At 41.3% G+C, this 57,671-nt stretch carries 52 protein-coding genes (1 of these 52 cut by a window edge); 44 read left to right on the forward strand and 8 right to left on the reverse strand.

Annotated features, from left to right (window positions below; translation table 11 throughout):
* The 6 genes from NQ536_RS02935 to guaA all read left to right on the forward strand — a co-directional run.
* Positions 1-38, forward strand: partial view of a PucR family transcriptional regulator gene (locus tag NQ536_RS02935; RefSeq protein ID WP_004851293.1) — the end only. The gene continues 1,051 nt to the left of window position 1, outside the view; the window shows 38 of its 1,089 coding nt (coding positions 1,052-1,089); the start codon falls outside the window, past its left edge; the stop codon is at positions 36-38.
* Between the two features lie 267 nt (positions 39-305).
* Positions 306-992, forward strand: a complete 687-nt coding sequence (gene ftsE / locus NQ536_RS02940) for a cell division ATP-binding protein FtsE (protein ID WP_119203457.1) — start codon at positions 306-308, stop codon at positions 990-992.
* Positions 982-1,890, forward strand: a complete 909-nt coding sequence (gene ftsX / locus NQ536_RS02945) for a permease-like cell division protein FtsX (protein WP_147335350.1) — start codon at positions 982-984, stop codon at positions 1,888-1,890. Before ftsE ends, ftsX begins: the two co-directional genes overlap by 11 nt.
* A gap of 42 nt (positions 1,891-1,932) precedes the next feature.
* Complete coding sequence (locus tag NQ536_RS02950; RefSeq protein ID WP_004853783.1) at positions 1,933-3,168, forward strand: murein hydrolase activator EnvC family protein; 1,236 nt, start codon at positions 1,933-1,935, stop codon at positions 3,166-3,168.
* Positions 3,169-3,196: 28 nt separating this feature from the next.
* Entirely contained in the window at positions 3,197-4,429 is a 1,233-nt protein-coding gene (locus NQ536_RS02955; RefSeq protein ID WP_004853782.1) for a S41 family peptidase, read from the forward strand.
* A 310-nt stretch (positions 4,430-4,739) separates the two neighbouring features.
* The gene (guaA, locus tag NQ536_RS02960; RefSeq protein ID WP_004853781.1) at positions 4,740-6,281 is read left to right on the forward strand and encodes a glutamine-hydrolyzing GMP synthase; all 1,542 of its coding nucleotides are present in this window, start codon (positions 4,740-4,742) and stop codon (positions 6,279-6,281) included.
* A gap of 87 nt (positions 6,282-6,368) precedes the next feature.
* Here guaA and NQ536_RS02965 read toward each other — a convergent pair whose 3' ends face one another.
* From NQ536_RS02965 to NQ536_RS02980, 4 genes are all read right to left on the reverse strand, one after another.
* Positions 6,369-7,217 (reverse strand): hypothetical protein, encoded by an 849-nt coding sequence (locus tag NQ536_RS02965; protein WP_004853780.1) that lies wholly within the window; start codon positions 7,215-7,217, stop codon positions 6,369-6,371.
* A 101-nt stretch (positions 7,218-7,318) separates the two neighbouring features.
* Complete coding sequence (locus NQ536_RS02970) at positions 7,319-7,921, reverse strand: barstar family protein (RefSeq protein ID WP_004853779.1); 603 nt, start codon at positions 7,919-7,921, stop codon at positions 7,319-7,321.
* Positions 7,922-7,935: 14 nt separating this feature from the next.
* Positions 7,936-8,406: a WapI family immunity protein gene (locus NQ536_RS02975; RefSeq protein ID WP_004853778.1), complete on the reverse strand. Its 471-nt coding sequence runs from the start codon at positions 8,404-8,406 to the stop codon at positions 7,936-7,938.
* A complete protein-coding gene (locus tag NQ536_RS02980; protein ID WP_004853777.1) occupies positions 8,407-9,048 on the reverse strand; it encodes a helix-turn-helix domain-containing protein in 642 nt (213 codons plus the stop codon).
* Between the two features lie 369 nt (positions 9,049-9,417).
* On the opposite strand from NQ536_RS02980, the gene NQ536_RS02985 reads away from it, so the two are divergent.
* The 23 genes from NQ536_RS02985 to NQ536_RS03095 all read left to right on the forward strand — a co-directional run bounded on the left by NQ536_RS02985 (position 9,418) and on the right by NQ536_RS03095 (position 32,548).
* Positions 9,418-9,615 carry a hypothetical protein gene (locus tag NQ536_RS02985; protein WP_004853776.1) on the forward strand — a complete coding sequence of 66 codons (198 nt, stop codon included), beginning with the start codon at positions 9,418-9,420 and terminating at the stop codon, positions 9,613-9,615.
* Positions 9,616-10,710, forward strand: a complete 1,095-nt coding sequence (locus tag NQ536_RS02990; RefSeq protein WP_004853774.1) for a site-specific integrase — start codon at positions 9,616-9,618, stop codon at positions 10,708-10,710. It abuts the gene before it with no gap.
* Entirely contained in the window at positions 10,694-11,065 is a 372-nt protein-coding gene (locus tag NQ536_RS02995) for a plasmid mobilization protein (RefSeq protein ID WP_004853773.1), read from the forward strand. Before NQ536_RS02990 ends, NQ536_RS02995 begins: the two co-directional genes overlap by 17 nt.
* Before the next feature lie 30 nt (positions 11,066-11,095).
* On the forward strand, positions 11,096-11,473 hold the full coding sequence (locus NQ536_RS03000) for a TnpV protein (RefSeq protein ID WP_004853772.1): 378 nt from the start codon (positions 11,096-11,098) through the stop codon (positions 11,471-11,473).
* A 308-nt stretch (positions 11,474-11,781) separates the two neighbouring features.
* Entirely contained in the window at positions 11,782-12,363 is a 582-nt protein-coding gene (locus NQ536_RS03005; protein ID WP_004853770.1) for a plasmid recombination protein, read from the forward strand.
* Positions 12,360-12,659, forward strand: a complete 300-nt coding sequence (locus NQ536_RS03010; protein WP_004853769.1) for a hypothetical protein — start codon at positions 12,360-12,362, stop codon at positions 12,657-12,659. The genes NQ536_RS03005 and NQ536_RS03010 overlap by 4 nt, the downstream gene beginning before the upstream one ends.
* 89 nt (positions 12,660-12,748) lie before the next feature.
* Positions 12,749-12,952 carry a helix-turn-helix domain-containing protein gene (locus NQ536_RS03015; protein WP_004853768.1) on the forward strand — a complete coding sequence of 68 codons (204 nt, stop codon included), beginning with the start codon at positions 12,749-12,751 and terminating at the stop codon, positions 12,950-12,952.
* A gap of 15 nt (positions 12,953-12,967) precedes the next feature.
* Positions 12,968-15,160: an Eco57I restriction-modification methylase domain-containing protein gene (locus NQ536_RS03020; protein WP_044998387.1), complete on the forward strand. Its 2,193-nt coding sequence runs from the start codon at positions 12,968-12,970 to the stop codon at positions 15,158-15,160.
* Complete coding sequence (locus tag NQ536_RS03025; protein WP_004853766.1) at positions 15,160-16,260, forward strand: hypothetical protein; 1,101 nt, start codon at positions 15,160-15,162, stop codon at positions 16,258-16,260. Before NQ536_RS03020 ends, NQ536_RS03025 begins: the two co-directional genes overlap by 1 nt.
* 61 nt (positions 16,261-16,321) lie before the next feature.
* Positions 16,322-17,596, forward strand: a complete 1,275-nt coding sequence (locus tag NQ536_RS03030; protein WP_004853765.1) for a hypothetical protein — start codon at positions 16,322-16,324, stop codon at positions 17,594-17,596.
* 4 nt (positions 17,597-17,600) lie between these two features.
* Positions 17,601-18,851, forward strand: a complete 1,251-nt coding sequence (locus tag NQ536_RS03035) for an AAA family ATPase (RefSeq protein ID WP_155803901.1) — start codon at positions 17,601-17,603, stop codon at positions 18,849-18,851.
* A 443-nt stretch (positions 18,852-19,294) separates the two neighbouring features.
* Entirely contained in the window at positions 19,295-19,978 is a 684-nt protein-coding gene (locus NQ536_RS03040) for a response regulator transcription factor (protein ID WP_186814609.1), read from the forward strand.
* 51 nt (positions 19,979-20,029) lie between these two features.
* Positions 20,030-20,983 (forward strand): ABC transporter ATP-binding protein, encoded by a 954-nt coding sequence (locus NQ536_RS03045; RefSeq protein WP_004853761.1) that lies wholly within the window; start codon positions 20,030-20,032, stop codon positions 20,981-20,983.
* Positions 20,976-21,821, forward strand: a complete 846-nt coding sequence (locus NQ536_RS03050; protein ID WP_004853760.1) for an ABC transporter permease — start codon at positions 20,976-20,978, stop codon at positions 21,819-21,821. The genes NQ536_RS03045 and NQ536_RS03050 overlap by 8 nt, the downstream gene beginning before the upstream one ends.
* A gap of 3 nt (positions 21,822-21,824) precedes the next feature.
* Positions 21,825-22,733: a sensor histidine kinase gene (locus tag NQ536_RS03055; protein WP_004853759.1), complete on the forward strand. Its 909-nt coding sequence runs from the start codon at positions 21,825-21,827 to the stop codon at positions 22,731-22,733.
* 135 nt (positions 22,734-22,868) lie between these two features.
* Complete coding sequence (locus NQ536_RS03060) at positions 22,869-23,321, forward strand: winged helix-turn-helix transcriptional regulator (RefSeq protein ID WP_004853758.1); 453 nt, start codon at positions 22,869-22,871, stop codon at positions 23,319-23,321.
* A gap of 631 nt (positions 23,322-23,952) precedes the next feature.
* Positions 23,953-24,345: a hypothetical protein gene (locus tag NQ536_RS03065; RefSeq protein ID WP_044998386.1), complete on the forward strand. Its 393-nt coding sequence runs from the start codon at positions 23,953-23,955 to the stop codon at positions 24,343-24,345.
* A 91-nt stretch (positions 24,346-24,436) separates the two neighbouring features.
* Positions 24,437-27,925: an AAA domain-containing protein gene (locus NQ536_RS03070; RefSeq protein ID WP_004853756.1), complete on the forward strand. Its 3,489-nt coding sequence runs from the start codon at positions 24,437-24,439 to the stop codon at positions 27,923-27,925.
* Between the two features lie 172 nt (positions 27,926-28,097).
* Positions 28,098-29,774, forward strand: a complete 1,677-nt coding sequence (locus NQ536_RS03075) for a hypothetical protein (protein ID WP_004853755.1) — start codon at positions 28,098-28,100, stop codon at positions 29,772-29,774.
* Positions 29,767-30,555, forward strand: a complete 789-nt coding sequence (locus NQ536_RS03080) for a TPM domain-containing protein (RefSeq protein ID WP_155803900.1) — start codon at positions 29,767-29,769, stop codon at positions 30,553-30,555. Before NQ536_RS03075 ends, NQ536_RS03080 begins: the two co-directional genes overlap by 8 nt.
* A 182-nt stretch (positions 30,556-30,737) precedes the next feature.
* On the forward strand, positions 30,738-31,070 hold the full coding sequence (locus NQ536_RS03085) for a hypothetical protein (RefSeq protein WP_004853753.1): 333 nt from the start codon (positions 30,738-30,740) through the stop codon (positions 31,068-31,070).
* 162 nt (positions 31,071-31,232) lie between these two features.
* Entirely contained in the window at positions 31,233-32,258 is a 1,026-nt protein-coding gene (locus tag NQ536_RS03090; protein ID WP_004853752.1) for a lysylphosphatidylglycerol synthase transmembrane domain-containing protein, read from the forward strand.
* Complete coding sequence (locus NQ536_RS03095) at positions 32,255-32,548, forward strand: hypothetical protein (protein ID WP_004853751.1); 294 nt, start codon at positions 32,255-32,257, stop codon at positions 32,546-32,548. The genes NQ536_RS03090 and NQ536_RS03095 overlap by 4 nt, the downstream gene beginning before the upstream one ends.
* Positions 32,549-32,652: 104 nt before the next feature.
* Here the strand turns inward: NQ536_RS03095 and NQ536_RS03100 are convergent, their stop codons facing one another.
* Positions 32,653-33,975, reverse strand: coding sequence for a sodium-dependent transporter (locus NQ536_RS03100; protein WP_004853750.1), 1,323 nt, complete (start codon positions 33,973-33,975; stop codon positions 32,653-32,655).
* Between the two features lie 307 nt (positions 33,976-34,282).
* Between NQ536_RS03100 and NQ536_RS03105 the strand changes: the two genes are divergently transcribed.
* Positions 34,283-34,849 (forward strand): DNA-deoxyinosine glycosylase, encoded by a 567-nt coding sequence (locus NQ536_RS03105; RefSeq protein ID WP_186814608.1) that lies wholly within the window; start codon positions 34,283-34,285, stop codon positions 34,847-34,849.
* 192 nt (positions 34,850-35,041) lie between these two features.
* Positions 35,042-35,878 carry an undecaprenyl-diphosphate phosphatase gene (locus NQ536_RS03110; protein WP_004853748.1) on the forward strand — a complete coding sequence of 279 codons (837 nt, stop codon included), beginning with the start codon at positions 35,042-35,044 and terminating at the stop codon, positions 35,876-35,878.
* Positions 35,879-35,982: 104 nt separating this feature from the next.
* Here the strand turns inward: NQ536_RS03110 and NQ536_RS03115 are convergent, their stop codons facing one another.
* Positions 35,983-36,837 (reverse strand): ROK family protein, encoded by an 855-nt coding sequence (locus NQ536_RS03115; RefSeq protein WP_004853747.1) that lies wholly within the window; start codon positions 36,835-36,837, stop codon positions 35,983-35,985.
* A 542-nt stretch (positions 36,838-37,379) separates the two neighbouring features.
* Between NQ536_RS03115 and NQ536_RS03120 the strand changes: the two genes are divergently transcribed.
* The 12 genes from NQ536_RS03120 (at position 37,380) to sstT (ending at position 54,882) form a co-directional block, all read left to right on the forward strand.
* Positions 37,380-38,795 carry an MATE family efflux transporter gene (locus tag NQ536_RS03120; protein WP_004853745.1) on the forward strand — a complete coding sequence of 472 codons (1,416 nt, stop codon included), beginning with the start codon at positions 37,380-37,382 and terminating at the stop codon, positions 38,793-38,795.
* A 126-nt stretch (positions 38,796-38,921) separates the two neighbouring features.
* Entirely contained in the window at positions 38,922-40,358 is a 1,437-nt protein-coding gene (locus NQ536_RS03125) for a helix-turn-helix domain-containing protein (protein ID WP_044998385.1), read from the forward strand.
* 239 nt (positions 40,359-40,597) lie between these two features.
* Positions 40,598-42,499: a fibronectin type III domain-containing protein gene (locus NQ536_RS03130; protein ID WP_044998384.1), complete on the forward strand. Its 1,902-nt coding sequence runs from the start codon at positions 40,598-40,600 to the stop codon at positions 42,497-42,499.
* Positions 42,500-42,659: 160 nt separating this feature from the next.
* On the forward strand, positions 42,660-43,946 hold the full coding sequence (locus NQ536_RS03135) for a glycerate kinase (RefSeq protein WP_004853741.1): 1,287 nt from the start codon (positions 42,660-42,662) through the stop codon (positions 43,944-43,946).
* A 98-nt stretch (positions 43,947-44,044) separates the two neighbouring features.
* Positions 44,045-45,184: an SLC13 family permease gene (locus NQ536_RS03140; RefSeq protein WP_004853738.1), complete on the forward strand. Its 1,140-nt coding sequence runs from the start codon at positions 44,045-44,047 to the stop codon at positions 45,182-45,184.
* Positions 45,185-45,320: 136 nt separating this feature from the next.
* Positions 45,321-45,875, forward strand: a complete 555-nt coding sequence (locus NQ536_RS03145) for a flavin reductase family protein (RefSeq protein WP_004853736.1) — start codon at positions 45,321-45,323, stop codon at positions 45,873-45,875.
* Between the two features lie 185 nt (positions 45,876-46,060).
* Positions 46,061-47,086, forward strand: coding sequence for a branched-chain amino acid aminotransferase (locus NQ536_RS03150; RefSeq protein WP_004853734.1), 1,026 nt, complete (start codon positions 46,061-46,063; stop codon positions 47,084-47,086).
* A gap of 280 nt (positions 47,087-47,366) precedes the next feature.
* Positions 47,367-47,573: a FeoA domain-containing protein gene (locus NQ536_RS03155; protein WP_022059488.1), complete on the forward strand. Its 207-nt coding sequence runs from the start codon at positions 47,367-47,369 to the stop codon at positions 47,571-47,573.
* A gap of 372 nt (positions 47,574-47,945) precedes the next feature.
* On the forward strand, positions 47,946-50,138 hold the full coding sequence (locus NQ536_RS03160) for an ABC transporter ATP-binding protein (protein WP_004853731.1): 2,193 nt from the start codon (positions 47,946-47,948) through the stop codon (positions 50,136-50,138).
* A gap of 3 nt (positions 50,139-50,141) precedes the next feature.
* Positions 50,142-51,986, forward strand: a complete 1,845-nt coding sequence (locus NQ536_RS03165; protein ID WP_004853729.1) for an ABC transporter ATP-binding protein — start codon at positions 50,142-50,144, stop codon at positions 51,984-51,986.
* Between the two features lie 282 nt (positions 51,987-52,268).
* Positions 52,269-53,384 carry a 5-methyltetrahydropteroyltriglutamate--homocysteine S-methyltransferase gene (locus NQ536_RS03170; RefSeq protein ID WP_004853727.1) on the forward strand — a complete coding sequence of 372 codons (1,116 nt, stop codon included), beginning with the start codon at positions 52,269-52,271 and terminating at the stop codon, positions 53,382-53,384.
* A 247-nt stretch (positions 53,385-53,631) separates the two neighbouring features.
* Positions 53,632-54,882: a serine/threonine transporter SstT gene (gene sstT, locus NQ536_RS03175; RefSeq protein WP_004853725.1), complete on the forward strand. Its 1,251-nt coding sequence runs from the start codon at positions 53,632-53,634 to the stop codon at positions 54,880-54,882.
* 64 nt (positions 54,883-54,946) lie between these two features.
* On the opposite strand, the gene NQ536_RS03180 is transcribed toward sstT, so the two are convergent.
* Both NQ536_RS03180 and NQ536_RS03185 read right to left on the reverse strand, forming a co-directional pair.
* Positions 54,947-55,177 (reverse strand): hypothetical protein, encoded by a 231-nt coding sequence (locus NQ536_RS03180; RefSeq protein ID WP_004853723.1) that lies wholly within the window; start codon positions 55,175-55,177, stop codon positions 54,947-54,949.
* A gap of 38 nt (positions 55,178-55,215) precedes the next feature.
* Positions 55,216-56,496 carry an amidohydrolase family protein gene (locus tag NQ536_RS03185; protein WP_044998383.1) on the reverse strand — a complete coding sequence of 427 codons (1,281 nt, stop codon included), beginning with the start codon at positions 56,494-56,496 and terminating at the stop codon, positions 55,216-55,218.
* Between the two features lie 166 nt (positions 56,497-56,662).
* Here NQ536_RS03185 and NQ536_RS03190 point away from each other — a divergent pair, with 166 nt between their 5' ends.
* Entirely contained in the window at positions 56,663-57,604 is a 942-nt protein-coding gene (locus tag NQ536_RS03190) for a hypothetical protein (RefSeq protein ID WP_081445880.1), read from the forward strand.
* Positions 57,605-57,671 lie beyond the last annotated feature (67 nt).

Raw genomic sequence — 57,671 nt, forward strand, 5'->3', positions numbered from 1 at the left:
TAAAGTATATGAAGTACATGGAAAAGCTTGACTATTAAAAATCGAGACACCTGAATTATATAAAATCATTTGTTTATCAAGATTAATACACAACGGCAGTCAGCATATTATATATATGAAGACTGCCGTTGTGTAATATTGGGATGACACCCGGAATATAGCGGGGCAATATAAAGCAATATTAATTCACAAACAAAACACAACAAAAGCAGTGATTTGTAGTATAATGGTTCGTGGACAAAGTCGAGAGACATAGATTAGGTTAGCAGGTGACCTCTAGCAGGTCAGCATATAGGAGACATAAGATGATAGAATTGGAGAACGTGAGCATGACATACCCTGGTGGTATAGAGGCTCTCAAGAATGTGAATATAAACATAGAAAAAGGCGAGTTCGTATTCATAGTTGGAAGCAGCGGATCAGGAAAGACAACACTGTTCAAGCTGTTGCTCAAGGAACTCGATCCTACAGCCGGAAATATAACGGTTGCCGGTTATGACTACAGCAAGATAAAGAACAAGGATATACCGAAGGTCAGAAGAAGGATAGGAGTGGTGTTCCAGAACTTCAGACTGCTTAAGGACAGGACCATATACGAGAACGTGGCATTTGCACAGAGAGTTATCCAGACTCCGGTTAGATATATAAGAAGACGAGTGCCGGCGATGCTTACACTGGTGGGACTTGCAGACAAATACAAGTCATATCCGAAGGAGCTTTCAGGTGGTGAGCAGCAGAGAGTAGCCATGGCGAGAGCGCTGGTAAACAATCCGGATATCATCCTTGCGGATGAGCCGACCGGAAACCTTGATCCGAAGAATTCGCTTGATATCATGAATCTCCTTGAGGATATCAACAAGAGGGGAACCACAGTTGTGGTTGTAACTCACAACAAGGATATCGTCAATGAGATGAAGAAGAGAGTTATCACGCTTAAGAAGGGCGTGATCATCAGCGATGAGAAGGAAGGAGGATATATAGATGAAGATTAGTACATTTTTCTATATCCTCAGACAGGGATTTGCGAATATAAGAAGAAATATATTGTTCTCACTGGCATCGATAGGAACGATCATATCGTGCCTCTTCCTGTTTGGAATCATCTATGCGGTGGTTGTGAACTTCCAGTCGGGAATGCAGGAGCTTGAGAGCACGGTTACAATATCGGTATTCTTTGATGAGGATACCTCAGATGAGACGATACAGCTGATAGGTGAACAGATAAGAACACTTGATTATGTAAATACGATGGATTTTGTATCGGCAGATCAGGCGTGGGATAACTTCGTTAAGCAGAACTATGACAATCCACAGGCTGCAAAGGATGCATTTGGAGATGATAATCCGCTTAAGAATGCAGCGTCATACGAGGTGACGCTCAAGGATGTGTCAAAGCAGCCAGAGTTCGTTGCATTCGCACAGGGACTTTCAGGAGTTCGCAAGGTCAAGAGTTCGGATGTGACGGCTGACAGCATAACGACACTTTCGTCACTGGTAGGATATGCATCCATCGGAATAGTAGTCATACTGATGCTGGTGTCCATCTTCCTTATAAGCAATACCATCACGATAGGAATCACGGTGCGCAAGGAAGAGATCGGGATCATGAAGCTCATAGGAGCGACAAATGTGTTCGTAAGGGCGCCGTTCATCATAGAGGGTGTCATAATAGGAGCTGTGGGATCGGCGATACCGTTGGTTCTTCTGTATTATATGTATGACAAGATACTGACATATGTGGCAGGAAGATTCCAGGTTGTAACGACACTGTTTGCATTTGTGAGCCAGAAGGAGCTGTTCAGCACGATGGTTCCGGTCGGACTTGTACTCGGTATAGGAGTCGGACTTGTGGGAAGTATTCTGACGACAAGGAAGCATTTGAGAGTCTGATACTAATTTTGTTATGTGGGGTTAACAAGGAGTAGTAGGATTATGAAGAAGAAATATGATAATTGTCGCAAAATAAAAAGATCGACATTGTTAGTGTTGGGCTGTCTGGCAATGGGGGGCGCGATGCTGCTTCAGACAGGTGACAGCACTGTCAATGCGATGACCAAGGAAGAGGCTGAACAGCAGAAAGAGGAAGCCAAGGAGAATGAGAAGAGTGCCAAGGATATACTGAACGCCATGGAGGAACAGCAGAATGAGCTTGTTCAGGAGGTGGCTGATCTTGATGCTCAGGCGACAGCTGTACAGACGGAGATTACAAAGAAACAGGATGAGGCGGATGAGATTGAGGCGGGCATAAAAGATACCAAGAAACATTTGAAAGAAGCCCAGGAAGCCCAGGATAAGCAGTATGAGGCTATGAAACAAAGGATACAGTACCTTTATGAGGAAGGTGATGAAGAAATTGTGGATGCCTTTATAACATCTGTATCATTTACAGATCTTCTAAACAAGTCGGAGTACATTGATCAGATATCGGACTATGATCAGAAGCAGCTGGCAAAATTGATAAAGAGTAAGGATGATATTGCGCAGTATGAGAAAGATCTGGAGGCGGATCTCAGACAGGTTGAGTCTATCAAGACTGACTTGGAAAATGATAACGACCAGCTTCAGGCGTTGATAGATAAAAAACAGCAGGATATAAATAAATATTCTGATGATATTGATGCCCAGAAATCTCTCATGGCGAAATTTACCGCACAGAGGGAGGAAGCTGAGAGACGTATAGCTGAGATAGCAAGGCAGGAGATGATTCGTGCCAGGGCAAATGGCGGTGGAGTCTACACTCCGGATGGAAAAGTTTATGACACATCAAAGTATGCGGGCAAATTTATGTGGCCGGTATCGACAGGTGGAGTTATAACAGATGAGTTCGGTTACAGAGATGCGCCGACAGCTGGAGCGAGTACATATCATCAGGGACTTGATATCGGATGCGATTACGGAACAGATATAGTTGCAGCTGAAGCAGGAACTGTTGTCATGGCGTGCTACAACGGTGGCGGTGGAAATATGGTCATGATAAGTCACGGTGATGGAATATGTACTGTGTATATGCACAATTCACAGTTGTGTGTTAATGTGGGAGAGAAAGTCGTTAAAGGACAGGTCATAGCAAAGGCGGGAAGCACGGGAGTTTCAACCGGTCCGCATTGCCATTTTGGTGTATCCATAGATGGCACGTATGTAAACCCACATGATTTTCTAGGCCAGTGATAATAAGACCAGATTGGAGATGTAAGCGATGAGAAAGACGATCAAAAAGGCGGTAGTGACGGTCGTACTTGCAAGTACGGTGATAGGACTTACGGGTTGCGGTTCATCCGGTGTATTCAGCAGTTCACTGAATGGTGGGAAAAGTTCCAGTAAGGTCACATATGATGGTAACCTGATAGATGCGGATGTCCTGAGTAAGACATCAAAGATCGAGACTATCATAGATAATTATTATTACAATGATGTCGACGATGATGCGGTCAAGGAGGGTATATACAAGGGAATTATGGAATCTTTGGATGATCCATATGCTGAGTATTACACCAAAGAGGAGTATGCCAAACTGCAGGAGGATGACTCGGGAGAGTATGCAGGAATAGGTGTCACAGTCAGCAAGGATGAGGATACCGGATATGTGAGAGCTGTCAATATTCTGGAGGGAGCACCTGCAGAAAAAGTTGACATACAACCAAATGATGTTATCGTCAAGATCGATGATTACGATATATTGACGGATGACGATCTGGATTATCTCGTGTCACTCATAAGAGGCGAGGCCGGTACAGATGTCACACTCAAACTGTATAGAGAGAGCGACAAATCATACCATGATGTGACAATCACAAGAGAGATTGTGGAATACAGCACAGTTTCCTCATTTATGATAGATGACAAAATAGGATATGTGAGGATCACACAGTTTATAGACAACACTGATGAGTTGTTCGAGAAAGCAGTGGAGAAACTCAAAAAAGAGGGTATGCAGGCATTGATGATAGATGTCAGAAGTGATCCGGGCGGAATGCTTACATCGGTTGTCAGCATTTGTGATTACCTTCTGCCGGAGGGAACTATAGTTTCCATTAAGGATAAAAACGGCAAGGTTGAAGAGGAATACAAGTCTACAGATGAGCAGTCACTGGATATGCCTATGGTTGTCCTGACAAATGAATACAGTGCCAGTGCATCAGAGATACTGACGTCAGCACTGAAGGAATTCAAGGTGGCTACAGTTGTCGGAACAAACACCTACGGCAAGGGAATTGTTCAGAGCGTTATACCTCTTGGTGATGGTACTGCCATTAAGCTTACCACACAGAAATATTTTACCCACGATGGAAATGACATTCATAAGAAGGGCGTTGCTCCTGATATCGAGGTCGAACTGCCGGATGATTACACTTACAAGGATTTCCAGGGCAAGAATGACAGCCAGTACCAGAAGGGTATTGAAGTGCTTAAGGGAAAGCTTGGTAAGTAGAAATGGCTTGGCTTACAGTTTTATGCGTGAACAATAGAATTCTATAATAACCAGTTGGATGACGTCGAATGATATAAAGATGAATACAATATATCGTGCAGAAATAGGAAAAGGCGAATCATATATAAAGATGTATATAATATATCAGATAGAATGAGGAAATGCTGTGATATATATAGAATTTGCATAAATATTAAAAACAACATAATTTTTGGACAATATGCAGCACAAAAGTGCTGCATATTGTGTTATACTAAGAAATGTTCAGAAATCTGTTATAGGTAAATAAAAGGCAACAAAGGAGATATACATGGATAAGGAACTGATTATCGTATTGGACTTTGGCGGACAGTACAACCAGCTGATCGCCAGACGTGTAAGAGAGTGTAATGTATATGCCGAAGTACATCCGTACACATTGCCGCTGGAGAAGATCAAAGAGATGAACCCTAAGGGAATCATCTTTACCGGCGGACCAAACAGCGTATACAAAGACGAATCACCTAGCTGCAGCAAGGAGATATTTGAACTGGGTATTCCTATTCTCGGAATATGTTACGGTTCACAGCTCATGGCGCATCTGCTGGGCGGCAAGGTCAGCACGGCCCCTGTCAGCGAGTATGGAAGAACAGAGGTAGAGGTTGACAAGACATCAAAGCTGTTTGCAGATGTGAATGACAAGACCATCTGCTGGATGAGTCACACAGACTATATTGCAGAGGTACCAGAGGGCTTCAAGAAGACAGCTTACACTCCTGTATGCCCAGTGGCAGCTATGGAGAACGCTGAGAAGAAACTGTATGCGACTCAGTTCCACCCAGAGGTTATGCACACCGAGGAAGGTATGAAGATGCTTCGAGCATTTGTCATGGATGTATGCCAGTGTGCAGGCGACTGGAAGATGGATTCATTTGTAAAAGATACTATAGAGAGCCTGCGTGCCAAGATAGGCGATGGCAAGGTGCTGTGCGCCCTGTCAGGTGGTGTGGACTCATCAGTGGCTGCAGTTCTCCTGTCCAAAGCGATAGGCAAGCAGCTCACATGTGTGTTCGTAGACCACGGTCTTCTTCGTAAGAACGAGGGCGACGAGGTTGAGGCGGTATTTGGACCGGACGGTCCATACGACCTGAACTTCATCAGAGTGAATGCTCAGGACAGATTCTACAGCAAGCTTGCCGGAGTAACCGAGCCTGAGGCAAAGAGAAAGATAATAGGCGAGGAGTTCATCCGTGTATTCGAGGAGGAGGCCAAGAAGATTGGTGCCGTTGACTTCCTCGTACAGGGAACCATATATCCTGACGTCATCGAGTCAGGCCTTGACAAGTCGGCAGTCATCAAGTCCCACCACAATGTAGGCGGACTTCCTGACTATGTAGATTTCAAGGAGATCGTGGAGCCACTCCGTCTTCTCTTCAAGGACGAGGTCCGCAAGGCCGGCCTTGAGCTTGGAATCCCAGAGTATCTGGTATTCCGTCAGCCATTCCCAGGCCCAGGCCTTGGAATCAGAATCATCGGAGAGGTCACAGCCGAGAAGGTCAAGATCGTTCAGGATGCCGATGCCATCTACCGCGAGGAGATCGCAAAGGCAGGTCTCGACAGAAGCTTCGGTCAGTACTTCGCAGCCCTGACCAACATGCGTTCAGTTGGCTGTATGGGAGATTTCAGAACCTACGATTACGCCGTAGCACTCCGTGCTGTAAATACAACAGACTTCATGACAGCAGATTGTTCAGAGATACCATTTGAAGTTCTTCAGAAGGTAATGAACAGGATTATCAATGAGGTTAAGGGTGTTAATAGAGTAATGTATGATCTGACCAGTAAACCACCTGGAACGATTGAGTTTGAATAATGTACATGAGCCAAGAAATGCCGAATTTAAGACGTTTCTTGGCTCATTTTTGGTTGAGTGACAATCAAATGACAATAACTTTGGAAATTACTTAATATTAATGCTGATGTTAGGATTGTTTTTTAGTATGTCAAATGAAGCTTTGAGTTCATTTACAGGTAAAGGTTGTATGTGATTTCCTGTGAGTTTATCCTTATTTTCTGTTTTGAATATAACAGGATTCTTGACATCGTATCTTCTGCAAAAGTTTCCATATGTTTCTATACCTTTAATGATTTCGGTTGCAAAATAGCTGAAAAAATCTATATATAGAGCATATATCAGACTGCTCATATTATCTACAAGAACAGGCAGATTTACAATTTCATCCATTTGCATTATGTCATTTTTTGAATGCTTCCAATTATCAAATTGAAGTAGGTGATCTTTGGTACATATGATTTTACATCCTGTTACAACAGAATTTTGAAATATAGTATATGGGAATTCGCAGTGAACTATGTAATTTCTAAAGTTTGACCAAAACCGATATTCTAAATGCTTGTCATAAAATGTATGACATAAAGTATTAAAAGAATCTAATGAGGTTTGCGAAGACTTTTTCCTCAAAATGCGAGTTTCCATATCTATATATGTTTTAATGGATGAAGCATAATTTAAGACTGCTTTATTGGCAAGGGTTATAGCTCGCTCAGGAGAAATATTATGTTTGCTAAGTTCCATCATATTTGTAGAACTCATAAAATGTTTAAAACTTTCACCATTTTCTATTACAATGTTTTTGATTTGTGTAATACTGTGATAGATGCTACATATACTAAAAGCATCATTTAATTGTGCGAGTTCTGCCTGCGAAATTTCATTTTTTATTACGATATCAGCAGTATCTTTTTGCGAGTGGTTCGTCTCTGCTACATATAAATACAATTTAGACATGTTGGCATTCTCCTTTAGCAATTTTACTCCTTCTTCGGTTTCCTTTTCCTCTTCACATAAGAGAAATCCGGAAACGTGTATAATAAGTCGCAGTATGTAATTTAAAGAGCATGCTCATCATATAGTTCTAAATATTTGTTTTTGCTTTCGTGGTTCTCTATAATCGATACTATTTTATTGAAATATTTATCACCTAATGCTTGTTTGCTCTTTTCGGCATAAATCCAAACAATATGAAGAGTTTCTTCGTATTCGTGAATACCAAATCCACCCCAAAGCAAGTCATTAAAAGCATTTAGATTACGACCTATCTTGAAATCAGTTTTATATATCAATTTCTGTTCAATTTGGTCAAAAAAGTCGTTAAGTGTATGGATATCACGTCCATCAATGAATATCCACTTTTCAGCATTGGCATCAAGGATAGGATTTGTTATTTCAGTTACTGTGAAAGTGCCTATTACTCTTGGTCCTTCATATATATCCAAACACTTGTTGAGCCATAATGAATTTACATAATACTTTGGAGAAACAAAAGTGATGGAAGCTTGTATAGATTCGTCCAATGAAATTGGATTATCAAAAATAAGGACACAACTTGTCCAATAGTCATCTTTAATTATTGTAGTAGGACGAATACCAGGGAAAATAGGAGATGTTCTGCCGGTATTTGTTAATATTCCTTTTACATCTATATTAAGCATATTATTTCGCCTTTCTATTTGTTGCACAATCCTTCCATATCGCCATATTTCAATTTTAAACCTTCAATATCTTGAATAACACTCAACAAGCAAGATTGATCAGTATCAAATTCAAATTGCAGTATATTGTGTTTGTCTGGACGTTCTTGGAAGGCTCCGGTTACAATGGCGTGTCCACCACTTGTCATTTCAACTTTAAAGGTCAGGTCACTTTCGTACAATAAATGGTATTCCGCAGAACCAAAAAGGTTAGAATAACAAGTGTGCAGTTCCTTAGAAAAACGATAAAGAGCACCTGTGGCGGAGTATAATCGGTCATGTTCAATGTGATAACATCCAGAGTCGATAATTAATGTACAAATAATATCATAGCCACCTTCAATGCTTGTGTTATTAGGAAATCCAATAACTTCATTGAGTTCAAAACTAATTTTTTCTCCGTTATATCCGTTTAAACAAAATAAGTTAATAGTGCAACACTCCATTTAATCCTTCTTTGGTTTCCTTTTCCTCTTCACATAAGAGAAATCCGGGAACAGGTCTTTTAACAATTCGGCAGTTTCTTCTGCATCGTCATCCTCATTCATGTTTTGAACCAGTAGTTGGTCGTCATCATCAAGATTCAACGAAACAGTATACTCTTTATTCGGGTCTGTTGGGTTCATTGGGTACTTCACCTCTTTGAGGTAATACTCTGTTTCTGATATTTCACCATCTTCAAGTTTATCTCGTAAACGTGCCCAATACTCAACCATCTTTTGAAAGTTATCAAGGTCTTCATGTGGACGGGGACCGGAACTTGGAAGCCGTTCTTCAAATTTAAAGCATACTTCCCCATCTTTTATAGTGGGGCGTAAACCATATGCCCATTCGATGTCAAACAGTACATGAAGTGCACTGAATATGTTTGCAACATCAGGGTCAGATAATGCATAAAAGCTGACTCCGAGATTGTTTGCAATATTTAATAAAGTTGCTTCATCCGGATATCTGTTTCCAAGTTCATAGTTTCGGATAGTGGATTCGTTTAATCCACATTTATCTGCTAATTCCTTTTGCGTCATGTCAGATGCAATTCTGAAATTTCGAATCAAATAGCCTACCCGGCTGGTGAATTTCTCGCCCATTTTAACTGCTCCTTATTCGTGGAATGAGTGTTGTAGAATGCATGAAGACACGAGGTACAAACCATGTATCTACATTAATACTTAATATGTTTTCTGCGAAGGCAAAAACTCGAAAAACCTTCGGTTTTCCTCGTTCGCGGGCGCGTTCTCATGGTGCTTTGCCGCTTGTTTATGCTTCGCATATCAATCGTCAAAACTCCATGCTCACTTTTGCCTTCGCGTACATTATATCATCAACAGTGCAAAAGTGAAATGTTTTTTTGATAAAAAGTATTGACAGTACATAAATGAACTGTTAATATAATGCACATCAAAACCGTTCAGAAATGAACTGAATAATGAAAAACGAAAGAGAGGAGGCATTAGCTTATGGAGAACAAGAGATTTTTGACAGCGCAGGATGTAATGGAAATGCTGGGAGTATCACTATCGTATTCCTATAAACGGATACGACGACTGAATGCAGAACTTGAGGCGGATGGATTCGTGACAATAAAAGGACGTGTCAGTACACAGTATTTTATGAAACGAATCTACGGGCTATCTACGGATAAGGAGGTGGGATAGATGGCGGTTATCAAGAATAATAAGACTGGAATGTGGGAGGTGAGAACCTATTATAAGGATTTGACCGGAGCAAGGAAACAGAAAACCAAGAGGGGCTTTGCAAAGAAGAGCGAAGCCCTTGAATGGGAGCGGAATTTCAAACTGAAAGAGGATCAGAGTATCAGTATGAGCTTCAAAAGTTTTGTGGATATTTATCTGACGGATTTAGAGCCAAGAATAAAACGCAATACTTTTCTGACAAAGAAGCACATTATTGAGACAAAGATTCTGCCTTATTTCGAAAAACGAAAACTGGATGATATTCGGACATCTGATGTCATCCAGTGGCAAAATGAGATTATGAAGCTGAAGAAGGATAATGGGGAGTTATTCTCACCTACTTATCTGAAAACCATTCATAATCAGCTCAGCGCCATATTAAATCATGCGGTAAATATGTATGGTCTGAAAGATAATGTGGCACGAAAAGCCGGAACTATGGGCAAGGAAGAAAATAAGGAAATGGAGTTCTGGACACAAGATGTATTTCAGGCATTTTTAGAGTGCGTGGCAGATAAACCTATTTCCTATTATGCATTTGAAATGCTTTATTGGACAGGGATTCGAGAAGGTGAGCTGCTTGCCCTGACGCCGGCAGATTTCAATTTTGAAAAGAAAACACTCCGGATTAACAAGTCATATCAGAGACTGGAAGGCAAAGATGTGATTACACACCCCAAAACACCAAAGAGTAACAGAACAATTGTTATGCCGGATTTTCTTGCTGTAGAGATGGAGGATTTTATAAGCAGCCTTTATGGAATAAAGGATGATGACCGAATTTTCACTATTTCAAAAAGTTATCTGCATCACGAGATGGATAGAGGTGCAAAGCTTGCAGGAGTAAAGAGAATACGGATTCATGGATTACGACACTCGCACATTTCATTGCTAATCAATTTAGGATTTTCTGCACTGGCAATAGGCGAAACAGTCGGACATGAGGCAGTAGATATCACATATCATTATGCACATTTATTTCCAACGGCGCAGACGGATATGGCAGCACAACTGGAAACGGAAAGGGAGGCGTTAGTCAATGTCAGAAAAGAATAGAGACGATAAAAACAGATGGCGGAATGTGACAATAGCATTCCGTATGTCACCGGAGGAAAACGAGGAGCTGAATAACAGAGTGAAGCTCAGCGGATTTCGTACCAAGCAGGATTATATAATCCAGAGTGTTCTTCATCAAAAGGTGGTTGCCACAGGTAACCCGTTGATGCTGGTGCAGTTCCGGCAGAACCTGCAAAGGATTGAGCGCGAGCTTGAGAGGATAGAAAAGGCATCGGATATGGATGGGGAGTTACTTACTCCCATCCGTTCCATGCTGGAAATATTGGAAGACTTCAAGGAACAACCGAAAACATTGGCAGATATGAAGCAACTTACAGTACAAAATGAGGAATAACAAATATTTCATAAAAAGGAAGTGACTGCTATGAGCGAAGAAACATTATTTGAAAAATTAGGTGTGAAATACATAGAAAAAGAGGGCATTTTTTATCCGTTGATTACATTAGGTGAAGCGGAGAACAGTACAGATGTCGGGAAATATGGTCGCATGTGGATGGATTACATACAGAAGGAATATCCGCAGCGATACAGAAGTCTGGTACGATTTGGAGAATTACATGACAAAGCAACCGAGGTAAATGAAGTAGCTTATGAATTGCTGGAGGATATTGAAAATGAGTGGTTGCGTGAACATAAACCAAAGCATTCGAATTCTTTTGTGGAAATATATCAGCTACGAACTCAGGCAAGAATGATAGCAGAGGAGGTAGTTCTGCATGATTTGGTGAATTGTTTTCATTAGAGGATAAGTGGAGTTTTGTATCGGAGCTGTGGCTGGTAAATAATATGTCGCGTATCCGCGACTCATAAGCTCCCGAAAGGGAGCTTTATCTGGCTCGAAGAGCCGTACAGCCACTCCGGCGAGGAGCGCAAAACCCGCTTGCGGGTCTGCATTTTTGATGGCGAAGCTGTCAAAAGTGCTTTTGCGTTACTTTTGACAAAAGTAACAAAACCTTCCCAGGGAAATCTGCTGTTTCGTGCCGTATCCGGCACTCATTACAGATAAGAAGGAGGTGCCTGTATACATACCAAAAGAGGAGGATTTTCAAAATGGAAAGAACAATTAGTTTTATGAATGGGGAAGGTTCCATCGGACACAACACAAGAAGATTTATAGCGGACAATGTAGATGCCAGCCGTACTAAGAATAATATCACCCTTATCCACGAGGATATTAAGCAGGCTTATCATAAATTGTTTGACAAGGCACTGAAGGAATACAATGCAAAACAGAAACGTAAGGACAGGCAGATTAAAAGTTATTATGAGAAAATTTCCCGAAGCAAGCAGAAAAAATTATTTTATGAGGTTATCGTTCAGATAGGCAATAGGGATGATACCGGAGTAGGTAGTTCTTCAGCAGAAGTTGCAACGTGGGTGCTGAAGGATTATGTGAAAAAGTTTCAACTTCGCAATCCACAGCTTTATGTGATTGGTGCCTATATTCATCTGGATGAGGAAACACCACATTTGCATCTGAGTTTTATCCCTTGGGTATCCGGATGTAAGAGAGGATTGGAGACAAAGACAAGTCTTAAGGCGGCACTTGCTACCAGAGGATTTGTAAGTGAAGGCAAAGGCAATACCGAATGGAAGCTGAGTCGGCGCAAAAAGAGGCTGACAAGTGGATGATGATATCGGACACTGCAAAATGGCAGACCGAACGGGCTCAGTTTGAACTGGAGGAGGTAGAAAGGCTAAAAAAGGAACTTCTGAGAGCGATAGATGGCGATGATTATCTGAAGGAGCAGGTGATAGAACTGAGGTATCAGAATCAGATATTGCGGGAAGAGAATCAGTGTCTGAAGGACAAGCTTGAAAAGGCACATGAGTTTATGAAACAGTTTGTGATTGGCGGGATTAATCTGCTGGAGAAGTTTATGGAGTGGATCGGAGAGAAGGTCAAGGATGTGGGGAGAGGAAGGTGAGGGGGATTTAGCGAATGCGAAAATATTATTGCAAAAACAGGATTTGAATGGTATGATTAAAAAATTATGTTCGAATTCTAGGAGGACACATGAAGATAAGTTATAAAAGATTATGGAAATTGTTAATAGACAGAGAGATGCTAAAAAAGGATTTGGCAGAAAAGGCTGATATTAGTACGACGTCCATTGCTAAATTGGGAAAAAATGAAAATGTGAATACAGATATTTTGTTGAAAATATGTAATGCTCTTGAGTGTGATTTACAGGATATTATGGAGTTAACGGAAGACTAGATGGAGGTTTGTTCTATGGATGCTATGAGCGTTTTAGAAAATTTATACTATGTTATAAATAAGAATTTTGGTTTTTACAAAAGAAATTTTGGGCATATCTATTATTTGAGTGTTAAAGATGATGAGACAAAATTTATAGACAAGATGTTTGGAAAAGTGGAGAACAAGTTATCAGCACAAGATAAAATGCTAAACTATTCGATATCGGCTATATATACAGCGACAGCTGTATTGATTGAACTATTGAATAGAAAAGGAATAGAATATAACGAAAACCAGATTGAAAAAATATGTGTGGGTTTTTCGAATATGAAAAATATCGAAATCTCATTCGCTGATAAAACAGAGAAAGAGTTAGATGAGATATTATTTGGATTATTGACAGATGGGATAGATTTAGAATCCCGAAAAAAATCTGGAAGTGAAAGAACGCCGGATGAAATAATCAAATATATGCTTGATATTATAGGATATAATGAGATTGTTTCCATTAGTAAAACTATTGTTGATCCGGCATGTGGAACGGGTACATTTATAAAGCAGATAATAGATAGGTTTATAGATGGATTGTATGTAAATCAAGTTACAAACACATATAAGGAAAAACTTTTGGAACGTAAATTAATACGAGCATATGACACAAAACCATCCAATGTATTTGTTACAAAAATAGTCATTATTTCTTCGCTAGTTAAGAAAAATTTGATATGCGAAATCAAAGATGTTTTGGATATGATAAGAAAACTGCCAGTATACTGTCAGGATTTTTTGTGTGTGGGAGATAACTCAGATTATATTATTGGTAATCCTCCTTATATCAGGTTACAAAACATGCCTGTTGAATATAGGGATTTTATAAAAAATAATTTTGTTAGTGCTACGGGGAGATTTGATATTTTTACTTGTTTTCTCGAAAAAAGTGATAAATTATTGAATAAAAATGGAAGGATGTGTTTGATTACAAGTAACAAGTATTTGACTGCTAATTATGGCGTGGGTATACGCGCATACTTGTCGCAAGCAGGACATGTTAGAAAATTGGTAGATTTGTATGATACTAAATTCTTCGGTGCTGCTGTTTTGCCAGCAATTATTATGTGCGAAAATAGTAAGAGTGATAACTGTGAAGTGGATTATATCGGAATAAAAACTGCTGAGCAAGATGGACAGCGTGTGTGTTTGAATGCTAATGAGTTATTTGAGTATGTTGAAAATGAGTTGACTTGTGGTAAAAGTTTCATTCTCTATGGAAATGAAGATAAGCAGGTTTTTGAAGTGTCTCGTTCAAAGGTCAAAATACCTGCTGATGGAAAAACATGGAACTTTTCTACAAGTGATGAGAACACTATCAAAACAAAAATGGATGAACAAAAATTATGCTCTCTCGTGGATATATTTGATGTATGCGTAGGGATAAAGACTACTGCAGATACAATATTTGTAAAACCGATGACTCAAAATTTTATTAATGAGCATGCATTTGAGAAAATTGCGGTATATCCATTAATACAGAGTTTTAATGTGAATAAATGGAATATTTCGTGGGGTGAAAGTTCAAGGGATAGATATATATTATATCCACATAGAGAAATAGAAGGGAATATGGTTGCTATTCCTTTGGAAGAGATACCTAAAGCAGCAGAATATCTTGAAGAATGTTCAGATGTATTAAAGAAACGATCTTATTTGGCAGAGTCTAAGAGTAGAATGTGGTATGAGTGTTGGGTTCCTCAGAAGTTATCAAAATTTCAACAAACAAAAATTGTCACGAGGGATATTGTTTCAAGCAATTCATTTGCACTAGATGAGTCGGGGAGATTATGCCAAGGTAATACGTTTTTCCTAACGAAGAAATCTTCAATTTTAATGTCGGAATACCCAGATTTAAATGAACACCAATATTATTGTTTTTTATTAGGACTATTAAATTCCAAAGCTATGGAATTTTATCAAAAAATGATAAGCGGTTGCCTATATTCGCAGAAGTATAGGTATACTACATCGAATTTGAATAGATGGCCTATTCCAAGAATCAAAAAGGATGATGCCATAATCATAGCTAAATATGTGGATGATTTAATTGCGGGCATGTCAGGCGAATTAGAAAATGCAATAGATAAGATTGTTTATGATGCATTTGATTTATCAGAGGAAGAAATTTTAAAAATTGAAAGCTTTATAGGAAAAGGAAGAGAGGAGAATTACTAATGAATTATATTGAAGAGGGCAAGAAACCACCTAAATGTAAAAGTGTTATATCTACACCAGAAGAACTTGTAGAAGCATTAAGACCGTTGATTGGTCAGGCGATACCTATGACGGGAAAATCAAGAACTGATGGATCAAATTTTAGAAAGATTGTAACCAATCATCTCTTATCAAATTATATGCCTGAGGCAGCGGATGAGTATGAAATTGTACCACCTAAACAAAAAGGAGTGCCAGCCTTCTTGCGAGAATATATAGATACATATATTGTTACAACGGGTAATTCATATAACTTGCAAGTATGGAATAGAAATCCGAACAGTGCATCAGTGCAGGTTGATTTAAAGAATGGAGAAACTCTTTTGGCAAGCGATGTAAGATTTGTTCTCGGTAAGATAGATACAGATAATTGTATTGAATCTATAATTGTAATGACCCCAGATTATATTGAAAATAGGTTTGGAAAATTTGGTAAACCTACAGTTAAACAACAACTTATTATTTCTAATAAAAAACGTGAAGATATTATTCGCGATGGTGGTATGGTAATAGCTGATTCAAATTTGCCACAAGAACTTTTGGCTAGTGGTGACGAAATTATAAACGCTGATGTCAGTATAAAAGATGAACCTCAAAAGGTTTTGCCAATTGAGATTATAGATGAACGTATTACTGACAGTCTTATTGGTGAAAAATTGGACATTTCCTTGTCTACAAAACAAAGAGGACAACAATTAGAGAGAATGGTAGCTTATCAATTGGGATATAGCGGTAAGCAAGATAGTCTTGAAGGTGGATATCCAGATATAAGAAATCAAATGTTGGAGGTTAAAGTACAAGATTCACCAACGATTGATCTAGGAAAGTATTCTCCGCAGTTTGAAGAACAGATAAATGATAATTTTACAACAAGAACTATTAGATATCTTATTGCATTGACTAATGCTATGGATGGTGCAATAGACGGCTTAATAATGTGTCCGGGAGAAGAATTGGGAAAAAGTTTTACTTATGTTGCAGAAAAAAGCTTTAAATGTCAACGGAGTATCCCGATGAGCTTTTTTGAAGAATTCAAAGGACAAGTAGTTTTTAATCCGTAACTTGGAGTATTCATTAATATGTCGTTATATATTTGAGGATTATGTAAAAAGGAGGACGAGTGTGAAAAAAATAAATGAATGTATTGCTGAAAAATGGATGCATTATCTGGCAATAATCTTAATTTCAATTTCTGTTGTATGTGTATTGTTAGATATTGTACATATCTTTAATATAACATATTTTTATTCGCCGTATATTCTTTCTGTACCGGTCTTGCTAGCGGTAGTGTTAAAGTTGTTGTGCACACAAAGAGAAAGTCAAAAGGAAGTAAACGGATTATACTATGCGTTAGTTTTAGCGTCTGTTGAATATCTAATGCTTGTTTTAATAGATACAATGCTTTTTCCGGCAAAGATTAAAATTGTTATTTACATGATAACCGCTCTTTATATGCTGATATACAGCAAAATTAAAGGAGCAAAGACAAGTGGGATGGAAGGTGAAGAGGATAAACAAGAGAGGAAAAAGAAAATATTTAGTTTGTATTATATAAATACTGAAAAAGTATACGAGATAGCAATGCTTTTGAATAATCGAATTGTTACTAGTGGAACAAGTGAAAATGAATCGGAATCGACGCTTGAGAAACAAACTAATATTGGTATTAATAGTAATCTGAAATATTTAGAGAGCGTAAAAGGTGAATTAGGATTGTCTCAAAATATTCAAATTCATAATGGCATGAAAAGTAAGGTGCTTGAAAACTTTGATGTAAAGACTACTAAATCAAATATGCTTGCGAGTATTATAGCCAAAGCAAATGTGTATGAAGGAAATGAAAATATTAATTTAGGTGATTTGATTTTATTGAAGAATGCATCCTTAGTACTTTTGAATGCTGAAGAGTCCTATGCTGTTACTAAAATGATATTAAACGGAGCATTTAAGGATACGAAAATTAGCAGTAATTCAGATGACATGAAAATCGAATTTGATTTATCAGCAATGATAAACTCTTTATTAAAGGATTGTGCCTATGAGTTGGGATGTATCGTTGGTGATAAGAAATTTTTATTAACAATTCCAATGACATTTGAAAATGATTTTGAGAATTCTTATAATATATATGATTTACAGGTTGGTACTGTAACTGTTGTAGGAATTTATAGAGGAAAACGTCAGTATGAAAAAAGATTAAGTTTACAAGAAATTTTTTCGGAAAATAATGAACAGAAGAAAGTGCATACTTATGAGAACGATGATTACCGATTACAATCCTCTGCGAAAGGTAAAGAAGAAATGTTTGATGATATAAACAATAAAGGTAAGCAATCTGGAGAATTCCAAGAGGTTATAGATGTGATTGCAGTGATTCAGGAGATTAATGCAAAATAGAGAGATGAAAAAGAAAAAACTATTGTATTATGAAAAAGGTAAATTTGATGAATTTGCAAAAAAGTTTCCAGAAGGGGAGAATATTGTGTACCCTATTTCCTATTTGACTAATCAAAATATTGCATTAAAGTATACAGGAATAAATGATGTTGAGCATTTTGTTATTGATATAACCGTAATGGTAATGTCTGCTCTTGTGAGAAATGATTTGCGAATTATATATGAGGGATGGATTAATTCGTTAAATGAAGAAAACGAAGAAAATATTGATTATTGTGTGGAAAAAACCTTTTTGCATGAAGCCTGTGATGTGTTTAGCTATTATTTTGAAAGAGATGAGGAATGCGATAAAGTGTTAGATAAGGCTGAAGAAACTCAGGAGGAGACACAAGAAGAAAAGGAAGCGTTTTCTATTATTGATTGTAATAAAGAGAAATTTGATTCTATTATAGAACAGTTTGATTTGCAGTTATATGGGCATGAGAAGTTTAAAAAGGATTTTAAAGACCAGATAGAGGCATTTATTTTACTACATAGAATGAAAAGAAAGAAAGTTTTTTCCTTGCTGTTATGTGGTAAATCAGGAGTAGGAAAAACGGAAGTAGGAAGAATTTTACAGAGAGAGATGTACCCGGATGAACCACCGATAAAAATTAATTTTGGGAATTATTCAGGTAAAGGTTCTTTGTGGAGTTTAATTGGTTCTCCCAAAGGATATGTTGGAAGTGAACAAGGTGGAGAGTTGACAAATAAGATTTTGCACAGTAAGTCGAAAATTATTGTAATCGACGAGTTAGATAAGGCGGATGAAGCTATATTTACATTCTTTTATGAAATGCTAGAAGATGGTCAATATACTGATTTGGACGGAAAAGTTATTGATTTGGATGGGTATATAATCGTTTTCACAGCAAATTTAAATAATACCAATTTTAAGGATATGATTCCAGAACCTTTGTTTTCTAGATTTGATATGACATATGAGTTTCAACCTTTATCTTATGCAGATAAAGTGCAATTTGTTTCGGATTTTACTGATAAACTAATAGAAGATTATACGGAACATATTGGTGTGATAGATAAAACTACTATAAAAAATCAAATAGTAGAAGAAAATTATCAGAACTATGATAATTTGAGAAGCATAAAGCGTAATGTTATGAATCGTTTTGTTGGATTAGTGGGAAAGAATAGTGCATGGAAAGAATATGTAAATAGCGAGAAAGGTGAGCAAGAGTCAGTGACAACAAAATGACAATACAATCCCTTAAGAATCCATGCAACACGTAGAAATCAGACAAAACTCCCTGGTTTCTACCAGCAAAACCAACGAAAAACACCACATAACAACTTGGCAAAGAGGAGTTTGAATAACGGACTAAAATGCCGAAAGCCTGTATTTATGCGGGCTTTCGGCATTTGTTTTATCAAATGGCTCTAGTTTGGCTCTATTTGTGGGCGGGATAAGGGTTGCGAAAGCACTGATGGAGAAATAAAGACATAATGGTAAGAGAAAAGTGATATATGCATCTTGGAAGCACAGGAATACTGAAAATTATAAGTTCAGCTGGAACAAAAAGTATGTTATGTACTGGAGAATTCCGGGGATCTGTGGGGAGTAATTGCGGGAAAAAAGGGAAAAGCGTATAATGCAAGAAAATAATGTTTTCACAGTGTAAAATAGAGGAGAGAACTATCATGCAGAAAATACTGATTGTAGAAGATGATACAAATATCAATAATCTGCTTCAGGAAGCATTATCCAAAGCAGGCTATTCCTGTGAGCAGGCGTTTTCCGGAACTGAGGCAAAGCTGCTTTTGAATATGCAGGAGCATAGCTATGCACTGATGTTGCTGGATTTGATGTTGCCGGGAATTACAGGAGAAGCAGTTCTGGAGGAAATACGGAAAAAGGGAAATCTTCCGGTTATTGTTTTGACTGCGAAAGATAGCTTGGATGAAAAGGTAAAGGTTTTAACTAGTGGGGCTGATGATTATATAACGAAACCTTTTGAAATCAGAGAGGTACTGGCAAGAATTCAGGTACAGCTTCGTCATACAGAAGAAAAGGAAATAAAAGAATCTAACCTTTCGTTCAGAGAGATGGTATTGAACAAAGCTACTTTTCAGGTCAGCATTGGTGGAAAAATACTTCCTAAGATAACAAGACAGGAGTTTGCGATTTTAGAATTACTGCTCAGAAATCCGAAGCAGGTTTTCAGTAAAGAGGACATTTTTGAATATGCGTGGGACGAACCATATATGGGTGAAACAAAAACTCTGGATGTACATATAAGCAATATTCGTAAAAAGATAAAAACAGTTACATCTGAGGAATATATTGAAACAGTCTGGGGAATCGGTTATCGTCTTCATCTATAATCTTTACTCTTTTTTTACTATTTATTTGCGTTTGATTAGGATTATTCCTTTATGATAAATGCAGATAAGAAAAAGGAGATGAAAAACTTGAGCGAAATGTTATTGGAAACAAGAAATTTGACTAAGCAATATGGACACCATAAAGCTGTGGACAGTGTCAATATGCATATTAAAAAAGGTGCTATTTATGGTTTTATCGGTCGGAATGGAGCTGGGAAGACAACTTGTCTGAAGATGATCAGTGGACTTTCCAAGCCAACTTGTGGAGAAATCGAGATGTTCGGATACAAGGGAAAAGATTTGCAAAAAGTTCGATCACGGATAGGATGTCTGATTGAGGCACCGGGACTTTATGGAAATATGACTGCATATGAAAATCTGAATATCAAATGCAAGCTGTTTGGAATAAAGAAAAAAAGTTATATTGAAGAAATATTGAGAATTATCGGTCTGGAGAATGTGGAAAAGAAAAAAACAAAACATTTTTCACTTGGAATGAAACAGCGTTTGGGAATTGGTCTTGCTTTGGTTGGAGAACCAGATTTATTAGTTCTTGATGAGCCAATCAATGGATTGGATCCACAGGGTATTGCAGAGATCCGGGATACGATTCAGAGACTTCAGAAAGAGAAGAATATGACAATATGCATTTCCAGTCATATTCTTGGGGAATTATCGAAGATTGCTACTGATTATGGAATTATTCATAATGGAAGTTTATTACAGGAAATTACAAGAGAAGAATTAATAAGAAGATGCAGTGAACGGATAGAGTTGACATTGGATCATCCGAAACAGGCGATTCCGGTGCTGGATTCTATGGGATTTACCAACTATCAGGTAACAGATAAAGAGCATATTCATATTTTTGAACGATTGAATGAAAGTGCAGCGTTGAATATGGAACTTGCAAAGTCAGGAATTCCGGTAAAAGGGATTTCCATAACCAGTGAAGAACTGGAAACTTATTTTCTGAATCTGACGGGAGGTGCGGATCATGCTTAATATAATAAAAATGGATTTATACCGGATGCTTAAAACCAAAAGTATGTATGTAATCTGGATCGTACTGGCAGCAATATTATTGATTACAACATCTTTATGCAAGACGGATTATGAGCTTTTGACTGAAAAGGATGCCATGAAACAGGAGCAGGTTACTGAACCTACTGTGGATAATATTAATGTGGGAATGATGGTAACGCTGCCTACGGAGCCGGGAGAAAAGGTGACGGTATATGATATCTTTTTTGCCAATTCCCAAGGAAAATTGTATGCACTGCTTTTGGTGATTTTTACTGTCCTGTTTTCAACAGCGGATATCAGTAGCGGATATATTAAGAATATAGGAGGTCAGGTTAGAAATAGAGGAACTCTGATTTTTTCCAGGGCAATTGCCTTGGCTGTCTTTACGGTACTGACAATGGCAGGTGCATTCTTATTTCAGGCAGCGGCGAATGGTATTGTTTTCGGGGAATTGGAATGGGGAAATACAAAGGCAATTTTATCTTATTTTGTGACTGAACTGGCTCTTCATTATGCACTTGTGCTGATTTGTATGGCGATTGCAATTATTTTGAAAAATAATGTAATCAGCATGGTCATTGCTGTCTGTCTTAGCATGAATGTAATGACCATTGTGTATGGGGTGATCAATAGTGCTATTCAAAAAATAGGAATTCAGAATTTCCAGATTTATAAGTATACGATAACAGGAAAATTATCACTGCTTCCTATGAATCCGAGTGGAAATGAGTGTTTGGCGGCATTTGGTGTGGCAATAGTGTTCATCGTTATGATGATATCAGTAAGCAGTGTTGTTTTTCAAAAGAGGGATATTTAACGGATGTATATCGTAATTGGGATATTAGCAGGAATTATTATCTTACAATTTATTATTATGTGGAAATACCAGCGGCAGGTGAAAGACATCTGCCGCCAATTGGCGTTTATGATGAAACATGACAGTAACATGTTGATTAACCATGAATTTGATGTGGGTGGAATAGGAAAGCTTTCTGACAAGTTGAATGAGCTTCTGGAACTGCGAAGAAAAGAGAAGCAGCATTATCAGGAGAAAGAAGCTCTGATTGCGGACACTTATACAAATCTTTCTCATGATATCCGCACACCACTGACATCTTTGGACGGATATTTCCAGCTAATGGAAGAATGTGAAAATATAGAGGATCAGAAACGTTATTTAAGCATTATCCACGAAAGAATTCATAGTCTGAATGAAATGTTGGAAGAACTTTTTATGTTTACAAAGTTAAAAAACGGATCTTACAGTTTGGAATTGACATTGTGCTGTATGAACCGGATTTTGAAAGAAACAGTTTTTTCATACTATGATGAATGGGTAAGAATGGAAATTCGGCCGGATATTCAGATTACGGAAGAACAGTTGTATATACATGGAAACAGGCAGGGACTCCGCCGTGTTATCCAGAATGTGATAAAAAATGGGCTGGATCATGGAGAAAAGAAGATTGGCATTGTGTTGGAACGTGATCAAAATCAGGCGGTGCTTAGAATTAGCAATCAGGTTACACATCCAGAACAGATTAATATAGATCAGGTATTTGAGCGATTTTATAAAGCAGATGTTGCCAGAAGTAAAACATCTACTGGATTGGGACTATCTATTGCAAAGGAGTTGGTTAGTCGGATGGATGGAGAGATTGAAGCAAAAATAGAAAAAAAAGAGTTTATTGTTGAAATGAACTTTCCGATTGTAACCGATGCTAAATAGTATTTTGCGACGTAGAGGGATAATCAATAATTTTTATTTATCCTTGCAGGAGCATTAGCTCTTATGTTAGGGTACTCTTTAGGGAAAGTACCCATGACAGGGCGTTAAGTGTCTGGGGGTGCTTGCTTAGCGCCGATGACGGCTTATGAGAGCATTTCGATTTTCATTGGGATATTAGCATTGTTGATGTCCTTTGGTAGCTTGATTGTAGCGTTGCTTGCGGATGTGTTCAACAGGCTTGGATATATGGAGCGTAAAGGTAGTGGATTTGGAAAGATTATTAGTGGATATGAATTTCAAATTAATTATAGTGAGGGTAAGAGACCAACATTTCGTTCAGATAGATATCAGTTTACTGTTGTGATGCCGAATTTGAACTACAGTGTTCCTCAAGATGTCCCTCAAGACAAACTGGATGTGAAGATTCTGAATTTGATTCGTAAAGACAATAAAATTAGTACAGAGAAGATGGCAATTGCATTGGGTGTAAGCTCTAAAACAATTAAACGTCATATAAAAGAAATGGATAATGTATGTTATGTTGGGCGCGGATTCAGTGGATATTGGGAAATTACGGATAAAGAGTAATATGTAACAGAAACGATAGTAGATGGGAAGGAAATGATAAGGTGAAAAAACATATCCGTTTAGTATTTTGAATGTAAGTTGATAGATTCCAATTTGTTTCATTGGAGAAAATTAAATTTTGCCAAATCATAATGCCAGTGTACGTTAAATATGCACTGGCATTTTTGTGGACAATTTTACAGTAATGTCTATGTATGGACAAGAGCTGATAAGTGAATATTGATTTTTAATTATACGGTTGGTAAATTATAAGCAGATGGACATCTGTACATAAATATTAAGCTGGAGACCAGCCATGAAAAGTCAACCATAAATTAGCAGAAAAATTCTTCTTAAAAAAGCGACGAAAAAATATTTTATTATTTCGAGTTATCCGAAACAATTGTTAATGTAACTGCAATTTAATTCAGTCTATAGTGTAGGATTTAAGTGCCTCCTATGATTAAATATGGATCATAGGAGGTCATATTTTATTGCAAAAGAAACCGATATGTAGAGAACTTTACTTATATAGCGATTTTATATATTATTGAAAAGCGTATATGTATTTAAAAACTACCTTCATTCGACAATATTAGATATTTACAAAGCACTAGATTATCGTAAATAATTAGAATTGGAGGTGAGTAATTTGATATTTTTTCAAGAAGAAATGTTCTATGTGGCGCAAAATCTTATTAACTTTAAAGAAACTAAAGATGATGTAAAGGCAGGGGCCGATCTGCAGTATACAAATCAACTAATTAATTGTATAAGTTTAGATCCGAAATATATTCAAAATGGATGGGATTTGAATATGCGATTGAGAATGGAATATCCAGAAATTGATGACATTCAAAATATAATAAATAGAATGCCATCAGATAATGTTAAGATTCCGAATCCGAAAGAGATTATTGTTGAAATATTAAAAATGGATTGTTGGGGGATAGTTGCACATGTATTGATAAAGCATGGGAAGATTAAAGAAATAAAAGATATTATAAAAAATCCAGCTAAGCGACAATCCAGGACTTTGTCGTAATTCAGTATGAATAAATTGAAAATACTTCTGTTTATCTGTACAATAATTATAAAAAGTTATTGCACTAGTTACACCACAAGGAGCACATCGAATGGAAGACAAAAGAAAGAACGCAGTCCTGGAAATCTTAAACTACTGGAAAATCACAGAATTTCTAGGTCAGACCGACATTCCACAGGAAAGTACAGAGAACAAAAAGCTAATTAAGAATATTAAGAATGGCAAAGAGGTTAAGGCAGAGAAGATCGAGGTCTTCTTTGATTTGCCAGTTTTGTCATCTCCTGATATTGATATGGAAATGATCCTGGAAAATGACAGGGACGGCTATGCGAAGTTTCCTTCGGTTGGTGATGAGATCCATTTTTGCCTGGGGAAGGTAGAGCGGAATACAGTAGTTGATTATCTTGAGAAGTTTATAGAGGATAAATCCGATAATCCTGAGATAGCTTATCCGAAAAAGAGTGCGATCGCGTGGTGCTCATTCAAGACAGATACGAAAGGTGTGTATCTTAAGAACAGTTTCCAGCTGTCATCGATACTGTGGGCAGTTGCCAAGTGGGATGCGTCAAGAGCACATAATAGTCATGACTTTTCTCTCGATACTAGCGAGTATGAAGAACTTGTTGGAGAGATCGATGAGGAACTGCAGAACCAGAATGTTGATGAGTTCATTTCAACCATATATGAAAAGATTTTTAATGAGTATGTGAAACGCAGGTTCTTAGATGATCCTCAGGAATCGATGGGAATTGCCGAATACAACAGGTATGCGAGCGAACAGGCCAGAGATGCGGACGAGGACGCATTTGACTATGCGGATCTGGGTAAAAGCTTCTTTTTGAATGACATTATCCAGTTGTCAGAGCTAGTTCAGAACGGGAACTTTGGCGATGGGAATGAATATGAGAAGAAAGTGATCGAGTACATTCTGGCAGGGTACGAAAAGTCGAAAGGCCCAGACGATTTACCGAGAACAATCATCTCGCCGGATGCGGGAAAAAGTGAGATGAAGCGGTTATTTGATAAAGTCCTCAATGTCACAAATTCGCCAAGGGGTAAATGGCCGGCCAAATATATGCCGGCGTTGATGCAGCAGGTTGCGGTCAATATAGCGATCAGACAGGGCGGGGATGCTCCAGTTTTTTCTGTAAACGGACCTCCCGGAACGGGAAAGACTACATTGCTCAAGGAGATCGTGGCAAGCAATATCGTTGAGCGTGCCAGACTTCTCGCTGAGAACGCAGAAGATCCAGACTCTATATTCGAAATGCATTCATTTTCTCATGGACCGCTAGAGACAAATGCAAATGCTTATTACCAGTATGCGCCTCATTATTATTCGATAAATGTTGATGAGATCAACAACTATAGTATGCTGGTCGCGTCATGTAACAATGCGGCGGTGGAAAATATCACGATAGACCTTCCGAAGGCGAGGGATATACTTGATAGTCTGGAGTCGTCTGGGGATGACGAAGAGGAGATCCGCTGCGGCCTGGATGAGGTTCATGATTTGTTTGACATCAACAAGACCGATGATGTGGAGACTGTAACCAGATATGGCAAGGACCATGAAGAGAAGGATATTTATTTTACGCGTTATGCGGATAAACTTTTAGGCGGAGCTGACTGCTGGGGATTGATATCCGCTCCGTTTGGCAGAAAGGCAAATATCCGTAAGTATTGCAATTCGGTCCTGAAGCCATTTGTGGAGGACTATAGATCAAATTATGTCAGAGAGCAGCATAAGGCAAAATATCTGGAGGTAAGAAAAAAGTTTTTATCTCAGTACAAATTGGTTGAAAACTTACGAAAAGAATTAGGACAGATCTGTGTTCTGGCAGGTTCGGTTCCTATGGAGCTGCAGGAAAATGCACCAGAGGATTTGTCATGTGAAATAAGTGATGTGGAAAGAAAGCGGCAGATGCTTGAGCGTCAGTTATTTGCTGAACAAAAAGAGCTGATCGAGCTTGAGGAAAGCAGACCGAAGGGATTGTTCGCAAGGCGTAAGGATACATCTGCAAGAGATATATTCATTCAGGAGAAGAAAGCGACAATATCAAAACTTAATGGAGAGATAGCTTCTTTGAACAACAGGATATCAGGCTTGCAGAATCTTCAGGAATACCAACGGTGTATTTCAAAATACTCGCATGGGCAGATGAAGATGACCCCGGTGGACGCTGTATTTATGGAACGTTATGTATCCGAGGACGACAGGCTGTCAACAAAAGCACAGATAACCAATCCATGGTTTACCGCCCAGTACAATAGAGAGCGTGAAAAGTTATTCCTGTATGCATGTAAGCTGCACAAGGAATTCGTCATTTCTTCAAAATGTATGCGGCATAATATCATCAACCTGATGATAGCGTGGAATGTGTTTGATGATTGTGGTGAGAGGATGAAGCTTGCAGACAGAGAAGAAGCCATGCCGTACATGCTTCAGAGCATTTTCCTGCTCACCCCTGTAATATCCACAACATTTGCTTCTGCGCAGACATTTCTGGGCGATGTGAAGAAAAGCGGAGTGCTTGGAACTCTTATCGTCGATGAGGCGGGACAGGCACAGCCGCAGATGGCAGTTGGTGCGATGTTCAGATGCAGAAAGGCGATCATAGTCGGAGATCCAAAGCAGATCGAGCCTGTGGTCACCGCAGAGACTGACATGATAAAACAGTTGCTTACAGCAGAGATATTGGCAGGTTACAAGGATAAGAAAATCTCTGTGCAGGCTTTTGCTGACTATATAAATCCGTATGGAACTTATCTTGGAAAGGATGAGGAGAAAGAGTGGGTAGGCTGCCCACTGGTAGTCCATAGGCGCTGCATTGACCCGATGTACACAATCTCAAATGTGCTTTCATATGATGGAACTATGAAGCAGCAGACGGCAGCTCCTAAGGAGGACAGGGCAAGAACATTTATCCTGGACAAGAGCTGTTGGATAGATGTAGCAGGTGCTGAGAATTCGGGCAAGAAGGATCACTTTGTCAAGGCGCAGGGCGAGCTTGTTCTGAAACTACTGGAGAGAAAATTTGAACGGGATCCTATCGATATTCCGAGGCTGTTTATCATCACGCCATTTACATCGGTCAAAGAGGGAATGCTGAAGATGATAAAGAAATCGGAGTTATATGGAAAAGAGCCAAGAGTCAGGAAATGGCTTAATGCAAATAACATTGGAACAGTGCACACTTTCCAGGGCCAGGGAACGGATGAGGTTATATTCCTACTCGGATGCGACAGCAAATCTATGGGAGCAGTCAACTGGGTGAACAATAATATCGTCAATGTTGCAGCGACAAGGGCAAAATTCAGATTTTACATGATAGGCGATAAGTCGGTATGGATGTGCAAACCGGTGAGGGTTGCGAGAGAATGCACAGCAGAGATACTAACAGATAAAGAGGTTGCTGAGCTGCTTGGTGATAAGACCGAAGAGGCTAAGTCTGCACCTGCAAAGATGTCTATGATATGCCCGGAATGCGGGAAAAAGTTGGTTGAAAGATCGGGGAAATTTGGCAAATTTATAGGCTGCTCGGGCTTCCCGAAATGCCGGTTTACGCAGTCGGTATAGGAACAGAGCAACACCCCGTTGCTTTCCCCAATTCCCGCAATCTGTTATGATATCGACATATGAGGCGGAAGGTACAAATCCGGAGCTGGTTCTTTATAAAAAGAGGTAGTATAATGAGTTAGGTTATTTCGTCAATAATCTTTCACAATTTATATTACAGGGGGAAATACATATGATACAATGTGCCGGATGTGGCAGCAATCTGGTATATGATATAGCAAGAAAGAAAATGTACTGCAAAGCATGTGGAAATGAATACGAGCCGGAGATTGTCGACAAGGATGAGGACAGCGAGGAACGCAAGCTTATGGAGCTTACTGTATTCATTTGTCCGCAGTGCGGTGGGGAGATATACAGTACGGATGAATCAGCGACGGGATTCTGCAGTTACTGCGGGGCAGCAACTATGCTTTCCAGCCGGCTGAAAAGTGAGAGAAGACCGGATTATGTGATACCGTTTGCGGTGACGAAGGACATGTGCAAGGCATCATATGCCACAGTCATGAAGAGGGCGATATACGCGCCGAACAGACTGAAACACAGACGAAATGTGCAGGAGTTCCGTGGAATCTACATGCCTTATTGGCTGTGTGATGTTGACCAGAAAGGTAAAACCACTGTCAGGGCGACGGACAGCTATACTTCAGGGGTTGATACAGTCAGTCATACGTATAATGTAAGATGCTTTGCGGATAATCATTACGAGAATATAACCATGGACGCATCATCGCTGTTTCCAGATGATCTCAGCAGCAAGGTGGCACCATTTGACTCGGTGGATATGAAGCCATTTTCCATGGGATATCTGAGCGGATTCTATGCGGATCTGCCGGATGTGGATTATAAGGTTTACAGGGATAAGATAGCGCAGGTGACAGGAGATATGGCGCATGATGTGATGATGAGGAAGATAAAGCATCATCTATGTACATATGATGCTATCGGTGAACCTGAGGAGCCATTGTCAGAAACGATGGATATAAAGATCACTGGAGTAAAAACCGGATTGTTTCCGGTATGGCTTTTGTCATACAAGAACGGAAAGCGTATTGCATATGCAGCGGTAAATGGCAGCACGGGCAAAGTGGCTGCGGATATACCGCTTGATATCGGCAAGTTCCTGCTGGGATGCCTGATAGGAGTGATCCCATTATACTTTTTGCTGAACTTATTTCTTACGGTGAGACCTGGCGTGCTACTGGCATTTGTATCTGCGATAGGTGCGCTTGTGACCATGGTATATTGCGATGAGATGGAGAAGATAGCAGATGTAGAGACACATGAAAATGATCTGGGATTCTTCGCAAGGCACACACTCAATGCAAAGAAAAGTGGAGGCAAGAAGAAAAAGCTACAAACAAAAAAGCTGCAAACAAAAAAGCCACAAAAAGACACAAAAAGAAAAATAAAAAATAAGATAACTTCATTTGTGAAGTTTTCCTGCTTTCTGGAAGTTATACAGCTGATAGTGTGCATAATAGTATTATTCTGCCTGAAGTTTGATATAAATCCATTTCTTTTTAACTGGGATATTATGGGAAAGGCCAGTTATGTTGTGGCATGTATTTCGTGTCTGGTAGCCATTTATGGGGCAGTAAAAGGCATAGTAAACGTGAGAAGAGTAAAAAGAAAAAGTGGCGTCATGGGATTATTTGTTGCATTTGCCACCATTCTGTCTGTAGCGGTCGTGTTGATAAAACCTGTTATGGACAAGTATTATTATGGATGCGTGCTTCTGGTGTGTGCTGCAACCATTCTGACACTCATAGATCTGGTTATCAGCCACAACCGGATGTCCACAAGACCACTTCCACAGTTTGAGTATAAGGGAGGTGATCATCGTGCGTAGAGCGGTAATTACCAGAATGGTGATCACTGTAATGATCATACTGCTGTTTGGGGTTATGGGATGTAATGGTGTAGTGACTGCTCAGGCATCTGAGAAGGATCAGGATGATTCGTATAGTCACCAGCATGAAGTGGTAATCAAAGATGATGCAGATGTGCTGACTGAAAGTCAGGAGGCACAATTGACAGAGACTATGAAGGAGACTGCCCGTTATTGCAATGTATTGTGTGTGACATCGAACCTTATGTACAAATCTACAGCATACCATGCGGAATCTGCCTATAAAAGAGAATTTGGCACCCGCGATGGCGTTATGTTCTTCATTGATATGCGTAACAGACAGATATACATCTATTCGTATGGCGAACCATACAAGATCATAACCAAGACAAATGCGTATACGATAACAGACAATGTCTATGAATATGCAAGCGAAGAGAAATATTTTGAGTGTGCAAACGAGGCATTCAAGCAGATAAATACGCTGCTGGCAGGAGAGCAGATAAGCCGTCCCATGAAGCATATCAGCAACATACTCCTTGCAATAATATTTTCTATATTGCTTAATTATCTTCTGATGAAGAAGACTTCAAAGGTATATGACATGGGTTCAAAAAATCTGCTTACCGGTACAAAGGTTTCATATAACATGAATCATAAATATGATATGATCAGTGAAACGAGAAGTACAAGATCTGGATCCGGCGGTCATGGCGGAATCGGCGGCGGTGGATTCGGAGGCGGAGGCATCGGCGGTGGCGGTGGAGGCCACAGTTTCTAGTCAAAGAGAAGAAAATCTGACAAAATATAAACGATGAAAAATGCTGTGAAGAATTTTCGAAATTCACAGCATTTTATTTTCATAAGGAGGGACCCACGTAAGTGGGAGGATTCCTTGTGAAGTACGCAGACGCCGCGCGAAGCGCCTAACATGCGTCTGCTCCTTAGAATGGACTTGAGGGAATGGGACAGATAGTAGATATAAGCACTTCAGATGAAATGGATAGCGGTGTATTCAAATTTTATCTCGGGGAGCAGGGATTGACATCACTTGATATATTTGGAAATGCAAGGTCGTGGATGTCAGGTGAGGCATACCAGAGCTTTGGAGGATATAGAGAGGGCGCGGCTATCCCTCAGACTGAACATGAGCATACAGGCAGTTCAGATATATACTATGGCGATGAGGAGCCAAGAGTTATAAATAAGATAGTGTATTGCCACAAGGATGGAACAGAGGTTGCGACTCTCTGGGAGGAGAACCAGAATCTGCCGATCCTGAACAGTGAAAAATAGAATGTGTATGCCATACAAAACTTACATTACAAATAATTAAAGTAAAAACCACCCTTTTTTGCCATTTAATTGAATGATCCATGATATACTAGCATTGTGCATGAAGTTCGCACTGTATTTACAGGGGAATTGCCCCGGATATGAAAAAGGATAGTAAGTTAAATGGAAAATAAGAAAAAGATGATGTTCAACGTATTGTTCCTGGTCCTCATATTTGCCGGAACTGTATACGGAGTGTTTCACGGCGAGGATATAGGACAGATATCTGATATACTTCAGACGGTGAATCCTTGGTGGCTCGTACCGGGAGTGGCATGTGTCGTGGTATTTATATGGGGAGAATCAATTATCATACACTATATGATGCGGAATCTTGGCGTGAAGGTAGACCGGGGAACCTGTTTCCTGTTCTCGTCGGTTGGATTCTTTTTCAGCTGCATCACACCCTCTGCGTCGGGGGGACAGCCGGCTCAGATATATTATATGAAGAAAAAGAAGATACCAATCCCTGTTTCCACACAGGTGCTGCTCATAGTGACGATCACTTACAAGCTGGTGCTGGTACTTCTGGGACTTGGAATAGCCATATTTGGACAGAGTTTTATACATACATATATAGATGATGTGCAGTGGGTATTTTACCTTGGGCTTGTACTTAACGTTGTGTGCGTGGTTGGTATGGTGCTGTTTGCGTTCCACCCATCGCTTGCGAAGGCATTTGTGGTGAATGGCGGCAGGCTTCTTGAGCGGATGAAGTTTTTAAGACACAAGAAGTCCCGTGAGGAAAAGCTTGCGGCATCAATGGAAAAGTATAACCAGACTGCGGATTACATGGTAGGACATTTCGGGATGCTGGTGGTAGTGTTCATTATAACAGTTGTGCAAAGATTATCACTATTTGCAGCTACATGGTTTGTGTACAAGGCGTTTGGACTTTCAGGATCATCAGCATGGCTTATCATTCTCATGCAGGGAGCCATAGCAGTTGCGGTTGATATGCTGCCTCTTCCGGGTGGTATGGGAATCAGTGAAAAACTCTTTATGGAGATGTTCTTGCCGATATTTGGCAGCACATTGCTCCTGCCGGGCATGATACTCAGCAGAGGGCTGGGATACTATACAGAACTTATGATCAGTGCAATATTTACAGTGGTGGCAAGCTTTGTGATAGGAAGGAGATCTGAATGAAACCGAGATCAGAGATGAGCATGGAACTATATGATATGATGCTTGACCGGGGGTATCCGGAGGAGTTCTGCGACCTCATAACAAAGAATCTGAATACCGACTTCACTGCCGGAAGGATGATAGGATACCTGTCTCACTATCAGGAGCTGCCACTTGAGGAGATTGTGGATGAGATGCTTTCCATCCTCACAGATAGAAACAGGATCATGCAGAAGAAAAAACTTGAGAGCAATAATGCCGAGTGGAACAGGTTCCTGGAAGAGGGATTTGGACTTTCGGATGATGAATAAACGACACATATCTGGGTGCTGAATAACAAAAAATAAGAAAAAGCAGTCTGCGTACATCACCAGTGTTATACATGGTGATGATCCGTCAGACTGCTTTTGTCTGTTTAGCCTATACCTCCAAGTACGATTCCAAGGATCAAAACAAGCAGACATACAGGACAGTAGATATATTTGCAGATTGGAACAAATTTCTCTGTAAATTTTTTATCCCTGCCGGTGTTGACCTGCTCTTCAACATATTTTTTGCCACATACCCAGAAAAACATGATTCCGGCAAGTCCTGCGCCGAGCGGGCAGATGTAGATGGACAGAATATCCATCCAGTCTGACACGATACCCTGTATGCAGATGGACACGACAACTGCAATGGCACCAATGATGGCGCATGCGGGTTTTCTGCCGACGCTCAATTTTTCCTGAACAGTTGCAATCGGTGCTTCATATAGATTTATAAGTGATGACAGTCCAGCCATAAACACAGCCACAAAGAAGATGATCGCTATGATATATCCTCCCGGCATTGATTTGAACAGACAAGGCAGGAAGATGAACAGCAGTCCGGGACCTCCCTGGTCGAGCTGAGCTCCGGCAGTCGCCATGGCAGGTATTATGACAAGCGCTGCAAGCATGGCAGCGATGGTATCGAAGAGGGCCACGCGTCCTGCAGCTTCCGGAATGTCCTCACTGTCGGGAAGGTAGGAGCCGTATATCAGAGTTCCGTTTCCAGCGACAGACAGTGAGAAGAATGCCTGTCCCAGGGCAAATATCCATGTTTTTGGATCCGCGAGAACCTTCGGTTCTATGCGGAATATGTATTTGTATCCATCTATTGCACCCGGCTGGCATGCCGCGTATATAGCCAGAATGATGAACAACACAAAGAATGCAGGCATCAGGATCTTATTTGCCTTTTCGATGCCATTCCCTACTCCAAACATGAGGATGACGATTCCTATGACGAGGGCTATGATCTGCCACATATTATTGCCAAATGCAGAGGCCATGCCGCCAAATTCAGCACTGAATCCGTCTATGTCAGCTGGAGACAGCGTGCTTCCGGTGAAAGCACCGATCATATACTTGAGTATCCATCCCATGACTACGGTGTAACCGATCGCCATTGCAAGGGCACCGAGCACAGGTATTCCGCCGAGCAGCTCTCCAAGTTTTCGTTTCCCTTTTCGTTCCATAGCGATTCCAAATGCGTCGATTGGTCCAGACCTTGTAGCCCGGCCAAAACTCATCTCGCCAATGACTCCGGTAAATCCTATAAGTACTACAAATATAAAATAGGGGATGAGATAAGATCCGCCCCCGTACATGGAGACCCTTGTGGGAAACATCCAGATGTTGCCCATTCCCACGGCTGATCCGATGCAGGCAAGGATGAACCCCCATTTGTTGTTAAAAGATTCTCTGGTTTTCATGTAATATTCCCTCCAAATATGTTTGTCCCCGCACTGCGCCAGATCTCCTTAACATTGTGAGTATCGTACGAAAATGCGTTAACTTTATTAATATACATGAATTTGTTATGGATGTAAATTAAATTGTTTCCTGCGCATTACCCTCTTGTGCATTACCTCTTGTGCATTACCTCTTGCGCATTACCCTTGCGCATTACCCTTGCGTATTACCAACATGCAGATTACAATATATTAGGCAAAAATGGTTGTGTATTAAAAATGAGCCTGAATTTATTATGGATAGATGTCCGACAAGGGAGGCAGAGTTATGGGATCACAGAACAAAAAATCACAAAAATATGAGCATATAGTACATCCATTTCCACCGCTTTATGATGATGATTCGGAGATTCTTATATTGGGAAGTCTGCCATCAGTGAAGTCCAGAGAGCAGATGTTCTTTTATGGACATCCCCAGAACAGATTCTGGAAGGTTATGAGCAGGGTGCTGGGGGAGGAACTCCCAACCACCATTGATGAGAAGAAGATTATGCTTCATGCACATCACATTGCACTCTGGGATGCTATATACAGCTGTGACATCATAGGGTCAAGTGACAGCAGCATAAAAAATGTAATCCCTACAGATCTTGGGAAAATAATTAGTTCATCGAAGGTGACAAAGGTCATATGTAATGGAAAGACATCCGGGAAGTATTTTTCAAAATACCAGCAGAAAGAACTCGATATAGAACCGGTGATACTTCCATCCACAAGTCCTGCAAATGCAGCATTTTCTGTGGATAAGCTGGTTGAGATCTGGGGGACGGCCATTCCGGATAGCTGTAAATTTCTTGAAACTTTTCAAAAGACGGGTGGTAAAAGCCCAATATAACTGCTCAAATGTAGATATAATGTAAACAGAATCTCAACATTTTCTAAAGCTTAAAAAAGAATGATGTACAATGTAGCAGAATATGTTATTATAAAGGACGCAGCCGGCTGACAGTGACAATTCAGATACAATGATACAAAAGGCTGTAGCAAGGTAATCAGAGATTAAGGTCGGATCAAAAGGAGAGAAAAAATGGCACTTAGTTTTATTGAGATACTTAAAGTAGTGTTCCTTGGTATCGTTGAGGGAATCACAGAGTGGCTGCCTATCAGCAGTACAGGTCATATGCTTTTGGTGGATGAGTTTATCACGCTCGATGCCAGCGACAGGTTTAAGGATATGTTCTTTGTCATCATACAGCTTGGCGCAATACTTGCGGTAGTAACTATTTTTTGGAACAAGATGTGGCCGTTCCAGATGAAAGATAAGACGCAGTCGGTATTCAAGAAGGATACATGGAGCATGTGGTTTAAGACGGTTGTTGCCTGTATACCGGGAGCCGTAGTTACGTTATTGTTTGATGATTTTATTGAGGCTCATCTGCACACCGCAGTGGTCATATCGATAGCTCTTATATTTTATGGAGTTGCATTTATCGTGATCGAGAACTGGAATAAGACCAGGACACCTAAGGTTGAGACGCTGAATGATATTACATACAAAACCGCTTTTTTCATAGGAATGTTCCAAGTGCTTTCGATCATCCCAGGAACTTCACGTTCAGGTGCGACCATCATAGGCGCATTGCTTTTGGGTGTATCCAGAGTGGCAGCTGCGGAATTCACATTTTTCCTGGCAGTTCCAGTCATGTTTGGCCTCAGTGCACTTAAGCTCATAAAGTTTGGACTTTCATTTACCAGTGCAGAGTTTGCTATACTTATAATAGGATGTGTAGTAGCATATCTTGTTTCTATTGTGGTGATCAAATTCCTTATGGGCTACATCAAGAAACATGATTTCAAGATATTTGGATGGTACAGAATAGTTCTTGGAGTTATAGTTCTTTTGTATTTTGCTTTCTTTGCGTAGAATTTTAAATGATGCGATATAAAAATTGGATAAAAATATAACAAACACCCCATAATTTCATTTGTAAATGAGATTATGGGGTGTTTGTGTGTATAGTTTCCGGTTTAGAACAGGTTCATAGCTCCGATGATACCCTGGTTGCCTTCAAGCTTTGCAGGTACAATATACGTGTCCGGATTCTTTACCTGTGGCATATCAATGTATCCGGAGAGAAGTTCGGTGTAATATTTGCGGATCATAGGAAACAGAAATTCATTGGACATGACGCCGCCCCCAAGGACTATCCTTTCAACAGAGTAGCACATGGTATAGTTTACAAGAGCTTCTGCTATATAGTATGCTTCCAGATCCCATACAGGTGAGTCGGCGGGGATGTCTTTGCCCTTCATCCCGGTTCTTCGCTCCAGCATAGGCCCCGCAGCCAGACCTTCAGCACAATTCTGATGAAAACGGCATGAACATGGCGTGCCATCGCCATCACGTCTAGGTATGAGGATATGACCGGTTTCCGGATGCATCATGCCGTGGATGAGATGTCCGTCAGCTATCACGCCGCCACCTATACCGGTGCCTATGGTGAGATACATTCCAGAGCGAAGTCCTTTTAATGCGCCGAATAGGAATTCGCCCCATGCAGCTGCATTTACGTCTGTATCCACAACCACCAGACACTTAAGAGCCTCACTGAATGTTTTATAGAAATTGAATCCCTCCCATGCTTTCTTAGGACTCTTTAAAATGGTTCCATATGATGGGGAATTCTGGTTTACATTTGCCGGTCCGAATGTTCCTATGCCAAGTGCTGATATGTTGTGTTTCTTAAAATAGTCTATCATGACTGGAACAGATTGATCAGGCGTATCTGTTGGAATAGATATTCTGTCTATTATGTTCTTGTTTTCATCACCTATTGCGCATACCATCTTGGTACCGCCGGCTTCGAGCGCTCCGTAGTACATATTTCCTCCTCATCGCTGCAGTAAGACAGCATAAAATAATATAAAAAAGTTATATCTATTATAATATGAAGACAGATACATGTCACGCATAATGGTGCGAAAAAAACAGTAACATGATGTACATTTTTTTGGACACTTGACAAAGTAAGATAGAGCCATATTAGGGAGTGCAGGAGCGGAATGCATTCTAAAAAACGTTTTGTAGATGCAGTTCAAAAGAGTGAACAGGAGGCGTGATTATGTTAAAAGGTTATTTCGTGTCAGATGGATATATGGGATATGTGGACGGTCAGTATCAGTTATTTGCTGATGAGAGTGATTATATAGACTATATTGAGAACTAAAAGGAATGTAACTTGAGTTTATTAGCTAATTAGCCGTTGCGCATTATTATATGTATGTTATGATGCTGTAACGGGTTAGCAGATAAGAGGGTTATATATGCATGTATTAGAATATGTGCATTATTTGTATTGTATAAAGAAGATACTGCGAGACTATGTATGGGTGAATGATCAGAAAGAATAAGACGTAATATATGAATGTCAGAGGAGAACATAGTGGAGAAAGTATTGAACAGTACAGTATCAGAGAAACAATTAAATAGAAAAGAACATGTGATGGATATGACAGAAGGGAACAGTCTGAAACTTATCATGAAGTTCTCGATTCCTTTGCTCATAGGTAACCTGTTTCAGCAGGTCTACAGTGTGGTTGATTCAGTTGTTGTCGGAAGGCATCTCGGGGCAAATGCCCTTGGAGGAGTCGGTTCGGTTGGAATGATAAGTTTCCTGTTCTTTTCTTTGTGTAGTGGGATGGCATCTGGGATAGGTGTTGTCATAGCGAAGTATTTTGGTGCAAAGCGTGATGATCTTGTGCGAAAAGCCATAGCAAATTCCATTTACGTGATATTGGGAGTTGGCTTGCTCATGAGTGTGCTGGGGGTCTGCCTTACGGGGCCGCTCATCAGGCTTATGAACACGCCTGCGGAGACAGTTCCATACGCGTATACATATATGAAGATAACCTGTGCCTTTACGGTGGCAGTAGCGGTATATAATGGAATATCTTCGATACTGCGGGCTCTTGGTGATTCGAGAACTCCGCTGATATTCCTAATGATCGCATCAGTTATAAATGCAGTGCTGGACATAATATTTGTGGTATATCTGGATATGGGAGTTGCCGGAGCTGCGTATGCAACTGTATTCAGTCAGATTGTCTCGGGAATAGGCTCGATAATATATGCAGTGAAAACCAATTCATATTTCAAAATCAGACGAGAAGACTTTAGGGTGGATCACAGTATATTAAAAGCAGATTTCAAGATAGGACTTCCGATGGCAGTCCAGACTTCTATGATATCCATATCGTGCTCACTTCTTCAGGCGCTTATAAATGGATATGGTCCTGCGGTCATGGCAGCTTACACTGCAACCGGAAAGGTGGAGGGGATAGTATTCCAGCCGTTTTCGTCGCTTGGGCTTGCACTTTCGACATTTGCCGGACAGAACATTGGAGCAGGGCAATATGACAGAATAAAAAAGGCTGTATGGCAGGCGGAATGCATAACAATAGGTTTGAGCGCTGTACTCTTTGCTGCAATACTGCTTTTCAGAGAAAACATCATTCATTTCTTCGTGACGGATCAGGAGGTTATCCGCCTTGGCGCAAAGGGCATGGTGATATCGGGCAGCATGTATGTTGCACTTGGAACTATCTATACGTTGAGAGGTGCCTTAAACGGTATGGGGGATGTGGTATTCTCCATGATAAACGGTTTCCTGGAGGTCGGCGGCAGGGTTGTGTTTGCGCTGTTCCTCATGTATGCTTTGGATATGGGATTCTGGGGAATCTGGTATACGAATATATTCACGTGGATAGTCATAGCACTGACAGCTGCGGTGAGACTGATCGTGTATCTGAAAAAGGCACAAAGAAATACTAACCAGATGTAATTATAAAATAATGATGATTAATGAAAAAAGACCGGACATGCTTAGGTATGACCGGTCTTTTATATTTTGACAAAAATCCAGTGCTATATTATTTTAGATATATAACAAATGGGAGATGCAGATCATATGTCAAATGAGATAACAGGAAATACTGCAAAAGAGAAAAGTCTGGATAGTATACACATAAGGAGCATAGTTGTACTTGCCATGTTCAGTTTTGTATTTCTGGGGACAGAGTTTTTCTATGACAATCGTGCTGCGGAAGTGGTGGATGCAAGGAAGGTACTTCTTTATCAGAGCGTGATATTGCTTGCAAGCGTAGTGGGGGTATTCATGTATGCCCTGATCCAGAAAAAGGCAGGAGACAATATTGTAAAAAAAGTGCTTATAGCCTCGAATTTTGTGGGGGTATTTGCACTTGCAGGGATAATGTTCGGAGATGAAAGCATAATATTGTTGTATGGCATAGTGTTCTTCATTATCTGGGGTATGACAGGATGCTGCACATATCATGTTGTGGCTGGTGCATATACGGATAGAAAGCATCTCACTGTGACGGTTGGCATATCATATGCTGCGGGGCTGTTTTTACAGTATATTAATTATAATGTCATAGGAAGCATGACGATACGGCTTGTGGTGTTCATATTGGCTGTCGTGGTAATTGTGACAATATTTATGGTATATAGTGATACAGCGTACGCACCAGAGAAGATAGGGGATGCGGAGCAGAGCGCTGGCAGCAAGTCTATAGCATTTGCGTTCGTGATCGTAATATTGCTCATGACTTTCATATTTTCAGAACTTGACAATATTGTGACACTTGTACATGCAGAGGGCGGTGCGGATATAGGTCAGTGGCCAAGACTTTTCCTGGCGATCAGCGGTATAGCAGCGGGATTGCTGTTTGATATAAAGGATCAGAGATTTATGAACCAGATGATGTATTGTGTAACAGTGCTGTCTGTAATTGCAATGCTGGTCATAGAATTTGGGGGAGCGTTCCTCATAGGACTCATTGTATTTTATCTCGCAGCGGGATTTTTTGTTGTTTATTTCACCACAGGATTTATAAATGTCTCCTACACCATGAAATGGCAGTCATTTTGGGCGGGAGCAGGCAGGGCGATAAATAATATTGGTGCAGGTATTGTGGGAGTTATATCATATGTGATCGTTAAAACGCCGGGGATCATGGCGATGAGCGTCACAGTTATACTGTTACTGGTTTTCATAAGTATAGCAGTGTTTGTGCTTGAGAGCCTTCAAAAGAAACAATATAGACAATATGATGAGGAAAAAGTGATGAGATCATCGAAGAGTTTAAGTGAAAGAACTGAGGTGGACTTTGAACGATTTGCAGACATGCACGGTCTCACTGGCCGTGAACGGGAGGTTTTGCAAAAACTCCTTATATCTGACGAAAGTATACAGAAGATTGCTGATGAACTATATATATCCAGGGCATCGTTATACAGACATATATCATCCATGAATGAAAAGACAGGGACTAAGTCAAGGGTAGGTCTGATACAGTATTATTACAGTTGGCACGAGGAATGACACTATAGACGGGAAAGTGTTGGATGACTAGCCGTGTCAGGAAAATTAAAATGACATTATTGATTAAAAAAATGAGATAAAACTGTCCAAAATTGAATATGAGACATATGTAACGTTACGAAAACGGCAGCAAATGACTATAATCTATGATATGAAACAGATGGGTGGAAGATGCATTTCATCTGTATACGAGAACTATCAAACTATCCTATCAAACTATCATAGAAAGGGGAATGACTATGAAACATTTCAGAAGACTAACATTTTTGCTGTCGTTTATTTTAATTCTGACAGCGGGCGGCGTTGTGGCGATGGCTGCGAACAATGGACCGTGTGAAGATGAGGAAGAGAGCTATGCATATGTTCAGTTTTACAATTCGGAGAAAGACGACATGATATATGTGTACAGCTTCAGAACTCCACAGGAAGGAATAGCGACAAGTGCAAAGGGTGCAGTATATGACAAAAAAACAAATACGCTGACACTCACCAATTGTAATATGCCAGACTATATGCTCAGCATGAATATGATGGGAGACAATTTCAAGATCAAACTGGTTGGTTCAAGTCACATAGGTATGTTGTGTGCCTGGGGATATGGATATGGCGGTTCGGTTGAGATTATTGGTGATGGTAAGTTATATGTCAATGAGGAACAGAAGAAGTCAGATGCCATAGTATTACAGCCGGAAGGAACAAAGTCTTACTTCAGGATAAGTGGGAATGCGGAAGTGTATGTATATGCAGGTAAAACAGATGGAAGTATTGTTATAGCAGATTATACAACTGTTTCTGATTGCTTTGTCGTGAATGGACTCACTGGTCTGAAAAAGGAGCAGGCGTCCGAGATGAGGTATGATGAAATACAGGCGATTATTGTAGACATGGAGAATTCACATGATTGTCACGTATATACAAAGGGCGATAATGGGAAAAAATATACAGTAGAAGATTATGTCAGAACTTACTATAACGATGATGGAAGTATAAAGGCAGAAAATGTTAAGGGATACACGTTATATGAGCTTATGCTGATGCCTGGATATACAGACAAATATTATATGCGTGAAATTGATGCCACGGATGGTGTTTTTGATCCGGAAAAGTACGGTTATACAGATACGGAAGAAAACGTAAATGGGTATTCATACAGATCAACTATGCCGGCAAAAGTATATATTGATCAGAATACTGGCGACCGGTGTGTGTTCATGCGTGATGCAGTAGATGATAGTTATAAAGAGTTTGAAAATTTTAAGTATGATATCAAAGGTGAACTCGGAGATGTGACGGATAAATATGGAAATGTTATGTCGTACTGTATGGTTGAAAGGTCTAAGGATAATGTGAAATTCACAGATGTTGAGTTTTATGATCCTGATTATTTATTGTCACAGGGTTATAAGATTTCAGGTGAACTGGAGTACATAAAGGGACTTTATAAAGTGTACAGCAATGCCAAGTCGGCAGTCCTCACCTCAAAGACCCAGACTGTTTGTAAGCATACATCAAAGGTAAATAAGGTTACGAAAAAGGCGACAATGACGACCGATGGAATCATAACCACAACATGTAAATCTTGTGGCAAGAAGCTTTCAACATCAAAAATCGCCAAAGTGTCTACGGTTAAACTGAGCGCGGTGTCATGTGTATATAATGGCAAAGTCAGAACACCAGCCGTTCAGGTGAAGGATTCAGCTGGGAAGGCTCTGGTAAAGAATACAGATTACAAGGTCACTTACAGTGCGGGGAGAAAAAGTGTAGGAAAATATCTGGTAAAGGTCACATTTGCAGGTTCTAAATATTCTGGAAGTAAAAGGATGGCGTTTGAGATCAATCCAAAGGGAACAACGATAGTAAAGAAGGCGGCAGGAAAGAACAGTATTGCGATAAGATGGAGTGCCCAGAAGGTAGAGACCTCCGGATATCAGATACAGTGTTCGACTGATAGCCGATTCAGGAAGAGCAACAGGACTGCCACGCTGCGAAATAACGCCACGACATATTACAAGATATCAAAATGCAATACCGGCAGCGTTTACTATGTGAGGGTAAGAACATATAAAAATGTGAAGGTGAGCGGAAAAGTTGTTAAAATCTATTCAGCATGGAGCAAAGTGGTTGCGATAAAAGCAAAATAGATGATCAAAAGTAAACGAAGACCAGAAAAATATCACAGCGGGCATTTCATATGACATGGAATGTCCGCATTATTTATATGTGGAAAAATCACCTCAAAGTATTATAATATACGGTGAATTTAGTATTGAGCTAAGAACTGTGAATGGAGAATAATATAATATGAAGAAAATACTCGTGGCAGTGGATTCATTTAAGGGAAGCATGACTTCCATTGAGGCGGGGGAATCCATAGAAAAGGGAATAAAAATAGTACTGCCAGACAGTCAGGTCAGGGTTAGGCCTGTGGCTGACGGCGGCGAGGGTACAACAGAGGCGATTATATATGGAAGAAAAAATGTTAATGCAGAGAAGTGCACGGTGACGGGACCGCTAGGAGAGCGGCTTACGGTGAGTTATATCACATACGATGCAGATGAGGGAAAGACAGCGGTCATGGAGATGTCAGCTGCTGCGGGACTTCCGCTTGTACCGGAGGAGCAGAGAGATCCTATGCGCACAACAACTTACGGCGTCGGTGAGATGATAAGAGATGCGGTCTCAAAGGGCTGTGAGCGTTTTATCATCGGGATAGGTGGCAGTGCTACAAATGACGGCGGGATAGGAATGCTTCAGGCACTTGGCTTTTCTTGCCTTGATGCGGATGGGAGGGATGTGCCCTATGGAGCGGAGGGACTTGGAGTCCTAGAACGTATCATCAGCCCGTATAAACCGGAGAGAGGTGGAAATACTGTAGAATTTTTTAGTGTTGGTGACTCTGGCATGCATAGCGGAGACGACGTAGATGTTGCATTAAAGTTATCTTACTGCACGTTCTTAATAGCTTGTGACGTGACGAATCCACTTGTAGGTGAGCTTGGATGCAGCCGTGTATTTGCACCGCAAAAAGGTGCGGATGCGGAGTCTGTTGAGCTTATGGATGTATATATGAAGCATTATGCTGATGTAGTGGAAAGATCCGCTGAAGGAAAATCTGACAGATACACCCCAGGTTCCGGCGCGGCTGGGGGCCTCGGATATGCATTTCTCATGTTCCTCGGCGGAAAACTAACGCCGGGAATTGATATAGTTTTGTCTGAGACAGGGCTTGAGACAGATGTAGAGTGGGCGGATACAGTCATAACAGGTGAGGGCAGGATAGATGCCCAGACCATGATGGGTAAGACCCCATCCGGAGTGGCAAAGCTTGCAAAGAAACACGGTAAATATGTGATCGCCATAGGAGGATGTCTCGGAGATGGTGCAGAGAAATGTATCAAAGAAGGCGTGTTCAATGAGTGCTATGCGGTAAACAATGTGCTTGGTATAGATGACAGTGATCCGGAGCAGGTGAGAACGGCGATGAAGCCTGAAAATGCTGTGGTGAATCTGACGACGTGTGCCGCAAAGATCACAGAACTTAAGGAACAGATGTCGGCGCGTGTGTGCAGACCTGCACGGCTTAGATAGATATGGTATTTTTACGAGGAGGATAAAAAGATGACAAGAGAAGAATCGTGGGAATTACTCACAGAGTACAACAAGAACGAGTTCAGGACATTTAGACCATGATCCGGGGTATAAAGAAAATCGGAGAATTTGTCCGCAAAGAGACAGTGCTAAGTGTGGCACTTTTTCTGGCAGTGATATCGGCATTTGTTGTGCCTCCGGACAGAGCGTATGTGGACTACATAGATTTCAGGACACTTGCGATACTTTTCTGTCTTATGACGGTGGTTGCGGGATTTTCACAGCAGGGGATTTTTAACATCGTAGCAAAGGGCATGATAAATCGTATGGGGTCACTCATGGCGGTGACATTTGTGCTTGCATTTATGTGTTTCTTTTTCAGCATGTTCATCACAAATGATGTGTCGCTCATAACATTTGTACCGATGACACTTACGGTCCTTGGTATGGCAGGCGAGGAAGTACTCACCAGATGGATGGTGCCGGTGATAACCCTCCAGACTATAGCTGCGAACCTTGGAAGCATGCTGACACCTATAGGCAACCCGCAGAATCTGTATTTGTATGGACTTGCCGGAATCAGTGCAGGCAGGTTTGTATTGCTTATGCTGCCATATACAGTGGCATCAGCAGCGCTTCTTGTGATATGGATCATAGTATGTATGAAAGGAAAAAACAGGCAGCTTGAGATCAGACTCTCGGACGGAGATGTACAGGTTGACAGGAAGCTTGTCGGAATTTACTGCATACTTTTTGTGTTGTCATTGCTCACCGTGGCGCGGATCGTCCCATACTGGGTGACATTTGCGGTAGTGCTTGTGGTTGTTCTTATATGCCAGAGAAGATTACTGCTGAAGGTAGACTATTCGCTGATATTCACATTTGTGGGATTCTTCGTATTTATAGGAAATATGGGAAGGATCGATGGATTTAGGATATTTGTAGAGAATGTGCTTGGCGGGCATGAGATGATCACCTCTGTTATTGCCAGCCAGGTCATAAGCAATGTTCCGGCTGCAGTATTGCTGTCAGGATTTACAGACAGTTACACAGATCTGATAATCGGCACCAATCTAGGCGGACTTGGAACTCTGATAGCGTCCATGGCAAGCCTGATCTCATTCAAATACGTGGCGAGACAGGACAAGGGCGCCAGAGGAAGATATCTGGCATACTTCACATTTGCAAATGTGCTGTTCCTGGCGGTACTAATATGCATTTGGAATATAATAAAATAAACGTGCCTTACGATGAATAATATTCACTGCTGTCGTACATTGTGTAAGACTATTTTAGCCAAAAAATTATTGCCCTTAGATGGCAGTAGTCATAAAATAGAAGGGTAAGTTTCTTCAAATTAAGGAGGCAGATAATATGAGTAAGAATCTTGGTGCAAAACCTATGCTGGTGCCACAGCCGGTCATGATGATCGGAACATACGATGCCGATGGCAATGCAAATGTCATGAATGCGGCATGGGGCGGAATAGTCGGAGCAAATGAGATCATATTTGACCTTGGAAGTCATAAGACTACCGAGAATATAAAGCTGAACAAAGCGTTCACAGTTGCCATTGCTGATGCAGAGCATGTGGCAGCCTGTGACTATGTGGGAATCGTGTCGGCAAATGACGATCCGGACAAGATGAAGAAGGCTGGTTTTACAACCAGAAAGAGCGAGTTTGTAAATGCTCCAGTCATCAACGAGCTTTCTCTGACAATGGAGTGCAAGCTCAAGGAGATCATAGACGGGGACAAGTTCCTCGGCGAGATCGTAAATGTTGTTGCAGACGACCGTATCCTGGGCGATGACGGCGAGATCACATATGAAGAGTTCCATCCTATCGTGTTTGACACCATCGGACATGGATATTTTGCACTCGGCGACAGGGTTGGCGATGCTTTCTCAGAGGGTAATAAGTTGAAGTAGACAAGCTTGTAACTTGGGAAAATCATCAAATTGTACATTGTAACATGAAAAAATTAGCCGTTTTCGGAAGAAAAACCTTAATTTTTCAAGCAAATGTTCAATATACATATGGAAAAAGGCGAAATAATGTGATATAACAGACACATATAAAAAAGCACAAGCTAAAGTGAAAGGAAGATTTAGATATGGATAAGAAGAATATCGATTGGGCAAACCTTGGATTTGGCTATGTTCAGACAGATAAGAGATTTGTAGCAAATTATAAGGATGGAGCATGGGATGAGGGTACACTCACAGAGGATCCTAACGTAGTATTAAACGAGTGCGCAGGTGTTCTTCAGTACGCTCAGACAGTTTTCGAGGGAATGAAGGCTTATAGAACAGAGGATGGACGTGTTGTATGTTTCCGTCCTGACCTGAACGCAAGCAGAATGGCAGACTCAGCAAGAAGACTTGAGATGCCACCTTTCCCAGAGGATAGATTTGTACAGGCAATAGTAGATACAGTAAAGGCAAACATTGATTATGTACCACCTTATGGTTCAGGTGCTACATTATATATCAGACCATATATGTTCGGTTCAAACCCTGTTATAGGTGTAAAGCCGGCAGATGAATATCAGTTCAGAATCCTCACAACACCAGTTGGTCCTTACTTCAAGGGCGGTGCAAAGCCTATCACAATTAAGGTTTCAGATTTCGATAGAGCAGCACCTCACGGAACAGGACACATCAAGGCTGGTCTTAACTATGCAATGAGCCTTCATGCAATAGTTACAGCACACAAAGAGGGATTCGATGAGAATATGTATCTCGATGCAGCTACAAGAACAAAGGTTGAGGAGACAGGTGGAGCAAACTTCATCTTCGTTACAAAGGACGGCAAGGTAGTTACACCTAAGTCAAACAGTATCCTCCCATCGATCACAAGACGTTCACTGATGGTAGTTGCAAAGGATATCCTTGGACTTGAGGCTGAGGAGAGAGAAGTATACTTCGATGAGGTTAAGGATTTTGCAGAGTGCGGTCTGTGCGGTACAGCAGCAGTTATCTCACCTGTAGGCAAGATCAACGACCACGGCAAGGAGATCTGTTTCCCAAGCGGTATGGAGAAAATGGGACCAGTTATCCAGAAGCTGTATGATACTCTCACAGGAATCCAGATGGGCAGAATCGAAGGTCCAGAGGGATGGCTCAAGGTAATCGAGTAATGATCGAGTAATTCGATGTGAGATAATAATTATTGAGAACATTATAACCCCACGGATGTCTGATGGTAAGTCGGATGTCGGTGGGGTTTTTGTGTATCCAAGTTAGTTCAGTGTAAGAAAGATTAGCCCCATATACTAACAATTAGAATTGACTTGCACCGACCCTGAAGAGTTATAATTGTGTAGACAATAGAAGAAACGAAAGACAAATTGCATATCGGATAGTGCATTGAAAAATAATATAATTCATAAAAACAATTATTTTGAAGGGGTGGTTACTATGATGTCATTATCAGATACAGTAAACGGTTTCTCAGGTGAGATAGCCTGGAACTGTGCGGACAGATCACTGTTCGGCGCATGCCAGCTTGAGACCGGAGATCAGGTGCAGGTCGTATCGTCTTACTTTGGCAATGTGATAATCAAAGTAAAGGGAAAAAGACTTGCTATAACAAGGGATGCGGCGGAGCGGATAAAGCTGGCTTAGATTGAAAGTCAGAAGAAACGGAAAAAAACGGTAGTTGCTGGAGAACAGCGGCTGCCGTTCTTTTGTCATAAAAATTATTAAATCTTTATAGATATTTAATTGACTAAGAATATATGCAATGATAAACTTTCAAAGATATTCAAATAAAGTAAGAATACGCTTGGAAATGTAAAGGGGAAAACAACGTCAGCTAAAGCATGGCATTTTCTCCGTCAGAAGAAAGCGTAGATATCAGATGAATGTATCCTTGCATAATGTATATTAACGTTTACAACATAACATCACCTGTACAGGTGATGTTATGTTGTGCACATAGAAAGACTAGAGGGGGATACATTCATCTGATTAATAATTGTTCAAGGAGGAAATGACATGCAGATATTCAGAAATCTGAAGCCGTATTGGAAGTCGGTCATTATCATAGCCCTGCTTCTCGTTCTGCAGGCATACTGTGATCTGTCACTTCCGGACTACACCTCAAAGCTCATAGATACCGGTATACAGAACTACGGTATAGAGAACTGTAGCCCAAAACAGATCCCGGAGAAAGCCTATAACGTGATAGACGGATTTATGGATGACGATGAGAAAGCCGTATGGGAGAAATATTATAAAGACGGTTCGGATGGTTATTATTATCTGACAGAAGACGGCGAGAAACACATAGAAGAAGTGGATAGTGCCTGTATGAAGGGACTTATGATGTATTACTATCCCTATCAGATGGTGAACTCTGACGAGGACAATGCAATTAAGGCAGGACTCGATAAGATGGGAATCACCCTTGACGAGATGCCGGAGGAGATGTGGGCGCAGATCGGTGAACAGATGAAGCCTACGGTTGACGGCATGCTCGACAGCATGGGTGAAGACTATATGGAATCCACAGCCATAGCATGTACAAGGATATGCTACGACAGCTTTGGCTACGATTATAAGGCAGGACAGATGTCATATCTGAAGTGGGCAGCGGTGAAGATGCTTGGGATGTCACTTCTCATGGCTGCAGCTGCGGTTCTCATAGGACTTGTGGCGTCAAGGGTTGCGGCAAGCGTTGCCTGCGGACTCAGAGAGAAGGTGTTCAACAAGGTTATCGCATTTTCGGATGCTGAGATCAACAAGTTCTCAACCGCATCTCTTATAACGAGATCTACAAATGATGTCCAGCAGATACAGATGGTTACAGTTATGATGCTCAGAATGGTTCTATATGCACCGATACTTTCTATTGGAGGAATCGTCAAGGTTGTTGAGAATGGAGCCGGAATGGGCTGGGTAATATTCATCGGTATAGCAGCAGTTGTGATTCTCATGGGAACGCTTATGGTCATCGCCATGCCAAAGTTTAAAGTTATGCAGACACTGGTGGACAGAGTAAACCTTGTGTCAAGAGAGATACTTACAGGTATCCCGGTTATCAGGGCATTTGGCAGAGAGGAACGAGAGGAAGAGAGATTTGACGAGGCAAATAAAGACCTGACGAAGAACACATTGTTCGTCAATAGAGTCATGACATTTGCAATGCCTATACTCATGTTCATCATGTATGCCATAAGCATACTCATAGAGTGGGTGGCAGCTCACAAGATTGATGCGGGTGTCCTCCAGGTAGGATCAATGACTGCATTTATTACATACACAATGCTTATTATCATGTCGTTCCTTATGCTCAGCATGATGTCAGTCATGCTCCCTCGTGCCAGTGTGGCAGCAGACAGAATACAGGAGATCATAGATACGGATGTGACGGTTCAGGACGCAGCCGGGGCAAAGAAGCTTGAAGCACCAAGGGGTGTCGTAAAGTATGACAATGTCGCATTTGCATATCCGGGAGCAGATGAGAACGTACTTGAGAATATCTCATTTGAGGCCAAGCCTGGACAGACTACGGCGATCATAGGAAGTACCGGTTGTGGTAAGAGTACACTGGTTCAGCTCCTCCCGAGATTCTATGATGTTACGGAGGGGTCGATAACGATAGACGGACAGGATATAAGAGACCTCACCATGGAGAGCGTGAGACAGAATATCGGTTTTGTTCCGCAGAAGGGAATTCTGTTCTCGGGAACGATTGCGTCCAATATAAGATTCGGTGCACCAGATGCATCTGATGAAGATGTCAAGCTTGCAGCTGAGATTGCCCAGGCATCCGACTTCATAGAGGAGAAGGAGCACGGTTACGACAGTGCGGTTGCCCAGGGCGGTGGAAATGTGTCCGGTGGTCAGAAACAGCGTCTTGCTATAGCCAGGGCCATAGCGAGAAAGCCGAAGATCCTGATATTTGACGACAGCTTTTCGGCGCTTGATTTCAAGACGGATGTGGCAGTCAGAAAGGCACTTGGCGAGCACGTAAATGACAGTACAGTATTTATCGTTGCACAGCGAGTAAGCACCATACTCTCAGCAGATCAGATACTTGTGCTTGACGAGGGTACGATAGTCGGCAAGGGAACTCACAAGGAACTCATGCAGACCTGTGAGGAGTACAGGCAGATAGCCGAGTCGCAGCTTTCCCCATCGGAGATAGCAGCCAGTCTTGGAACTGACTCAGAAAGGCAGGTGTAGGACATGGCAGAACAGAATCAGACAAATAATCAGAGAAGTTTCAGAGGCCCTAGAAGAGGCCACGGTCCTATGAGGGGCGGCGAGAAAGCCAAGGACTTCAAGGGAACGATAGGAAAGTTATTCAGATATATAGGCAAGTACAAGGCAGCGGTTGTTGTCGTTGCTATATTTGCAATTGGAAGTACAATATTCAACGTAGTATGTCCGAAGGTACTCGGCAAGGCGACAACAGCCCTGTCCGAGGGGATCATGAACAAGATAACAGGCAACGGCGGAATTGATTTCACGTATATCGGTAAGATATTGCTGTTCTGTCTCGGTTTGTATGTGCTAAGTGTGACATTTAGCTTTGTTCAGGGCTTCATCATGACCGGTATCACCCAGAAGGTGTGCTACAGGATGAGACGTGAGGTATCCGAGAAGATCAACAGGATGCCGATGAGCTACTTTGAGAGCAGAACCTATGGCGAGGTACTTTCAAGGATCACAAATGATATAGACACCATGGGAAATGGTCTGAACCAGAGTATCACACAGCTCATTACATCGGTTAGTACGGTCATCGGTGTAATCGTGATGATGCTCACGATCAGCCCGCTTATGACACTTATATCAGTGCTGATACTTCCGATAAGTATCATGCTCATGATGTTTGTCATCAAGAAATCCCAGAGATTCTTCAAGCAGCAGCAGGAATACGTGGGACACATAAACGGTCAGGTTGAAGAGGTGTATGGCGGACACAATGTCATAAAAGCGTTCAATAAGGAGAACGACGTTAGAAGAGAGTTCCATGAGACAAATGAGACTCTGTACAAGTCAGCATGGAAGTCACAGTTCTTCTCAGGACTGATGCAGCCTATTATGATGTTTGTCGGTAATCTGGGCTATGTGGCAGTTGCCATATCAGGTGCGGCTCTGGCGATCAGAGGAACTATCCAGATAGGTGATATCCAGGCATTTATACAGTACGTGAAGAATCTCACACAGCCTGTTCAGCAGGTTGCCCAGGTCACAAATATGATGCAGCAGATGGCAGCAGCCGCTGAGCGAGTATTTGAACTTCTTGAAGAGAAAGAAGAGGAGCAGATAGTAGAGAATCCTGTATCCACAGAGAGAATCAAGGGTGAAGTTACATTTGAACATGTAAAGTTTGGCTACAATCCGGATCAGATCATCATCAAGGATTTCTCAGCCCATGTAAAACCGGGACAGCAGGTAGCCATAGTCGGACCTACCGGAGCGGGCAAGACCACCATGGTCAAGCTGCTCATGAGATTCTACGACGTGAATGGCGGTGCTATACTTCTGGACGGACACAATATTAAGGACTTCAACAGGCGTGAGCTCAGGGATGTATTTGGCATGGTGCTTCAGGACACATGGCTGTTCAAGGGCACTATCATGGAGAATATCAGATATGGAAGATTGAACGCTACGGATGAGGAAGTTATCGCAGCGGCAAAGGCAGCTCATGCACATAGATTTATCTCGGCACTTCCGGGTGGATACAACATGGAGCTCAATGAGGAGATAACAAATATCTCCCAGGGACAGAAACAGCTCTTAACTATCGCAAGAGCAATTCTTGCTGACAATCCGGTCCTAATCCTCGATGAGGCTACATCATCAGTCGATACGAGAACAGAACACAGGATTCAGAGAGCCATGGACAATCTGATGAAGGGCAGAACAAGCTTTGTCATAGCCCACAGACTGTCAACCATCAAGAATGCAGACATCATCCTTGTTATGAAGGACGGTGACATCATAGAGCAGGGTAACCATGATGAGCTTATGGCGCAGAATGGATTCTATGCGGATTTGTATAACTCGCAGTGGAGTTAAAGAATATTGAATAATAGGGTATGAAAGCCTGTATAAGCCTATATGAAATCATATTTGACGATTGTCATTGTGGATGATTTCACATAGGGATTATGCAGGCTTTTTGTTATAGATTTGGCGGTTTATAGAATTTTAAGCATTGATAGTGGAGTACTCTTATCATATTCCATAGTTTAAAACTATGGCGAGCCTCGAAATAATAGTATTTTCCATGGACAGCCTATCCTGTTAGAATATCCTCAAGTTAAGAAAACGAGAAAACACTACGGAGGATAAAGACATATGAGCAAATTACAGACACCTTTCAGATACGATTTTGTAGGAAGCTTCCTTAGACCACAGGCACTCAAGGATGCGAAGGCAGCATACAGGGACGGAAAGATCACCAAGGAAGAGTTCGACAAAGTTGTCAATGAGGAGATTACCAAGGTTGTTGCAAAACAGAAGGAACTCGGATTCCATGCGATCACAGATGGCGAGTTCAGAAGAACATTCTGGCATCTTGACTTTATGTGGGGACTTGATGGCGTTGCCCATGAGAACACTGGAAATGGTGTGAAATTCGATGCAGAGCTTGCAGTTCTTGACGACACTTATCTTGTAGGCAAGATAAAGGCAAAGGCGCACCCATTTGTTGAATATTTTAAGTTCTTAAAGCAGTTCGAGGATGAGAATACTGTTGCAAAGTATACGATACCGGCTCCTGCACAGACATTTCAGCAGATGATAGTACCTGACAATATTGCAAACACAAGGAAGTTCTATCCTGCAAATGAGGAGCTTATCCAGGACATTGGAAAGGCTTATCAGGATGTAATTAAGCAGTTTTATGATGCAGGCTGTCGAAATCTTCAGCTTGACGATTGTACATGGGGCGCCATAGTGGGGGATGCCGCAAAGCAGAGATATAAGGCACTTGGAATATCACTTGAGGATGTCAAGAAAGAGCTGCTTGCAGTGAACAACCTTGCATTGGAGGGAAAGCCGGAGGATATGGTTATTACATCACATATCTGCAGAGGAAATTATCACTCAACATTCTTCACCAGTGGTCCTTATGACACAGTTGCAGATTACGTATTTGCAAATGAGAATGTGGATGCGCTGTTCCTTGAGTATGATGATGAGAGATCAGGCGGATTTGCACCTCTTGCAAAGGTTTCAGAGAACAAGAAGGTCGTGCTCGGACTCATCACTACAAAGTCTCCGGTTCTTGAGGATAAGGAGAAGGTCATTGCAAGGATCCATGAGGCTGCAAAGTATGTACCACTTGACAGATTATGCCTGAGCCCTCAGTGCGGATTTGCATCATGTGAGATCGGAAACAAGCTGACAGAGGATGAGCAGTGGGCAAAGCTCAAGCTCGTTAAGAAGATAGCAGAGGAAGTCTGGTCATAAAACAGAATATTATAGAAGTGAAGTGGCGGCGAACAGAAGCAAGAATCTGTTCGCCGCTTTTTTGTGTTATGAAATCTGTTATATACAAGCCTGATCGATATATGATACTATTAAGAAACGCGGAATCCTTGCGTGAGTTATATTCCCAGTGCTTTTGCTCGTGAGGATACTTCTTCTGAGAAAGAAGAATACTAAAGAAAATGTGTGTTAAAAAGCAGAAATATAGATATAGTTAGGAGTTAGATTCATGAAAAAGATTGTAGAGATGTGGAATAGGGTGTCGCTGATCGCGAAGATATTGGTTGGAATAGTGATCGGTGCGGTGCTGGGACTTCTGGTGCCGGGGGCAACGGGAATAGGCCTGATCGGAACCATGTTCGTCAGGGCGCTCAAGGCAATTGCGCCGATACTGGTGTTTGCCCTTGTCATCAGCTCAATTGCAAATGCAGGAAAGGGAAATGGCCAGCAGTTCCGTATGGTGACGATCATGTATATGCTCAGCACGCTATGCGCAGCGGTAGTGGCGGTGAGCGCAAGTTTTATTTTCCCTGTAACTATGACACTGGACCTTGAATCATATCAGGCGGATGTCGTCCCATCGGGAATCATGGAGGTCCTCCAGAATCTTTTGCTCAACATCACCGATAATCCCGTAAATGCGATACTCAACGCAAATTATCTCTGCATACTTGCATGGGCACTTTTGTTTGGACTTGCCATGCGACGGACAAGCAAGTCTATAAAATCTGCACTTGTATCCATATCGGATGCGGTATCAACCGTCGTGAGGTGGATCATCGGGTGCGCACCATTTGGAATCATGGGACTTGTGTTCACGACAGTATCGGAGAGTGGATTGTCGATATTCAAGGAATATGGCAGATTGCTGCTTGTGCTTGTGGGCGCCATGCTTACGGTTGCATTGATCGTAGATCCGCTCCTTGCGACTATCGTCTTAAGGAGAAATGCATATCCACTTGCGTGGAGATGCCTCAGAGAGTCAGGTGTGACGGCGTTCTTCACCAGAAGTTCTGCGGCAAATATCCCAGTGAACATGTCACTTTGCAAAAGACTTGGACTTGACCCGGATGTGTATTCGGTATCCATACCGCTTGGCGCGACCATCAATATGGATGGTGCCGCCATCACTATAACTATAATGGCGCTTTCCGTTGCAAATACCATGGGAGTGTCGGTTGACGTTCCGACAGCACTCATGCTCAGTCTTATGGCAACCCTTGGCGCGTGCGGTGCCTCAGGTGTTGCGGGAGGTTCGCTGTTGCTCATTCCTATGGCGTGCTCGCTGTTTGGAATCCCACAGGATATATCCATGCAGGCTGTTGCTGTCGGAATGATCATCGGAGTGGTCCAGGATTCACTTGAGACGGCAATCAACTCATCGGGAGATGTACTCTTTGCCGCTACAGCGGAGTACAGACAGTGGCAAAAGGATGGCAGAGAGTTTAAGATAGGCGCCATCGTGAATCCAGATGAGTAGGATATTCCCATATAAAAAATAATCGGGCATGTTCAGGAAGAAACATACCCGGTTATTTTTGTCTTTATATTCCCCGTATCCCTGATTCCACAATTCCATTTGAATCTTTAGAGATTCCCTCAAGAATATGCGGAATTACCAGCATATCCGTTCCGCATTTAGGACATGCCGCAATTCCCAGCAGTTCGCTGGTGCTTTCCAGACGATATTCAGACTGATATTCTATACCATCTTTCTGCCACATAAAAATGTGTCCGCATTTGAAACACTGCACTTCCCTGAATGTATTCCCCATAATAAATAATAACCTCCGTTGCAGTTTGTTTGTATTGCCTACAGAAACTTGTCCAGCTCTGCATCGACATTCTTCCTCTTCTTGATCTTTGGGTGGTCGATGATGTTTCCCTTGGTGATGACCATCTCAAGGTTTCTTAGGACGCGCAGATCGTCAAGAGGATTTCCTGCGGTGACTATCATGTCTGCATATTTGCCCTTCTCGATGGATCCGGTGAGCTGTCCAATCCCGGCAAGCTCCGCACTCCGCTTTGTCGCGGTGTACAGTGCAAATGAGTTGGATACCCCGACGTATTTGTGGAAGTAGTACAGCTCACGCCAGAAGTCATACTGTGTGATCCATGGACAGCCGACGTCATTTCCCAGTACAACAGGGATGTCATTTGCCAGGGCTGCCTTTGAGCAGTCTATGATTCCCTCAAATACGACATTTCCATTGTACTGTTCGACCTCGGTCGCATTCGTGAGTGCGCGTTCAAACAGGGCATATGGAAGAGCCGGAGAGATAGTGGTGCAGAGGAATGCTCCGCGTTCCTTGAAAAGTCTGATCATGTCATCGTCCATTTTGGCACCGTGCTCTATGGAATCAACTCCGTTTTCCAGAGCAACGCGGACACCTTCGGGTGATTCGACGTGTGCGGAAACCATGTAGCCGTCTGCATGAGCCTTGTCGCAGACTGCGCGCACCATATCAGGTGACATCTTCAGTTCTCCTGGAGTGCCCTTTTCCTTTGCATCAAGCACTCCACCGGTGATCATGAGCTTGATTATGTCAACCTTTTCTTTCTCACATTTGTTCAGGTGGGCAAGTGCTTCATCTATGTTTGCAGCAGCGATAGCTACAGATCCCGCCATATGTCCCCCGGGAACCGAGATTCCCCGGTTGGCGGCAAGGATACGCGGCCCCGTCTTGGTGCCTGCTTCGATTTCGTCACGCAGTCTGGTGTCAAAGTTTCCAAGGCCGCCAACAGTTCTTATGGTAGTGACACCGCTTAGCAGTTCGTCCTTTGCAAAGCCCGCCACCATGTTGTATGCGATGGCTCTGGTAAGCGCCGAGCCCATGATGGTATTTACAAGTTTTTCATTGTTGCGCTGCTTCTTCTGTGGTTTTCCGCTTCCCGCAAGATGTACATGCATATTGATAAGACCCGGCAGAATGTAATGTCCCTGAAGGTCTATGATCTTGTATCCGTCAAGATCAGCAGTATCCTTTGCGATGTCGTATATTTTGCAGTCCCTGACCAGGATACAGAGACCGGTCTGTATCTGCATATCTTTAGTTCCGTTTAATATTTGTCCATTTGTAAATGCATAATTCATAGTCATCCCTCACTTATAAAATGTGAATTTCCATAGCTCAAATATACAATATCCTAAACATGGTTTGCAACAGATGAAGAACTTTTATATAATTGTAGACAGTATGCGGAAGCTGGAAACGAAGATAATATGTGGGAATTGAAAGAAAAACAGAAAAATGAACACTATGAAGAATGAGCCATTGTCTGGCAGATCAATGCCAGAGAATAACAAAACAGAATACAAGGCACATTACCATCTGCCCGGACTTTTTGAATTCTACGAGCTGTACAAGGTATTCCTGCCACTATACCGTGAGCACAGGGAATATTTTTACGACTGGTGTGATATCGGCTCGGTGTATGGAGCACCGGGAGACTGCCTCTGGGGTGGTGGCAGAGTGGGATATGGCGACAGCGATGCCGGAGATGTGCTGGAGTTTATGAGTGAGTATGGAATATCGGCGAGGCTGACCTTCAGCAACTCATTGTTAAGACTGGAACATCTTGCGGATAAACGGTGTAATGATTTGTGCAGAGCGTTTGAGAAGGGTGATATTCAAAACGGTGTCATAGTCCATTCGGAGTTGTTACTTGACTATCTGCAGGAGAATTATCCGGGACTATATCTGGTTTCATCGACAACAAAGGTCATCACGGACTTTGATCTGTTTTCAGCAGAGCTTGACCGGGATGAATTCAGGTATGTTGTGCCGGATTTCCGGCTGAACAAAGCATTTGACAGGCTGAGAGCGCTTTCGCAAAAGCAGAAAGACAAAGTGGAATTCCTGTGCAACGAGTGTTGTTCGTTCTCCTGTCAGGACAGGAAAGCCTGCTATGAGGATGTGAGCCGTATGGCTCTCGGTGAGAGATCAATTCACCGCTGTACATCGCCGAACGCAGCAGACGGCTATCGTTTTTCAAAGGCGATGGAGAATCCTGGATTTATAGGTATAGATGATATAAGGAACATTTACCTGCCGATGGGATTTTCCAATCTCAAGATAGAGGGGAGAAGTCTTGGGAGTGCCATAGTGCTGGAATTTCTGCTATACTATATGACAAAGCCAGAGTATCAGCTCAAGGTTAGAGAAGAAATATATCTTGACAATACGCTGGATCTGTTCTAGGCGTGCGTGGGCATTAGTCAGGGGCTGCGGATAGCACGGGAGGATAATATAGGCAGTCGATATGTAC

Source organism: Coprococcus eutactus, from assembly GCF_025149915.1.
GTDB classification, from domain to species: Bacteria; Bacillota; Clostridia; order Lachnospirales; family Lachnospiraceae; genus Coprococcus; species Coprococcus eutactus.

Excerpts from the sequence above, each read along its gene's own strand:
- ftsE (WP_119203457.1), top strand. The coding sequence starts at position 306 with ATGATAGAATTGGAGAACGTGAGCATGACATACCCTGGTGGTATAGAG.
- ftsX (WP_147335350.1), top strand. The coding sequence starts at position 982 with ATGAAGATTAGTACATTTTTCTATATCCTCAGACAGGGATTTGCGAAT.
- NQ536_RS02950 (WP_004853783.1), top strand. The coding sequence starts at position 1,933 with ATGAAGAAGAAATATGATAATTGTCGCAAAATAAAAAGATCGACATTG.
- NQ536_RS02955 (WP_004853782.1), top strand. The coding sequence starts at position 3,197 with ATGAGAAAGACGATCAAAAAGGCGGTAGTGACGGTCGTACTTGCAAGT.
- guaA (WP_004853781.1), top strand. The coding sequence starts at position 4,740 with ATGGATAAGGAACTGATTATCGTATTGGACTTTGGCGGACAGTACAAC.
- NQ536_RS02965 (WP_004853780.1), bottom strand. The coding sequence starts at position 7,217 with ATGTCTAAATTGTATTTATATGTAGCAGAGACGAACCACTCGCAAAAA.
- NQ536_RS02970 (WP_004853779.1), bottom strand. The coding sequence starts at position 7,921 with ATGCTTAATATAGATGTAAAAGGAATATTAACAAATACCGGCAGAACA.
- NQ536_RS02975 (WP_004853778.1), bottom strand. The coding sequence starts at position 8,406 with ATGGAGTGTTGCACTATTAACTTATTTTGTTTAAACGGATATAACGGA.
- NQ536_RS02980 (WP_004853777.1), bottom strand. The coding sequence starts at position 9,048 with ATGGGCGAGAAATTCACCAGCCGGGTAGGCTATTTGATTCGAAATTTC.
- NQ536_RS02985 (WP_004853776.1), top strand. The coding sequence starts at position 9,418 with ATGGAGAACAAGAGATTTTTGACAGCGCAGGATGTAATGGAAATGCTG.
- NQ536_RS02990 (WP_004853774.1), top strand. The coding sequence starts at position 9,616 with ATGGCGGTTATCAAGAATAATAAGACTGGAATGTGGGAGGTGAGAACC.
- NQ536_RS02995 (WP_004853773.1), top strand. The coding sequence starts at position 10,694 with ATGTCAGAAAAGAATAGAGACGATAAAAACAGATGGCGGAATGTGACA.
- NQ536_RS03000 (WP_004853772.1), top strand. The coding sequence starts at position 11,096 with ATGAGCGAAGAAACATTATTTGAAAAATTAGGTGTGAAATACATAGAA.
- NQ536_RS03005 (WP_004853770.1), top strand. The coding sequence starts at position 11,782 with ATGGAAAGAACAATTAGTTTTATGAATGGGGAAGGTTCCATCGGACAC.
- NQ536_RS03010 (WP_004853769.1), top strand. The coding sequence starts at position 12,360 with ATGATGATATCGGACACTGCAAAATGGCAGACCGAACGGGCTCAGTTT.
- NQ536_RS03015 (WP_004853768.1), top strand. The coding sequence starts at position 12,749 with ATGAAGATAAGTTATAAAAGATTATGGAAATTGTTAATAGACAGAGAG.
- NQ536_RS03020 (WP_044998387.1), top strand. The coding sequence starts at position 12,968 with ATGGATGCTATGAGCGTTTTAGAAAATTTATACTATGTTATAAATAAG.
- NQ536_RS03025 (WP_004853766.1), top strand. The coding sequence starts at position 15,160 with ATGAATTATATTGAAGAGGGCAAGAAACCACCTAAATGTAAAAGTGTT.
- NQ536_RS03035 (WP_155803901.1), top strand. The coding sequence starts at position 17,601 with ATGAAAAAGAAAAAACTATTGTATTATGAAAAAGGTAAATTTGATGAA.
- NQ536_RS03040 (WP_186814609.1), top strand. The coding sequence starts at position 19,295 with ATGCAGAAAATACTGATTGTAGAAGATGATACAAATATCAATAATCTG.
- NQ536_RS03045 (WP_004853761.1), top strand. The coding sequence starts at position 20,030 with ATGATAAATGCAGATAAGAAAAAGGAGATGAAAAACTTGAGCGAAATG.
- NQ536_RS03050 (WP_004853760.1), top strand. The coding sequence starts at position 20,976 with ATGCTTAATATAATAAAAATGGATTTATACCGGATGCTTAAAACCAAA.
- NQ536_RS03055 (WP_004853759.1), top strand. The coding sequence starts at position 21,825 with ATGTATATCGTAATTGGGATATTAGCAGGAATTATTATCTTACAATTT.
- NQ536_RS03060 (WP_004853758.1), top strand. The coding sequence starts at position 22,869 with ATGACGGCTTATGAGAGCATTTCGATTTTCATTGGGATATTAGCATTG.
- NQ536_RS03070 (WP_004853756.1), top strand. The coding sequence starts at position 24,437 with ATGGAAGACAAAAGAAAGAACGCAGTCCTGGAAATCTTAAACTACTGG.
- NQ536_RS03075 (WP_004853755.1), top strand. The coding sequence starts at position 28,098 with ATGATACAATGTGCCGGATGTGGCAGCAATCTGGTATATGATATAGCA.
- NQ536_RS03085 (WP_004853753.1), top strand. The coding sequence starts at position 30,738 with ATGGGACAGATAGTAGATATAAGCACTTCAGATGAAATGGATAGCGGT.
- NQ536_RS03090 (WP_004853752.1), top strand. The coding sequence starts at position 31,233 with ATGGAAAATAAGAAAAAGATGATGTTCAACGTATTGTTCCTGGTCCTC.
- NQ536_RS03095 (WP_004853751.1), top strand. The coding sequence starts at position 32,255 with ATGAAACCGAGATCAGAGATGAGCATGGAACTATATGATATGATGCTT.
- NQ536_RS03100 (WP_004853750.1), bottom strand. The coding sequence starts at position 33,975 with ATGAAAACCAGAGAATCTTTTAACAACAAATGGGGGTTCATCCTTGCC.
- NQ536_RS03105 (WP_186814608.1), top strand. The coding sequence starts at position 34,283 with ATGGGATCACAGAACAAAAAATCACAAAAATATGAGCATATAGTACAT.
- NQ536_RS03110 (WP_004853748.1), top strand. The coding sequence starts at position 35,042 with ATGGCACTTAGTTTTATTGAGATACTTAAAGTAGTGTTCCTTGGTATC.
- NQ536_RS03115 (WP_004853747.1), bottom strand. The coding sequence starts at position 36,837 with ATGTACTACGGAGCGCTCGAAGCCGGCGGTACCAAGATGGTATGCGCA.
- NQ536_RS03120 (WP_004853745.1), top strand. The coding sequence starts at position 37,380 with ATGTCAGAGGAGAACATAGTGGAGAAAGTATTGAACAGTACAGTATCA.
- NQ536_RS03125 (WP_044998385.1), top strand. The coding sequence starts at position 38,922 with ATGTCAAATGAGATAACAGGAAATACTGCAAAAGAGAAAAGTCTGGAT.
- NQ536_RS03130 (WP_044998384.1), top strand. The coding sequence starts at position 40,598 with ATGAAACATTTCAGAAGACTAACATTTTTGCTGTCGTTTATTTTAATT.
- NQ536_RS03135 (WP_004853741.1), top strand. The coding sequence starts at position 42,660 with ATGAAGAAAATACTCGTGGCAGTGGATTCATTTAAGGGAAGCATGACT.
- NQ536_RS03140 (WP_004853738.1), top strand. The coding sequence starts at position 44,045 with ATGATCCGGGGTATAAAGAAAATCGGAGAATTTGTCCGCAAAGAGACA.
- NQ536_RS03145 (WP_004853736.1), top strand. The coding sequence starts at position 45,321 with ATGAGTAAGAATCTTGGTGCAAAACCTATGCTGGTGCCACAGCCGGTC.
- NQ536_RS03150 (WP_004853734.1), top strand. The coding sequence starts at position 46,061 with ATGGATAAGAAGAATATCGATTGGGCAAACCTTGGATTTGGCTATGTT.
- NQ536_RS03155 (WP_022059488.1), top strand. The coding sequence starts at position 47,367 with ATGATGTCATTATCAGATACAGTAAACGGTTTCTCAGGTGAGATAGCC.
- NQ536_RS03160 (WP_004853731.1), top strand. The coding sequence starts at position 47,946 with ATGCAGATATTCAGAAATCTGAAGCCGTATTGGAAGTCGGTCATTATC.
- NQ536_RS03165 (WP_004853729.1), top strand. The coding sequence starts at position 50,142 with ATGGCAGAACAGAATCAGACAAATAATCAGAGAAGTTTCAGAGGCCCT.
- NQ536_RS03170 (WP_004853727.1), top strand. The coding sequence starts at position 52,269 with ATGAGCAAATTACAGACACCTTTCAGATACGATTTTGTAGGAAGCTTC.
- sstT (WP_004853725.1), top strand. The coding sequence starts at position 53,632 with ATGAAAAAGATTGTAGAGATGTGGAATAGGGTGTCGCTGATCGCGAAG.
- NQ536_RS03180 (WP_004853723.1), bottom strand. The coding sequence starts at position 55,177 with ATGGGGAATACATTCAGGGAAGTGCAGTGTTTCAAATGCGGACACATT.
- NQ536_RS03185 (WP_044998383.1), bottom strand. The coding sequence starts at position 56,496 with ATGAATTATGCATTTACAAATGGACAAATATTAAACGGAACTAAAGAT.
- NQ536_RS03190 (WP_081445880.1), top strand. The coding sequence starts at position 56,663 with ATGAAGAATGAGCCATTGTCTGGCAGATCAATGCCAGAGAATAACAAA.